The organism is Streptococcus sp. 27098_8_75, assembly GCF_041432475.1.
In the GTDB taxonomy this organism is placed as follows: domain Bacteria; phylum Bacillota; class Bacilli; order Lactobacillales; family Streptococcaceae; genus Streptococcus; species Streptococcus gordonii.
Genome location: NZ_JAPVZR010000001.1, coordinates 57,672 through 115,342, shown reverse-complemented (window position 1 = coordinate 115,342; position 57,671 = coordinate 57,672). Strand labels below are relative to the sequence as shown.

The 57,671-nt window shown below is 40.5% G+C and carries 54 protein-coding genes and 2 pseudogenes (2 of these 56 cut by a window edge); 49 read left to right on the top strand and 7 right to left on the bottom strand.

Translation table 11 applies throughout. From position 1 onward, the window contains the following. Positions 1-819: the 5' portion of an Rgg/GadR/MutR family transcriptional regulator gene (locus tag O3640_RS00540; protein ID WP_061597296.1), read on the bottom strand. Its footprint begins 51 nt before the window's first position; only the first 819 of its 870 coding nucleotides appear in the window; it begins with the start codon at positions 817-819; its stop codon lies beyond the left edge, outside the window. Positions 820-916: 97 nt separating this feature from the next. Between O3640_RS00540 and O3640_RS00535 the strand changes: the two genes are divergently transcribed. The 6 genes from O3640_RS00535 to O3640_RS00510 all read left to right on the top strand — a co-directional run bounded on the left by O3640_RS00535 (position 917) and on the right by O3640_RS00510 (position 8,675). Further along, complete coding sequence (locus O3640_RS00535) at positions 917-1,447, top strand: DUF177 domain-containing protein (protein ID WP_061597297.1); 531 nt, start codon at positions 917-919, stop codon at positions 1,445-1,447. 101 nt (positions 1,448-1,548) lie between these two features. After that, the gene (locus tag O3640_RS00530) at positions 1,549-3,030 is read left to right on the top strand and encodes a flotillin family protein (RefSeq protein ID WP_012000008.1); all 1,482 of its coding nucleotides are present in this window, start codon (positions 1,549-1,551) and stop codon (positions 3,028-3,030) included. A gap of 134 nt (positions 3,031-3,164) precedes the next feature. Beyond that, complete coding sequence (gene gndA / locus O3640_RS00525) at positions 3,165-4,589, top strand: NADP-dependent phosphogluconate dehydrogenase (protein WP_061597299.1); 1,425 nt, start codon at positions 3,165-3,167, stop codon at positions 4,587-4,589. 12 nt (positions 4,590-4,601) lie between these two features. Beyond that, a complete protein-coding gene (locus tag O3640_RS00520; protein ID WP_125367295.1) occupies positions 4,602-5,291 on the top strand; it encodes a response regulator transcription factor in 690 nt (229 codons plus the stop codon). Positions 5,292-5,649: 358 nt separating this feature from the next. Further along, complete coding sequence (locus tag O3640_RS00515; RefSeq protein ID WP_125367294.1) at positions 5,650-7,842, top strand: PTS transporter subunit IIBC; 2,193 nt, start codon at positions 5,650-5,652, stop codon at positions 7,840-7,842. A 17-nt stretch (positions 7,843-7,859) separates the two neighbouring features. Beyond that, positions 7,860-8,675 (top strand): endonuclease/exonuclease/phosphatase family protein, encoded by an 816-nt coding sequence (locus O3640_RS00510; RefSeq protein ID WP_118105931.1) that lies wholly within the window; start codon positions 7,860-7,862, stop codon positions 8,673-8,675. 119 nt (positions 8,676-8,794) lie between these two features. Here O3640_RS00510 and O3640_RS00505 read toward each other — a convergent pair whose 3' ends face one another. Then, a complete protein-coding gene (locus O3640_RS00505) occupies positions 8,795-9,232 on the bottom strand; it encodes a hypothetical protein (protein ID WP_118105930.1) in 438 nt (145 codons plus the stop codon). 178 nt (positions 9,233-9,410) lie between these two features. Here O3640_RS00505 and nrdR point away from each other — a divergent pair, with 178 nt between their 5' ends. The 12 genes from nrdR to greA all read left to right on the top strand — a co-directional run bounded on the left by nrdR (position 9,411) and on the right by greA (position 22,924). Then, the gene (gene nrdR, locus O3640_RS00500; RefSeq protein ID WP_012000014.1) at positions 9,411-9,884 is read left to right on the top strand and encodes a transcriptional regulator NrdR; all 474 of its coding nucleotides are present in this window, start codon (positions 9,411-9,413) and stop codon (positions 9,882-9,884) included. Beyond that, a complete protein-coding gene (locus O3640_RS00495) occupies positions 9,885-11,039 on the top strand; it encodes a DnaD domain protein (protein WP_125367293.1) in 1,155 nt (384 codons plus the stop codon). Next, entirely contained in the window at positions 11,040-11,939 is a 900-nt protein-coding gene (gene dnaI / locus O3640_RS00490) for a primosomal protein DnaI (RefSeq protein ID WP_045772915.1), read from the top strand. Then, entirely contained in the window at positions 11,936-12,652 is a 717-nt protein-coding gene (locus O3640_RS00485) for an NADPH-dependent oxidoreductase (RefSeq protein ID WP_125367292.1), read from the top strand. Before dnaI ends, O3640_RS00485 begins: the two co-directional genes overlap by 4 nt. A 42-nt stretch (positions 12,653-12,694) precedes the next feature. Next, positions 12,695-14,005 (top strand): ribosome biogenesis GTPase Der, encoded by a 1,311-nt coding sequence (gene der / locus O3640_RS00480; protein WP_045772917.1) that lies wholly within the window; start codon positions 12,695-12,697, stop codon positions 14,003-14,005. 326 nt (positions 14,006-14,331) lie between these two features. Next, positions 14,332-17,421: a DEAD/DEAH box helicase gene (locus O3640_RS00475; protein ID WP_125367291.1), complete on the top strand. Its 3,090-nt coding sequence runs from the start codon at positions 14,332-14,334 to the stop codon at positions 17,419-17,421. Between the two features lie 51 nt (positions 17,422-17,472). After that, positions 17,473-18,123, top strand: coding sequence for a cystathionine gamma-synthase (locus O3640_RS00470; protein ID WP_125367290.1), 651 nt, complete (start codon positions 17,473-17,475; stop codon positions 18,121-18,123). Positions 18,124-18,279: 156 nt separating this feature from the next. Beyond that, entirely contained in the window at positions 18,280-19,611 is a 1,332-nt protein-coding gene (gene murC, locus O3640_RS00465) for a UDP-N-acetylmuramate--L-alanine ligase (protein WP_125367289.1), read from the top strand. Positions 19,612-19,623: 12 nt separating this feature from the next. After that, positions 19,624-20,133: a GNAT family N-acetyltransferase gene (locus O3640_RS00460; RefSeq protein ID WP_061599574.1), complete on the top strand. Its 510-nt coding sequence runs from the start codon at positions 19,624-19,626 to the stop codon at positions 20,131-20,133. Between the two features lie 3 nt (positions 20,134-20,136). Further along, on the top strand, positions 20,137-20,637 hold the full coding sequence (locus O3640_RS00455; protein ID WP_046165120.1) for a GNAT family N-acetyltransferase: 501 nt from the start codon (positions 20,137-20,139) through the stop codon (positions 20,635-20,637). 63 nt (positions 20,638-20,700) lie between these two features. Further along, positions 20,701-22,344 (top strand): endolytic transglycosylase MltG, encoded by a 1,644-nt coding sequence (gene mltG, locus O3640_RS00450; RefSeq protein WP_227221205.1) that lies wholly within the window; start codon positions 20,701-20,703, stop codon positions 22,342-22,344. A gap of 97 nt (positions 22,345-22,441) precedes the next feature. Then, positions 22,442-22,924: a transcription elongation factor GreA gene (gene greA / locus O3640_RS00445; protein ID WP_008808523.1), complete on the top strand. Its 483-nt coding sequence runs from the start codon at positions 22,442-22,444 to the stop codon at positions 22,922-22,924. 656 nt (positions 22,925-23,580) lie between these two features. On the opposite strand, the gene yidC is transcribed toward greA, so the two are convergent. Then, positions 23,581-24,513 carry a membrane protein insertase YidC gene (yidC, locus tag O3640_RS00440; RefSeq protein WP_045772923.1) on the bottom strand — a complete coding sequence of 311 codons (933 nt, stop codon included), beginning with the start codon at positions 24,511-24,513 and terminating at the stop codon, positions 23,581-23,583. Between the two features lie 76 nt (positions 24,514-24,589). After that, positions 24,590-24,868, bottom strand: coding sequence for an acylphosphatase (locus O3640_RS00435; protein ID WP_008808525.1), 279 nt, complete (start codon positions 24,866-24,868; stop codon positions 24,590-24,592). A gap of 68 nt (positions 24,869-24,936) precedes the next feature. Between O3640_RS00435 and O3640_RS00430 the strand changes: the two genes are divergently transcribed. The 7 genes from O3640_RS00430 (at position 24,937) to ilvA (ending at position 32,109) form a co-directional block, all read left to right on the top strand. Beyond that, positions 24,937-25,677, top strand: a complete 741-nt coding sequence (locus tag O3640_RS00430) for an RNA methyltransferase (protein ID WP_008808526.1) — start codon at positions 24,937-24,939, stop codon at positions 25,675-25,677. Positions 25,678-25,721: 44 nt separating this feature from the next. Next, positions 25,722-26,213 (top strand): HD domain-containing protein, encoded by a 492-nt coding sequence (locus tag O3640_RS00425; protein WP_012000029.1) that lies wholly within the window; start codon positions 25,722-25,724, stop codon positions 26,211-26,213. 17 nt (positions 26,214-26,230) lie between these two features. Beyond that, positions 26,231-26,917 (top strand): Bax inhibitor-1/YccA family protein, encoded by a 687-nt coding sequence (locus O3640_RS00420; protein ID WP_061583654.1) that lies wholly within the window; start codon positions 26,231-26,233, stop codon positions 26,915-26,917. A gap of 455 nt (positions 26,918-27,372) precedes the next feature. Continuing rightward, positions 27,373-29,088 (top strand): acetolactate synthase large subunit, encoded by a 1,716-nt coding sequence (locus tag O3640_RS00415; protein ID WP_371586425.1) that lies wholly within the window; start codon positions 27,373-27,375, stop codon positions 29,086-29,088. Beyond that, positions 29,081-29,557 carry an acetolactate synthase small subunit gene (gene ilvN / locus O3640_RS00410; protein WP_008808530.1) on the top strand — a complete coding sequence of 159 codons (477 nt, stop codon included), beginning with the start codon at positions 29,081-29,083 and terminating at the stop codon, positions 29,555-29,557. The genes O3640_RS00415 and ilvN overlap by 8 nt, the downstream gene beginning before the upstream one ends. A 92-nt stretch (positions 29,558-29,649) precedes the next feature. After that, positions 29,650-30,672, top strand: coding sequence for a ketol-acid reductoisomerase (ilvC, locus tag O3640_RS00405; RefSeq protein WP_008808531.1), 1,023 nt, complete (start codon positions 29,650-29,652; stop codon positions 30,670-30,672). A gap of 186 nt (positions 30,673-30,858) precedes the next feature. Then, on the top strand, positions 30,859-32,109 hold the full coding sequence (gene ilvA, locus O3640_RS00400) for a threonine ammonia-lyase IlvA (RefSeq protein ID WP_012000033.1): 1,251 nt from the start codon (positions 30,859-30,861) through the stop codon (positions 32,107-32,109). A gap of 149 nt (positions 32,110-32,258) precedes the next feature. Here ilvA and O3640_RS00395 read toward each other — a convergent pair whose 3' ends face one another. After that, the gene (locus O3640_RS00395) at positions 32,259-33,071 is read right to left on the bottom strand and encodes a Cof-type HAD-IIB family hydrolase (RefSeq protein WP_008808534.1); all 813 of its coding nucleotides are present in this window, start codon (positions 33,069-33,071) and stop codon (positions 32,259-32,261) included. A 160-nt stretch (positions 33,072-33,231) separates the two neighbouring features. Here O3640_RS00395 and O3640_RS00390 point away from each other — a divergent pair, with 160 nt between their 5' ends. The 5 genes from O3640_RS00390 (at position 33,232) to O3640_RS00370 (ending at position 37,635) form a co-directional block, all read left to right on the top strand. After that, a complete protein-coding gene (locus O3640_RS00390; RefSeq protein ID WP_268723002.1) occupies positions 33,232-33,831 on the top strand; it encodes a DUF1361 domain-containing protein in 600 nt (199 codons plus the stop codon). A 108-nt stretch (positions 33,832-33,939) separates the two neighbouring features. Then, entirely contained in the window at positions 33,940-35,364 is a 1,425-nt protein-coding gene (locus O3640_RS00385; protein WP_045634230.1) for an NCS2 family permease, read from the top strand. Between the two features lie 82 nt (positions 35,365-35,446). Next, positions 35,447-35,893 (top strand): tRNA (adenosine(37)-N6)-threonylcarbamoyltransferase complex ATPase subunit type 1 TsaE, encoded by a 447-nt coding sequence (tsaE, locus tag O3640_RS00380; protein WP_045505864.1) that lies wholly within the window; start codon positions 35,447-35,449, stop codon positions 35,891-35,893. Then, positions 35,893-36,417: a GNAT family N-acetyltransferase gene (locus tag O3640_RS00375; protein WP_061594829.1), complete on the top strand. Its 525-nt coding sequence runs from the start codon at positions 35,893-35,895 to the stop codon at positions 36,415-36,417. Before tsaE ends, O3640_RS00375 begins: the two co-directional genes overlap by 1 nt. 6 nt (positions 36,418-36,423) lie before the next feature. Then, complete coding sequence (locus O3640_RS00370; RefSeq protein WP_045634227.1) at positions 36,424-37,635, top strand: LCP family protein; 1,212 nt, start codon at positions 36,424-36,426, stop codon at positions 37,633-37,635. Positions 37,636-37,684: 49 nt separating this feature from the next. Here O3640_RS00370 and O3640_RS00365 read toward each other — a convergent pair whose 3' ends face one another. Together O3640_RS00365 and O3640_RS00360 are read right to left on the bottom strand one after the other, a co-directional pair. Then, a complete protein-coding gene (locus tag O3640_RS00365) occupies positions 37,685-37,987 on the bottom strand; it encodes a hypothetical protein (protein ID WP_008808540.1) in 303 nt (100 codons plus the stop codon). 10 nt (positions 37,988-37,997) lie between these two features. Continuing rightward, positions 37,998-38,414 (bottom strand): HIT family protein, encoded by a 417-nt coding sequence (locus O3640_RS00360; RefSeq protein ID WP_045634226.1) that lies wholly within the window; start codon positions 38,412-38,414, stop codon positions 37,998-38,000. 138 nt (positions 38,415-38,552) lie between these two features. Here O3640_RS00360 and O3640_RS00355 point away from each other — a divergent pair, with 138 nt between their 5' ends. The 19 genes and pseudogenes from O3640_RS00355 to O3640_RS00265 form a co-directional block, all read left to right on the top strand. Beyond that, positions 38,553-39,284: an ABC transporter ATP-binding protein gene (locus O3640_RS00355; protein ID WP_125376966.1), complete on the top strand. Its 732-nt coding sequence runs from the start codon at positions 38,553-38,555 to the stop codon at positions 39,282-39,284. Beyond that, the gene (locus tag O3640_RS00350; protein WP_371586421.1) at positions 39,281-40,336 is read left to right on the top strand and encodes an ABC transporter permease; all 1,056 of its coding nucleotides are present in this window, start codon (positions 39,281-39,283) and stop codon (positions 40,334-40,336) included. The genes O3640_RS00355 and O3640_RS00350 overlap by 4 nt, the downstream gene beginning before the upstream one ends. Before the next feature lie 40 nt (positions 40,337-40,376). After that, a complete protein-coding gene (ccrZ, locus tag O3640_RS00345; RefSeq protein ID WP_008808544.1) occupies positions 40,377-41,171 on the top strand; it encodes a cell cycle regulator CcrZ in 795 nt (264 codons plus the stop codon). Then, positions 41,168-41,803, top strand: coding sequence for a tRNA (guanosine(46)-N7)-methyltransferase TrmB (trmB, locus tag O3640_RS00340; RefSeq protein ID WP_045772936.1), 636 nt, complete (start codon positions 41,168-41,170; stop codon positions 41,801-41,803). Before ccrZ ends, trmB begins: the two co-directional genes overlap by 4 nt. 111 nt (positions 41,804-41,914) lie before the next feature. Further along, on the top strand, positions 41,915-42,403 hold the full coding sequence (rimP, locus tag O3640_RS00335; RefSeq protein ID WP_125376968.1) for a ribosome maturation factor RimP: 489 nt from the start codon (positions 41,915-41,917) through the stop codon (positions 42,401-42,403). A 44-nt stretch (positions 42,404-42,447) separates the two neighbouring features. Further along, positions 42,448-43,689 carry a transcription termination factor NusA gene (gene nusA, locus O3640_RS00330; RefSeq protein ID WP_046165135.1) on the top strand — a complete coding sequence of 414 codons (1,242 nt, stop codon included), beginning with the start codon at positions 42,448-42,450 and terminating at the stop codon, positions 43,687-43,689. A gap of 10 nt (positions 43,690-43,699) precedes the next feature. Continuing rightward, a complete protein-coding gene (gene rnpM / locus O3640_RS00325; RefSeq protein ID WP_008808548.1) occupies positions 43,700-43,996 on the top strand; it encodes an RNase P modulator RnpM in 297 nt (98 codons plus the stop codon). Continuing rightward, positions 43,989-44,288, top strand: coding sequence for a YlxQ-related RNA-binding protein (locus O3640_RS00320; RefSeq protein ID WP_012000046.1), 300 nt, complete (start codon positions 43,989-43,991; stop codon positions 44,286-44,288). The genes rnpM and O3640_RS00320 overlap by 8 nt, the downstream gene beginning before the upstream one ends. Before the next feature lie 17 nt (positions 44,289-44,305). Then, a pseudogene (locus O3640_RS00315) lies at positions 44,306-44,561 on the top strand (translation initiation factor IF-2 N-terminal domain-containing protein); the annotation flags it as partial. Positions 44,562-44,938: 377 nt separating this feature from the next. Next, a pseudogene (gene infB / locus O3640_RS00310) lies at positions 44,939-47,167 on the top strand (translation initiation factor IF-2); the annotation flags it as partial. 185 nt (positions 47,168-47,352) lie between these two features. Then, positions 47,353-47,700, top strand: a complete 348-nt coding sequence (rbfA, locus tag O3640_RS00305) for a 30S ribosome-binding factor RbfA (protein WP_008808551.1) — start codon at positions 47,353-47,355, stop codon at positions 47,698-47,700. Between the two features lie 144 nt (positions 47,701-47,844). Next, a complete protein-coding gene (locus tag O3640_RS00300) occupies positions 47,845-49,476 on the top strand; it encodes a Na/Pi cotransporter family protein (protein WP_221738535.1) in 1,632 nt (543 codons plus the stop codon). A gap of 161 nt (positions 49,477-49,637) precedes the next feature. Then, positions 49,638-50,789, top strand: coding sequence for an N-acetylglucosamine-6-phosphate deacetylase (gene nagA / locus O3640_RS00295; RefSeq protein ID WP_227955740.1), 1,152 nt, complete (start codon positions 49,638-49,640; stop codon positions 50,787-50,789). A 150-nt stretch (positions 50,790-50,939) separates the two neighbouring features. After that, positions 50,940-51,137, top strand: coding sequence for a hypothetical protein (locus O3640_RS00290; RefSeq protein WP_008808554.1), 198 nt, complete (start codon positions 50,940-50,942; stop codon positions 51,135-51,137). A 79-nt stretch (positions 51,138-51,216) separates the two neighbouring features. Then, entirely contained in the window at positions 51,217-52,062 is an 846-nt protein-coding gene (locus O3640_RS00285) for an aldo/keto reductase (protein ID WP_268712996.1), read from the top strand. Beyond that, positions 52,063-52,515 carry a GNAT family N-acetyltransferase gene (locus O3640_RS00280; RefSeq protein WP_268712997.1) on the top strand — a complete coding sequence of 151 codons (453 nt, stop codon included), beginning with the start codon at positions 52,063-52,065 and terminating at the stop codon, positions 52,513-52,515. A gap of 137 nt (positions 52,516-52,652) precedes the next feature. Then, entirely contained in the window at positions 52,653-55,640 is a 2,988-nt protein-coding gene (locus O3640_RS00275) for a type I restriction endonuclease subunit R (protein WP_268722998.1), read from the top strand. A 439-nt stretch (positions 55,641-56,079) separates the two neighbouring features. Next, entirely contained in the window at positions 56,080-56,934 is an 855-nt protein-coding gene (locus O3640_RS00270; protein ID WP_268722997.1) for a hypothetical protein, read from the top strand. 130 nt (positions 56,935-57,064) lie between these two features. After that, positions 57,065-57,671, top strand: partial view of a restriction endonuclease subunit S gene (locus tag O3640_RS00265; protein WP_268722996.1) — the 5' portion only. The gene runs 620 nt beyond the window's last position; the window shows 607 of its 1,227 coding nt (coding positions 1-607); it begins with the start codon at positions 57,065-57,067; its stop codon lies beyond the right edge, outside the window.

Here is a 57,671-nt window from a genome sequence, read left to right as displayed (position 1 = left end):
GGCGCTATGCTGGCAGTCTAAGATATGGAAGATATCAACTGCCTTTTCCATCTGGGCGAGCCCTTCTTTCTTTTGTCCTTTCAAACAAGCTAACTCTCCCTGAGCAAAGAGATAGACAATTCGAAAGTAAGTCTCATTTTCTTCATAAAAGTGTCGCTCAATGACTTGTTGGAAATAGTCTGCATGGGCGATATTTTCCTGACTGATGGCTAGAAGATAACCATTTAAAAAAGTGGTATGTAAGGTGTTGCGATTATTGGTAAATAAGGCTGTAAAATCATTTCTTGAGAGGATTTCTTTGGTGTATTGGGAAAACAAGTCTAGAGATAAAACCGGAGTGCAGATAGAAAAAAGCTTCAGTTCATAGCGACCCCAAATATCAACTGAAAAGAGATAATCATGGAGGAAATCTAGCTCGTCTGGACTAGCTTTTTCAGATTCCTTGAGGGCACAGAGGTAGGCCTTTACAATCAGGCGCTCAACCCAATCATTTGCCTCTTTAGAATTTTGACTAATTTTTTTCTTCTCTAGATAGAGTTCTTCTAATAAGTCATGCTGATTAGCTTGGAGTAGATCTTGAATGTGACTTAGGAGTTCCTTGTGAGAATGATGATCCTGGATGCCAGCTGCAACTGTGAATTCTTCTGTTTCTGTGTGGATAGCGCTGAGAGCGCTGAAAAGTTTCTGAGCTGATAGCTCGCTCTGACCATTTTCAAAGCGGGAAAGCATGGACTTGGAGAATTCTCCGCCAGTGGCTTCAGATAAAGAGATGTGCCTTGCCTCTCGAAAAAACCTAAAAACTTGTCCTAGTTGTTTCATTGTCTTCCTCCTTGCCATTTATTATAACAAAATATTTTTCAATAACATCGGAGCGCTTAAACATGATATAATAAAAGAAAAAAACAAAGAGGAACTTATGTTAAATATACAAGAAATTCGCAAAAATCCAGATGGTTTGGCTTTTGAAAAGAAGCTAGACTTGGCTGAAGAATTAAAAGAACGCAATGCTGAGATTTTAGACGTTCAGGATATTGTTGCTAGTGGTAGAGCCCAGTATGAGGATGGACTCTATTTCTTAGATTATGAACTTTCTTATACCATTACATTGGCTTCTAGTCGCAGTATGGAGCCCGTAGAGAGGAAAGAGTCTTATCTGGTTAATGAAATTTTCATGGAAGATGGACAAGTTGCTTCTCAGGAAATGATTGACCAAGATCTGGTGCTTCCCATTGAAAATGGTGAGATAAATGTTGCAGAAAGTGTAGCTGACAATATCCTTTTGAATATTCCTCTAAAAGTTTTGACAGCTGCTGAAGAAGCTGGCTCAGACTTGCCAACAGGAAGAGATTGGCAGGTTATGACGGAGGAAGATTATCAGAAATACCAAGCGGAAAAAAAAGAAGAGAATAGTCCATTTGCAGGTTTACAAGGTCTTTTTGATGAATGAGGAATAAAATTTTCTAGAAAAAATAGGAATTAAAAAATAATTTGGTATACTAAGATAATAAAATAAATTGGACAAGCTTTCTTGTCGAAAAAGGAGTTATTATGGATACATTTTTCTTTCCAACTTGGCTGATCCTCGGTGCAATTATTTTAGTTATTGTACTTGTTCTTTTGGCTAAGGGATATGTCAATGCTCGACCAAATGAAGTAGTCGTCATCACAGGACTTCGCAAACAACGCCATTTGCGAGGTAAGGCTGGATTTATGATTCCTTTTGTTGAACAACGCTCTTATCTGGATATTGAGCAGTTCTCAACAGATGTTCGTACGTCTGAGGCGGTGCCAACTCTAGACTTCATTAATGTTCGTGCTGATGCAGCAGTTAAGCTGAAAATCGGAACGACTGACGAAATGATTGCTCGCGCGGCAGAAAACTTCCTTAATTGGAATACAACTGATATTTCTAACTCTGTTCAAGATGTCTTGGAAGGAAATCTTCGTGAAGTAATCGGTCAGATGGAATTACGCAAGATGGTCAATGACCGTCAGGAATTTGCCTCAAAAGTTCAGGACAACGTAGCTCCGGATCTGGCTAAGATGGGATTAGAAGTCATTGCCTTTACCGTTCAGTCTTTCTCTGACGAAGGTGGTGTGATTGATAATCTCGGTATCGAAAATGTCGAAACCATCAAAAAAGATGCCCTAATTGCAAAAGCCAAAGCGGAACGTGAGCGCAAGGAAGTAGAAGCTGAGCAAGACAAATTGGCTAACGATAAGCGCGTAGCTGCTGACTTAGAAATCGCTCAAAAGCAAAATGAGTTGAAACTGAAGCAAGCAGCCCTCAAGCAGGAAGCAGACATTGCGCAAGCTAAGGCTGATGCAGCTAAAGGGATTGAGGCAGAAATTCAACGTCGTGAGCAAGAGCGCGTGGCTGCTGAAGCTAACATCATGAAGCAAGAGAAAGAAGCTGAAGTCAAGGAACGTGAAGTTAAGGTTCGTGAGCAAGAACTGGATGCTAACATCCGCAAACAGGCTGAGGCTGAAAAATACTCTCGCCAACAAGCGGCAGAAGCACAATTGATTGAGCGTCAACGTCAAGCCGAGGCAGAACTCTTTGAAACACAAAAAGAAGCAGAAGCCCGCAAGGCTCAAGCCGAGGCAGAAAAATTTGCGCAACTGCAAGAAGCCGAAGCTATTGAAGCTAAAGGACGTGCTGAAGCGGAAGCTATTCGTCTTAAGCTAGAAGCAGAAGCTCAAGGTTTGGATAAAAAAGCTGAAGCCATGAAGAAGATGCAAGAAGCAGCCATTACTGAGATGATTGTAGACAAACTGCCAGAAATTGCCCGTGCTGTAGCAGAGCCGCTTACTAAAGTGGACAAAATCACCATGTATGGTGAAGGCAATGCTTCGAAAATGGTTGGTGATATTATGCAAAGTATTGACCAAGTGTCACAAGGTGCAGGTTTTGATATCCGTCAACTCTTAGCAGGAGCCCTTGGTGTTAATATGACTGTCAATAAGCTTAAACAGGATGAACAGCCAGTGATTGAAGCTAAAGAAATTACGACTGATGACAAGAAATAAAAAAGATTAGGATGAGGCTCGCCTTCATCCTATTTTTACCCAGGGGATTTTCTTCTTCGAACATTTCAAGATAAATTCTTTATTTTATAGCTTAAACATGATAAAATAAAACAAACTAACTATAGGAGAAAAAAATGACTAAAGCAAATTTTGGTGTTGTTGGTATGGCCGTTATGGGTCGTAACCTTGCTCTCAATATTGAATCTCGTGGCTATACAGTAGCCATCTACAATCGTTCAGCAAACAAAACAGAAGATGTAATTGCTTGCCATCCAGAAAAGAACTTTGTGCCAAGCTATGACGTTGAAAGCTTTGTAAATTCAATCGAAAAACCTCGTCGTATCATGCTCATGGTTCAAGCTGGACCTGGTACAGATGCAACCATCCAAGCCCTTCTTCCACACTTGGATAAAGGCGATATCTTAATTGACGGAGGAAACACTTTCTATAAAGATACTATCCGTCGTAACGAAGAGTTAGCAAACTCAGGCATCAACTTTATCGGTACTGGTGTCTCTGGTGGTGAAAAAGGTGCCCTCGAAGGTCCTTCTATCATGCCTGGTGGACAAAAAGAAGCTTATGAATTGGTAGCAGATGTTCTCGAAGAAATCTCTGCTAAAGCACCAGAAGATGGTAAACCATGCGTGACTTACATCGGTCCTGACGGAGCTGGTCACTATGTGAAAATGGTCCACAACGGTATCGAGTATGGTGATATGCAATTGATCGCAGAAAGCTACGACCTTATGCAACACTTGCTCGGTCTTTCTGCAGAAGACATGGCTGAAATCTTTACTGAGTGGAACAAGGGCGAGCTTGATAGCTACTTGATCGAAATCACAGCTGATATCTTGAGTCGCAAAGACGATGAAGGTCAAGATGGTCCAATCGTAGACTACATTCTCGATGCTGCAGGAAACAAAGGAACTGGTAAGTGGACTAGCCAATCAGCGCTTGACCTCGGTGTGCCATTGTCACTCATTACTGAGTCTGTGTTTGCCCGCTATATTTCAGCTTATAAAGAAGAACGTGTACACGCCAGCAAAGTCTTGCCAAAACCAACCGCCTTCAAATTTGAAGGAGATAAGGCTGAGTTGATCGAAAAGATCCGTCAAGCTCTTTATTTCTCAAAAATCATCTCATATGCACAAGGTTTTGCTCAATTGCGTGTGGCTTCTCGTGAAAACAATTGGAACTTGCCATTTGCGGATATTGCTTCAATCTGGCGCGATGGCTGTATCATCCGTTCTCGTTTCTTGCAAAAGATTACAGATGCTTACAACCGTGATGCTGACTTAGCTAACTTGCTTTTGGATGAATACTTCCTTGATGTAACAGCTAAATATCAACAATCTGTGCGTGATATCGTAGCTCTTGCTGTTCAAGCTGGTGTTCCAGTGCCAACTTTCTCAGCAGCCATTACTTACTTTGATAGCTACCGTTCGGCAGATCTACCGGCTAACTTGATCCAAGCACAACGTGACTACTTTGGAGCACACACATATCAACGTAAAGACAAAGAAGGTACCTTCCACTATTCTTGGTACGACGAAAAATAGGACAATAGGTCAATGGCGAAGCGGATTTTATTAGTTGAAAATGAAAAGAATCTAGCACGATTTATCATGCTGGAATTACAAAAGGAAAGTTATCAAGTAGACCTAGCGAAAACAGGGCAAGAGGGACTAGCTCTAGCAAAGGAAAACAATTATGATTTACTTTTACTAAATAATCAGTTTGCTGATGGAACAGCCTTTGCCTTTGCTCAACAATTAAGTTTATTAAAACCAGCTGCAGTAATCATTGTAATGGTGAGCCGAGAGGAAATTGCGGATTCGGCTGAAGAAATTCAGCAGTTTGCAGTTTCTTATATGGTAAAACCCTTTATTATTAGTGATCTGGTTGATAAAATATCTGCTATTTTTCGTGGACGAGATTTTATTGATCAGAAATGTAGCCAGTTAAAAGTTCCTACTGCTTATCGTAATTTGCGGGTTGATTTGAAAAATCATACGGTTTATCGAGGGGAAGAAATTATTGCTTTGACGAGACGAGAGTACGATTTACTAGTGACTCTAATGAGCAGTAATAAGGTGATGAGCCGTGAGCAACTGTTAGATCGAGTGTGGAAGTATGAAAGTGCATCTGAGACTAATATAGTGGATGTATATATTCGTTACCTCCGTAGTAAAATCGATCTTCCAGGACAAGAAAGTTATATTAAAACCGTTCGTGGAATTGGTTATTCCATGCAGGGTTAATCTATAAAAACTCTAATTCTTTGAGAATTGGAGTTTTTTAATATGATTTTTAGTAGAAATTAGACTAATTCACGCAATCGTTTGCTTAAAATTTATAGACTGGGTTTACTTGTTGAAAGACAAAAAAGAAGTCATAATCTATATTATTATGTTGACCACAGACCTCACACAGCTTGATAAATCAACTTTTTTGCGGGCAGATGAAAATTAGGGTAGAAAAAGTGATAATAAAAGAGGAAATAATAAAAATTAAAATTTTTTTATGAAACCCCTTTACAAAATCAAAAAAAGTGATAAAATAGTAGTGTGTAATGCAAACGATTTCATATAGAAGTTTGTAAAAAAGAAGGAGGTCTGGATGATGAAAAATTCATTCAAGAACATTTTTAGCTTTGAATTTTGGCAGAAATTCGGTAAAGCTTTAATGGTGGTCGTTGCGGTTATGCCCGCAGCTGGTCTAATGATTAGTATTGGTAAGTCGCTTCCAATGATTAATCCTAATTTTGGTGTGTTGGTAACGACAGGTGGCGTTTTAGAGCAAATTGGTTGGGGTGTTATTGGGAACCTCCACGTTCTATTTGCTCTTGCAATTGGGGGAAGCTGGGCTAAAGAACGTGCTGGCGGTGCCTTTGCAGCAGGTCTATCTTTTATCCTGATCAACCGTATCACTGGTGTGATATTTGGTGTTTCTGGTGACATGTTAAAAAATCCAGATGCAACTGTTCACACTCTTTTAGGTGGAACAATTAAGGTTTCTGATTATTTTATCAGCGTTTTAGAATCGCCTGCCCTAAACATGGGGGTATTTGTCGGAATTATCGCTGGTTTTGTTGGAGCAACTGCTTACAACAAATACTATAACTTCCGTAAATTGCCAGATGCACTTTCATTCTTTAACGGGAAACGTTTTGTTCCATTTGTTGTAATTTTGCGTTCTGCGATTGTTGCGATCGTACTTTCATTTGTATGGCCAGTTATCCAAACTGGAATCAATAACTTTGGTATTTGGATTGCTAATTCACAAGATACTGCGCCAGTTCTTGCACCATTCTTATATGGTACTTTGGAACGTCTCTTGCTTCCATTTGGATTGCATCATATGTTGACAATCCCAATGAACTATACTGCTCTTGGTGGAACATATGAAGTGTTAACTGGTGCAGCAAAAGGTACACAAGTATTCGGACAAGACCCTCTTTGGCTTGCATGGGTAACTGACCTTGTTAACCTTAAAGGTTCAAATATGGCAAGCTACAATCAATTGCTTGAAGCATACCATCCAGCCCGCTTTAAAGTTGGACAAATGATTGGTTCATTTGGTATTTTGATGGGGGTAGCTGCAGCTATCTACCGCAATGTAGATGCTGACAAGAAGCACAAATATAAAGGTATGATGATTGCGACTGCATTGGCAACCTTCTTGACTGGGGTTACTGAGCCAATCGAGTACATGTTCATGTTTGTAGCAACTCCTCTTTACCTGATTTACTCAGTTGTTCAGGGTGCTGCTTTTGCAATGGCTGATATCGTCAACCTTCGTGTACACTCATTCGGTTCTATCGAATTCTTAACTCGTACTCCATTGGCAATCAATGCTGGTTTGGGAATGGATATCATTAACTTCATTTGGGTAACGATCCTCTTTGGAGTCATCATGTACTTCATTGCAAACTTCATGATTAAGAAATTCAACTATGCGACTCCAGGACGTAATGGTAACTATGAAACTGCAGATGGATCAGATGAAGCTTCTTCATCAGAAGCTGGCAGTGGCAAAGTTGCAGAAGCATCTCAAGCAGTCAATGTTATCAATTTGCTAGGTGGTCGTGCTAATATCGTTGATGTAGATGCATGTATGACTCGTTTGCGTGTGACTGTCAAGGACGCTGAAAAAGTTGGAACTGAAGAGCAATGGAAAGCTGAAGGCGCTATGGGCTTGGTTATGAAAGGTCAAGGTGTTCAGGCTATCTATGGACCAAAAGCTGACGTTCTTAAATCTGATATCCAAGACTTGCTGGATTCTGGTGAAGTGATTCCTGAAACTCTTCCTAGCCAAAAAGCAGAATCAGCAGCTACTGAAGTTGCTTACAAAGGTGTAACAGAAGAAGTAGAAACTGTTGCAGATGGTCAAGTCATCGCAATTGATGATGTTAAAGATCCAGTATTCTCACAAAAGATGATGGGAGATGGATTTGCTGTTGAGCCAGAAAATGGTAAGATTTACTCACCTGTTTCAGGTACTGTAACAAGCGTATTCCCTACGAAACATGCTTTAGGTCTTTTGACAGAAAATGGCTTGGAAGTATTGGTTCACATCGGCTTAGATACTGTCAGCTTAGAAGGTCAACCATTTGAAGTTCATGTTTCAGAAGGCCAAAAGGTTGCTGCAGGTGATTTACTTGTGACAGCTGATTTGGAAGCTATCAAGGCAGCTGGTCGTGAAACTTCAACAGTTGTTGTCTTCACAAACGCGGCGGCTATTAAGTCTGTGACTGTAGAAAAACTTGGTCAAGCATCTGCTAGGACAGTTGTTGCCAAGGTTGAATTGTAAAATAGAAAAGAGAAATCATGGCGAAATTCCTGACATTAAATACTCATAGTTGGATGGAAGAAGAGCAAGAAACCAAGCTAAATCAGCTTGCAGAACGTATTCTTCAAGAAAAATATGATGTCATTTGCCTGCAGGAAGTCAATCAATTAATGGAGTCTGAACAGGTTGTTCAGGCTCCTTTTTATCAGGCAGTTGAAGGAGCGATTGCGATTCATCAAGATCACTTTGTCCTTTGCCTAGTAGAAAAATTGGCAAAAGCAGGACTGGACTACCATTGGTCTTGGGCTTATAATCATATCGGTTTTGACATTTACAATGAAGGTGTGGCAATCTTGTCCAGAAAACCGATAGCTCCTAGAGAAGTTTTGGTCTCAGAAGTGAATGATCCTAGGGATTACCACACTCGCAAGGTCTTGTTAGCGGAGACTGAGGTAGAGGGTCAATTGATGACAATCGCGTCTTGCCATCTATCTTGGTGGGACAAGGGCTTCCAAGGGGAGTGGTCAAAGCTTGAAGAAGAGCTTCTCAAGGTCAAAACCCCTCTGGTCCTCATGGGTGACTTTAATAATCCTGTCGATTACGAAGGATATCAGCATATTTTAAAGAGCCCACTCAAATTGCAGGATAGTCATAAGGTTGCTCAAAAGATTAGTGGTAGGGCAACAGTTGAAGGCGAAATTGCTGGCTGGGATGGCAACCAAGACGCTCTGAAGATTGATTATATCTTTACCAGCCGAGGTATCCAAATTGAAAGCTCTGCTGTGGTCTTTGACGGAAAGGAAACCCCTGTTGTCAGTGACCATTTCGGTTTAGAAGTAGAAGCAAAATTTTAGAAAAATAGTTCCAAGTTAAATGAACTGTACTAGCGAGGTTAGCTTAAAAGCCTAACTTTCGAGTTTCAGTTCAACTTGGAACTTTTTTGTATAAGAGAATATCTTCTTGGGAGAAATTATCAAAGTTTTTTAAATTGCTCTTCGTCAAAAATTCCACCTCCTACTCGCAATGGGCTTCCTTGCATCATGGTATCAAAAATAACTTGTCCATCTTTAATTTCAAATATGACTTGCCATGTCGAATCTTCTATGTTATTGAAGCCCTCTCCAACGATTATAGCTTCACCTCCACCTTGCGGAGTGCCATTTCCAACTTTTTCCCACTTAGTTTCATCCCAATCAATTTGAACCGTTTCTATTTTGGGATTCAAAGATTTAATATAATCCTCAATATCCTTTTTATGCTTCTTCAAGTAAGCCAATTGCTTTTCTTCGGTGCTTTGATATTTCTGTTGAGCACCTCCACCAAATAAGTCTTTATTTTGAACTACCACAATTGTACCTCCTATGATAAGAGTTGATGCGATTGCAAGGATGAGCATTTTTCTTTTTTTCATTGTAATTTACCTACACTAAGAGAGTTTTCTAGCATTATAACACAAGAGGATTCTTTTTTAGTATGAAATGTAGGAGAAATACTTTTAATAGTTCTGTGTACTGATTTAGATTTGCCTTGCTTTTGTTATGGGCAAAATTATGGTAAAATAGAGTATTAAGATTTGAGGAGGAAATCGTATGCGTTGTCCAAAATGTGGCGGGAGCAAATCCAGTGTTATTGATAGCCGTCAAGCTGAGGATGGAAATACTATTCGTCGCCGTCGTGAATGCGAAGATTGCCAGCATCGATTTACAACTTATGAACGGGTAGAAGAAAGAACCCTAGTCGTTGTCAAAAAAGATGGGACTAGGGAGCAATTTTCAAGAGACAAGATTTTTAATGGTATTATTCGCTCAGCTCAGAAGCGTCCGGTTTCAAGTGATGAGATTGAAGCTTTGGTCAATCGCATTGAGCAGAAAGTACGAAGTAGCAGTGATAATGAAATTAGCAGTGACTTTATCGGGAATCTTGTTATGGATGAACTAGCTGAATTGGATGAGATTACCTATGTTCGCTTTGCCAGTGTTTATCGTAGTTTTAAAGATGTTGGTGAATTAGAAAGTCTGCTCCAGCAAATTACTAAGGGTGTAAAAAAGAAGAGAGAAGAATAGATGAGGCCAAACGATCAGTTTTCTTATATGAAAAACAATCTGGTTAGTCAAGATACAAACAATCTGATCCGTCTTTATCTGCCGATTATTGGTCGAGAAGCAGTCAGTCTCTATCTGTACTGTCTGGCTTTTTGGGACGACGGTCATCAGGCCTATACTTTTGGCCATATTCTGAATCATCTGAATATGGGAATGGAGGTCTTAAAGACGAGCTTTGAACGCTTGAGTGCTATGAACTTGCTAGAACTCTACCAAGGAGAGTCAACTTATCAGATCAAACTTTTCAGTTTGCTTTCAGCGGATGAATTTTTCCAGCATCACGTTTACAAACGACTTTTAGAAAAGAAAATTGGTGAAACGGCTGTTGAAGCTTTAATGGGAGGTCAGCCTCAGGGTCAGCCTTTGGCCAGAAAATTATCGACAGTCTTTGATGTGGAAGATGAAGTCGGAGTGGTTAAGAGGAAGCAAGAAGACTTTGATCTGACTAACTTTAAGCGAAGAATGGCTCAGGAAAATTTACGTTTTGCTGATGAAAAAGAAGATTTACTAGATTTGTTTGCCATTGCTGAGCAACAAAATTGGACCTGGTATGAAACCTATGTCTTGGCTAGAGAAACCGCGATTTCACATGTTATTTCTGTCAAGCGTATGAAGCAAAAATTGGCTCAAAAACGTGTCGATGAGAAATTTACTCAGGATGAACAAATCATAATCCGCGCTGCCAAAAGTAAGGTGCCAATGCTTTTCTTAGCAGAGCTTAAAAAAAAGCGTCAGGCAACAATTACCCAATCAGAAAGACAGCTTTTATTGGACTTGGCTAAGTTAGGTCTTTTAGATGAGGTCATCAATATTGTTTTACTTCTGACTTTAAATAAGGTTGATTCAGCCAATCTGAATGAGAAGTACGCGCTAAAAGTTGCCAATGATTTTGCCTATCAAAAGGTGACTAGTGCTGAGGAAGCTGTTCTGAAAATCCGCGAGCGCAACCAGCAAAGTCAGAGTAGACCAGTTAAATCTAGCCAGACAGTTACTAAAAGCAATGTTCCTGAATGGAGCCAGCCAGATTATAAAAATGAAACAAGTGCAGAGAAGCAGGCTGAGCTTGAAGAGCAAAAACGCCGTCTGCTTGCTAAATTAGAACAAGGAGGTGACTAGATGGAAAAAATTGGAGAGACCCTTTCACATAAAAATCCTGCCCGCCAATTCAACTATGAGGAGTTAGTCCGTCAAATCGTAGAAGATCCTGATGTGGCGGCTTTTATCCAGCAGGAGAAACTTAGTCAATCTGAAATTTCCCGAAGCATCTCGAAGTTCAATCAGTACATCAGTGAACGAAATCGATTTCTATTGGGGGATGAAGCCTATATTGCTAAAGGCTATAAGCCGATTTTGATTAAAAATGCAGGCTATGCGGATGTTTCCTATGAAGAAACAGCTGAGCTGGTCGAGCAGCAAAAGAATGAAGCGATTAAGAGTAGACTAAACCTGATCAATTTGCCAAGTAGTCTCAAGGAAGCAAGCCTAGCTCAGGTGGATCTGGACGATGTTGGCCGCTACAAGGCTTTTGAACTGTTGACCAACTTCGTTGCGGAGTTTCCGCATTACCAGAAGGCTGTTTATCTCTACGGGGATTTTGGAGTCGGAAAAAGCTACATGATGGCTGCTCTGGCGCATGATTTGTCAGAAAAACGCAGTGTATCAACGACTCTGCTACATTATCCAAGCTTTGTTTTGGATGTTAAGAATGCGATCAGCTCTGGCTTGGTCAAGGAGAAGATTGACCAAGTCAAGACAGCTCAAGTGCTGATTTTGGATGATATTGGTGCAGAGCAATCCAGTCCTTGGATGAGGGATGAGATTTTGCAGGTCATTCTCCAGCACCGCATGCAGGAAAATCTGCCAACTTTCTTTACTTCTAACTTTAGTTTTGCGGATTTGGAGCGTCACTTTGCCAGTTCTAAGAATGGCGATGAGACTTGGCAGGCCAAGCGGGTTATGGAGAGGATTAAGTTTCTGGCTCAGGAGGTACGTCTAGAAGGAGAGAATCGCCGATGAATGAAACGATTAACTTGATGAATGCTCATACGTCTGTTCGCCGCTTTACGGAGGAGCAGATTTCGGATAAGGAATTACGTGCCATCATTGATGCTGGGCGAGCAGCGTCCAGCTGGAAGAATTTCCAGTCCTATTCTATCATTGTGGTGCGAAGCAAAGAGAAAAAAGAGGCCCTTTTTGATTTGGTCCCCCAAGAAGCCATTCGGCAGTCTTCGGCCTTTTTGCTTTTTGTTGGCGACCTCAATCGAGCTCAAAAGGGTGTTCAATTGCACACGGAAGATTTTTACCCTGAGGGGACGGAGAATCTCTTGATTAGCTCAGTAGATGCTACTTTAGTGGGTCAAAATACTCTCTTAGCAGCTGAAAGTTTGGGTTATGGCGGGGTAATCATTGGACTGGTTCGTTATGCTGCCAGTCAAATAGCGGAGCTTTTTAAGTTACCAGACTACACTTATCCAGTCTTTGGGATTGCTCTGGGGACTCCCAACCAGAACCATGCAGTTAAGCCACGTTTGCCTTATGAAGCAGTGGTCTTTGAGGAAGAATATCGTGAACAGGATCGTTCAACTATACAAGCCTATGACCGCGTTCAGACTGAATATGCCGGCGAGCGAGCTAAGGAAACTTGGAGTCAGCGTCTAGCTGCCCAATTTGGTCAGGAGCCTAATCAAGCTATCGATCAACTATTCAAAGAAAAGAAATTAGAAAAATAGGACGGAGTTTGGCTCTGTCCTAAAGAATGAAAGAGGAAAAACATGGCCTTACCAACTATTGCCATTGTCGGCCGTCCCAATGTCGGCAAGTCAACGCTTTTCAATCGGATTGCCGGTGAGCGGATTTCCATTGTGGAAGATGTCGAAGGGGTGACCCGCGACCGAATCTATGCGACAGCAGACTGGCTTAACCGCAAGTTTAGTATTATTGACACGGGCGGAATCGACGATGTTGACGCGCCTTTTATGGAGCAAATCAAACACCAGGCTGAGATCGCCATGGACGAAGCAGATGTCATCGTTTTTGTCGTATCTGGCAAGGAAGGTATTACAGATGCAGACGAGTATGTGGCTCGCATGCTTTACAAGACCCATAAGCCGATTATTTTAGCGGTCAACAAGGTGGACAACCCCGAAATGCGCAATGAGATTTTTGATTTCTATGCGTTGGGCTTGGGCGATCCATTCCCAGTTTCTTCAGTCCACGGGATTGGTACTGGAGATGTTCTTGACGCCATCGTTGAAAATCTGCCAAATGAAGAAGTCGCTGAAAATCCTGATATGATTAAGTTTAGTCTGATTGGCCGTCCTAATGTCGGCAAGTCTAGCTTGATCAATGCTATCTTGGGTGAGGAGCGTGTTATTGCCAGTCCTGTTGCTGGTACGACGCGTGACGCTATTGATACGGTCTTTACAGACAGTGAAGGTCAGGAGTTTACCATGATCGATACGGCTGGTATGCGCAAGTCAGGTAAGGTCTATGAAAACACAGAGAAATACTCTGTCATGCGGGCTATGCGGGCGATTGACCGGTCGGATGTTGTTCTGATGGTACTCAATGCTGAAGAAGGAATTCGTGAGTACGACAAGAGAATCGCTGGCTTCGCCCATGAAGCAGGAAAAGGAATAATCATCGTTGTCAATAAGTGGGACACACTGGAAAAAGACAATCATACCATGAAAGACTGGGAAGAGAATATTCGTGACCAGTTCCAGTACCTATCTTATGCGCCAATTATCTTTGTTTCTGCCCTGACCAAGCAGCGTCTCCATAAGCTGCCGGATATGATTAAGCAAATCAGTCAGAGTCAGAATACCCGTATCCCGTCAGCGGTGCTTAATGATGTCATCATGGATGCCATTGCGATTAATCCGACCCCGACTGACAAGGGCAAACGTCTCAAGATTTTCTATGCGACTCAAGTAGCAACCAAACCGCCAACCTTTGTCATTTTTGTCAATGAAGAAGAGCTCATGCACTTTTCTTACCTGCGTTTCTTGGAAAATCAAATCCGCAAGGCCTTTGTCTTTGAAGGAACTCCGATTCACTTGATTGCAAGGAAGAGAAAATAGGGGCAGAGCTCCTCTAGTTTTATGGTTCATGGCTTTCTTAGTAGAACATTAATTTTGACCCTTACATTTTTTGGGGTGTCTGAGTTTCAAAGAAATTATTTTACTGGCCAAGCTATGAAGGTTGTCGAGGAATGATGTTTTGAATAGAGTCACTGGATCTTGCTGTTATTTATCAAGGTTTAGACTACCAAATAAGCAAAAATGAGAATCAAGAATCCAGTTTGATTATTAAACTGTTTAGAACAAAAGAAGTAAGCAAAAAGGCTTACTTTTTTCTTTGCCTGAAAACTATGGTATAATGGAGAGATAAACATAAGGTGGTAAGTATGGCGAAATTAATTCCAGGGAAAATTCGAACCGAGGGAATAAGCTTTTATGAAAAAGGTCAAATCAGTATTAGTGAAGTCAAAAATCGTATTATCTATAGTCGAGTTTCAGACTATAATTTGAGATACAGTTTGGCTGATGATGCTGTGTTCTGTTCTTGTGAATTTTTCCAGAAAAAACAGTATTGCGCCCATTTAGCTGGACTAGAGTATTTCCTAAAAAATGACGCAGAAGGCAAGGAAGTATTGGCTAAGTTGGAGTTGGAGGAAACGAGTCAGCAAGAGACACAAGGAAAGGTTTCATTTGGGAGTCTCTTTTTAGATAAGATTTTACCGCTGGATCAAGAAAATCCTAAGTACCAATTATCAGCAGTTGGCCAAGAAGATGCATATACAGGAGAATTTTTGTGGACTTTGCGTCTCAGTCGTTTACCGGATGAGAAATCTTATGTGGTAAGGGATATTCGCGCTTTTTTACAGACTATTCAAAAAGAAGCTCCTTACCAGATTGGTAAAAGCTACTTTGAACCCCTTCGTTTTGAGGAATTTGACAGATCTAGTCAAGACCTATTAATGTTCTTACGGGGATTCTTGACGACTAAGGATGATTCTTTGATTTTTCAAAATGCTGGCCGACATATAGCCTTTCCTGCTTCTTTGCTCGAAGAGGGAGTGACACGATTGATGGAGTTAAACAGTTTCCATTTGGCGTATAGTGTCTTTGATTTCCAGCAGGTCTTTTTCCAAGATCTACATGAAGATGCAGGCATTTTCTCCTTTGAACTAGAGGAGTCTGCTGATTACTTAGAACTTGTGATTTCTGAGCAGTACTATAAACTTTTATACAATGGTGAATTCCTATTTTACGGAGATACTTTCTTTCAACTTAGCTATCAGCAGCAACGTATACTGGCTGCCCTGAGAGATTTGCCTTTGGATTCAGATAGGAGAAAACGTCTGCAATTTGATAGTTCTGATCAAGGCAAGCTGGCTACTAGTCTGTTAGAATTCAAGAAAATGGGTAGTTTATCAGCACCTAAAGAACTCATGATTCATGAGTTTCAGCCTCATTTTTCTTTTGATTTGCTGGCTTCAGGTGAGATTGAAGCTAAGCTTGTCTTTGCCTACGAATCTCTAACTGTAGCTAGCCAAGAAGAACTAGATAGCCTTCCTTTTGCCAGCGATTTTAGAATGGAACAAAAGGTGTTTCAAACTTTACTACAGGCAGGATTTGAAGCAGAATTTGAAAGTCGTAGACCTGCTTTACTGCCTCAGGATGTCTATACTTTCTTTACTCATACCATGGAAAAGTTCCGCTCCTTAGGAAGAGTAGAGATTAGCCCTAGTTTATTAGCTCTTTATCAGGTAGAAAAACCGAAGATCGCTATTGAAACAAAAGGAAGCCTGTTGGAAATTGGTTTTGATTTTGCCAATATTGACCCAGCGGAAGTGGACGATGCCTTATCTGCCCTATTTGAATCTCGTGAATATTTTGTCAGTCAATCGGGCAAGGTATTGGTTTTTGACGAAGAGACTAAGAGAGTTAGTCAAACCCTGCAAAAGTTAAGGGCCAAAAAGTTAAAGGGTGGTCAGATAAGGACTAGTCGTTTGGCTGCCCTTCAGCTGACAGATATCCTAGAAGGTCAAGAAAATGTTTCTTTCTCAGAGGGATTTCGGCAGTTAGCTTATGATCTGAGACACCCAGAAGAATTTCAACTACCATCCCTACAGGTTGAAGCCGAATTGAGAGATTATCAAGAGCTGGGAGTGAAGTGGCTCAGCATGCTTAATCATTATGGCTTTGGAGGGATACTAGCTGATGACATGGGGCTTGGGAAAACCTTGCAAACTATTGCTTTTTTGACGGCAGTATTAAGAGAGTCTAAAAATGCTTTGATCTTGGCACCGTCAAGCCTGGTTTACAACTGGCAGGATGAATTTGGTAAGTTTGCTCCACATTTGGATATAGCAGTTGTCTATGGGCCCAAGCCTCTTCGAGATAATATAATAGATGGAAAACATCAGGTGATGATTACCAGTTATGCATCTTTTCGTCAGGATGTAGAAGAATATGGCCGTCTGAGCTTTGATTATCTGATTTTAGACGAAGCACAGGTCATGAAGAATGATCGAACGAAGATTGCTCAGCATTTACGAAATTTTGAGGTAAAAAATACTTTTGCCTTATCTGGGACACCAATTGAGAACCATATGGGCGAATTGTGGTCTATTTTTCAAATTGTCCTCCCTGGTTTATTACCTGCTAAAAAGGAATTTTTAAAAATGCCAGCAGATCTGGTGGCACGTTATGTTCAACCCTTTATCATGCGCCGTAAGAAAGAAGATGTTCTTCAAGAGTTGCCTGATCTGACAGAAGTAATTTATCGAAATGAGTTACAGGATAGCCAAAAGGCGATTTACCTGGCCCAACTGCAGCAAATGCAGGAACGCGTGCGTTCTGCAACGGACGAAGAACTGAACCGAGATAAGATAGAGATTCTATCTGGTCTCATGCGCCTGCGTCAAATCTGCGACACCCCAGCTCTCTTTTTAGAGGATTATCAGGGTGATAGCGGAAAACTGGATAGTTTGAGAGAGCTTTTAGAACAAATTCACTCCAGCAATCATCGGGTGTTGATTTTTTCTCAATTTAGAGGTATGTTAGATCTGATTGAGCAGGAACTACAAAGTCTTGAAATGGAATCATTTAAAATAACCGGTTCTACTCCGGCTAAGGATCGTCAAGAAATGACAACCGCTTTTAATGATGGTCAAAAGGATGCATTTCTAATTTCCTTGAAAGCTGGTGGTGTAGGTCTCAATCTGACAGGTGCTGATACCGTTATTCTGGTCGACCTTTGGTGGAATCCAGCTGTTGAAGCTCAAGCGATTGGGCGAGCGCATCGAATGGGGCAGGAGAGAAATGTGGAAGTTTACCGCCTGATTACTCGTGGAACTATTGAAGAAAAAATTCAAGAGTTGCAGGAAAGTAAGAAAAATTTAATTTCTACTATTTTGGATGGAACGGAATCACGTTCAAGTCTGACGCTAGCAGATATCCGAGAAATCCTAGGAATTTCAATAGAATAGTTTTCAAATTGACCAGAATAGTTTATAATGAAGTGTTGAAAGGAAAAAAGCATGACAAAGACCAAGTTTCCTCTAATCTCTGACAACGAAGCAATTTTTTCAGAAGTTCCTCATATGGATCTCTATGATGAATTTGACTTTATTAGTAATATCAAAGGTGACTATCAGGAGAAGACTTTTGCTGATTCTTCTTCGTCGAGTAAAGCGGTAGCTCAGCCTATTCCATCTTCACAGTCAGAAAAACGAAAACAAGTAATTGCCGACAAGGTGAATCAATCCATCTCGCCTAAAGTTCAAGAAAAAAGTTATGCCGAGGTGGCAAGAGAAGAGGCTAGAGCTGATTTGAAAAAGAAACGCTCTGCTTCCTACTTGACCAGTGATGCCGTTTCAAAAAAACATCGTAGCAAAATTGGCTTTTCTGCGCGGAAGTCTACAACGACAAAAGCTCAGCCAACTGCCTTTTTCCAAAAAGAAAACCCAGGTGAATTTGCAAAGTACGGTCAGCACTTGAAGCAAGAAGACTATATTGTGGCTGATTTGTCTGCAGAGCCAGTTGTCCAAGTCGAAGCGCCAAAGACTGAAAAGAAAAACAACTATGATTTTCTGAAGACTAGTCAAGTCTACAATAAAAAAGAGTTGCGCGATAAAAAAGAAAATAAAGTTGCGGCTGAATTGAATTTGACACGCTTTGATCAAGCTTAGTAGCAATAGACCTTAATATCTATCTAGAAGATTGTTAGCTAAATTTTTAACTAGAGCATCTGCTTTCTAGTTTCTTCGTTTTGCCTTTAAGTGGCATTCGAATTATTCGGAGTTTGGGGGAGGACTCCCTCAACAGGAAAGGAAAGAATCATACTCATGACAAAAATCTATCATTTTATCGGAATTAAGGGCTCAGGTATGAGTGCCTTGGCTTTGATGTTGCACCAAATGGGCCACAAGGTTCAGGGGAGTGATGTGGACAAATACTATTTCACTCAAAGAGGACTTGAGCAGGCAGGGATAAAAATTCTGCCTTTTGACGCAAAGAATATTCAGGCTGATTATGAAATCATTGCTGGAAATGCCTTTCGTCCAGATAATAATGTAGAAATTGCTTATGCAAATGAGCACGGAATTAGCTATAAACGTTACCACGAATTTTTGGGTAGTTTTATGCGTGATTTTGTCAGCTTTGGTGTGGCCGGAGCTCACGGAAAGACTTCTACAACAGGAATTCTCTCTCATGTTTTATCCAACATTACCGATACGAGTTATTTGATTGGAGATGGAACAGGTCGAGGTTCAGCGGGTGCCAAGTACTTTGTTTTTGAGTCTGATGAGTATGAGCGCCACTTCATGCCTTACCATCCAGAATACTCCATTATTACGAATATTGACTTTGATCATCCTGACTACTTTACTAGTCTAGAAGATGTCTTTAATGCTTTTAATGATTACGCCAAGCAAATTACTAAGGGTCTTTTCATTTATGGAGAAGACGAGCAATTACGTCGTATCACTTCAGAAGCACCGATCTATTATTATGGCTTTGAAAAGGGAAACGATTTTGTTGCCCATGATTTGCTACGTTCAACAACAGGTTCTACTTTTAAAGTTTCTTACCGTGGTCAAGAGTTAGGTGAATTCCACATCCCGACTTTCGGACGTCATAATATTATGAATGCTACAGCTGTCATTGGACTCTTGTATGTATCAGGTTTTGACTTGAACTTGGTCAGAGAACACCTGAAAACATTTGCTGGTGTAAAACGTCGCTTCACTGAAAAGGTTGTTAACGGTACTGTTATTATTGATGATTTTGCTCATCATCCAACTGAAATTATTGCGACTTTAGATGCAGCTCGTCAGAAATATCCAAGCAAGGAAATCGTGGCAATCTTCCAACCGCACACCTTCACTCGCACTATTGCCCTTTTGGATGAATTTGCTGATGCCTTGAATCAGGCGGATGCCGTTTATTTAGCTCAAATCTACGGCTCAGCTCGTGAGGTGGATCATGGAGATGTTAAAGTCGAAGACCTGGCTGAAAAAATTGTTAAACGTGTCCAAGTTGTAAGTGTAAATAATGTATCTCCACTTTTAGACCATGACAATGCTGTCTATGTCTTTATGGGAGCTGGAGATATCCAGACCTATGAATATTCATTTGAACGTCTCTTGTCTAATTTGACTAGCAATGTTCAATAAGAAGGAGTCGTCATGGAATCACCAATGCGAATTCGACAGGTCAACTTGCTTGATTTGGAGGAAATAGTTCGGATTGAACAAGCCAATTTCTTGGGAGAAGAAGCTATTAGCCCTGAGAAACTAAAAGAACAAATTGAAAAGATTCCAAATACTTTTTTAATCGCTGATTTGAATGGAGAAATCGCTGGCTACATCATTGGGTCAGCGGTTTCTTCACATCACCAGTCAGCAGATTGCCTAGTAAAGGGAATGAGAAATTTAGACAAATCTAACTTCATATTTCTTCAGAGACTTTCGATTAATCCAGATTTTAAGGGTCAGGGAGTTGGTACTCTCTTGCTTGCGGCTATGAAGGAAGTAGTAGTTGATCTTCAAAACCAAGGAATCTATCTGGCTTGTAAGGATCATTTGCTTTCCTATTTTGTAATGAATGGTTTTTCTGATTCAGGAATTTTTGAGACTACTTATGGAGACGAACCACACATTGAGATGATTTGGGAGAATCCCTATTTTAAGGAGTAAATCATGAAGATAAGGACTGCTGACTTAACGGATTTACCTGCCATTTACAAGATTGAATGTGAAAATTTTAGTTCTGAAGAGGCTATGAGTCAGGAATTGTTGGCTAGGCACATCGAACTCTTACCTGAAACATTTCTTGTTGCTGAGAAAGATAATCAGATTTTAGGCTTTCTTGAAGGTCCAGTAAGACCGGAACGCTACCTCATGGATATCTCCTTTACAATGGAGATTGAAGATTTCAGCCATCAAGCTGGGGGCTATATCTCAATAACTAGTCTCTCGGTTTCTAAAGAAGCTCAGAGTATGGGGGTTGGTCGTAGGCTTCTGGAAGCAATGAAAGAAATCGCCATTTCAAATGGACGTGATGGCATCAATCTGACCTGTCATGATTATTTAACGGCCTATTATGAAAGGCATGGCTTTAGGAATCATGGACTATCTAAGTCAACTTATGCAGATGAGGTTTGGTATGATATGGTCTGGGAAGTTTCTTCTAAGGACTAATTAGTTTAATATATTATGAAAGAAAGCCTAATCTTATTGCATTTATCAAAGTTTTAAGATATAATGTTAAGGATTATGAAGAAGGAGGTCAAATTTTTGACTGAAAATTCACAAGATAACGAAAAAAAATTGAGCTTTAAAGAGCAGATTTTAAAAGAGTTTGCTAACTCTCAAAAAAATGAAGTATCTTCCCATGAAGAGGGTCCTTCTCTATCTGAACAAGTAGATAAAGCATTAGCGGAAGAAAGAACCAAAGAGGATCCTTCTCTATCTGAACTACTGCAGAAGGGAGATTCTTCACTAGCTGAGGTTCTAGGAAAAGATTCTCTATCAGCTGATTCAGCAAGTGAAAGTCAAGCTGAGACAACGGCTTCGCAAAAATCAGAAAGTTATTTGGATGAGCCTGAATCCGTTAAAGTTCCAGTGAAGGTTTCCTATAAAAACCAATCAAAGGAACCAAATGTGTCAAAAGAAGAACCATTGGCGAAGACTGCGACATATAGAAGAGATGATCTGACATCTAAGGAAACCTTGTCTCGTTCTGCAAAAGAAAGACAAGCTAATAAGAAAAAACGTCAAAACAATGTAGCTAAAAAAATTGTATGGACGATTATTGCCCTCTTGTTGGTTACTTTGGCAGTGACAGGTGCCTTTGTGTACAGCTATATTGATTCCGCCTTAAAGCCAGTCAATGCTAATGATACTGAATATGTAACTCTTGAGATTCCTGCCGGATCAAGTGCTAAGGAAATTGGTTCGATTTTGGAGAAGAAAGGACTGATTAAGAGCGGTCAAGTCTTCAATTACTACAGTAAGTTTAAGAGCTATGCTAACTTCCAATCTGGCTACTATAATCTTCAAAAGAGTATGGACCTAGACACCATTGCGAAAGCTTTGCAAAAAGGTGGGACTGATACTCCTCAGCCACCAACTCTTGGCAAGGTAGTTGTCCCAGAAGGATATACTTTGAATCAAATAGCTGAAGCGGTTGAGAAAAGTGGTAATAAAAAAGTATCCATTAGTGCGAAGGATTTTCTATCCAAAGTACAGGATGAAAGCTTTATTAGCAAAATGGTGGCCAGATATCCTAAATTATTGAGCGGACTTCCGGCCAAGGATAGTGGGGTCAAATACCGTTTGGAAGGCTATCTCTTCCCAGCAACCTATAATTACACGAGCGACACAACAGCAGAAACTCTGATTGATCAAATGCTGGCAACTATGGATAGCAAGTTGAGCACCTATTACGAAGTGTTAGAAAGTAAAAATCTAACAGTGAATGATGTTCTAACTTTGGCTTCCTTAGTTGAAAAAGAAGGCTCAACGGATGAAGACCGTAAGAATATTGCAAGTGTCTTCTATAACCGTTTGAACCAAGGTATGCCACTTCAAAGTAATATTGCGATTCTTTATGCGGAAGGCAAACTTGGCAAAAAAACAACCTTGGCAGAAGATGCGGCGATCGATACTAATATTGATTCAGCGTTTAATGTATATAAAAATCCAGGTTTGATGCCAGGACCTGTAGATAGTCCAAGCCTTTCAGCGATTGAAGCAACTGTTAATCCAAACAAGACAGATTACCTTTACTTTGTTGCTAATACTGAGACTGGAACAGTCTACTTCGCGACAACTTATGAAGAGCATGCAAAAAATGTTGAAGAGCATGTCAATAGCAAATTAACACAATCAAGCAGTTCAAATTAAAAATTGGGAGTGGTACAGAACTCTAAGGCTTATTAGTTTGTTGTGTCCACCCTCAATTTTATTTTAAAGATTTTATAGAAACGAGATAAAAATAAAAATGGCAGAAAAAACATATCCAATGACCCTTGCGGAAAAGGAAAAACTAGAAAAAGAACTAGAAGAATTGAAATTGGTCCGTCGACCTGAGGTAGTAGAGAGAATAAAAATTGCTCGCTCATACGGTGACTTGTCTGAAAACAGTGAGTACGAAGCAGCTAAAGATGAACAAGCCTTTGTAGAAGGTCAAATTTCAAGTTTAGAAACTAAGATTCGCTATGCAGAAATTGTAGATAGCGATGCAGTTGCTAAAGATGAAGTAGGAATCGGTAAGACTGTAACGATTCAAGAAGTCGGTGAAACTGAAAAAGAGGTTTATATCATTGTAGGTTCAGCTGGTGCAGATGCCTTTGCCGGTAAGGTTTCAAATGAAAGTCCTATTGGCCAAGCTTTGATTGGTAAGAAAAAAGGGGATATCGCAACTGTTGAAACGCCAGTTGGAAGTTACGATGTTAAAATTCTTAAGGTTGAAAAAACCAAATAACTCTAAAAAATGAGCTTCTGCTCGTTTTTTTTGTCTTGAACTTTCACATAAAAAGAGTATAATGTTCCTGAAAAAAGATTAAACGAAAGGGATGCTGATGCTAGTCAAGCTTGTCTTCTTGTTCTCACTTATTTTATGGATCCTCAATAGATATTTTCCGAGTCGAAATGCAGCTATAGGCCTGCGTTTTCCTACGGCTTTTTCTTCGCTAAAAAAGTGGCAACAAATACAGGGAGAATTTTATCGATTACTAATCCTTAGTAATGGAGTTCTTTTGCTGTTATCCTGCTTTTATAAAATTAGTCCCTTAAAGTTAAATGCCCTTAGTCTATTAACGGTACTTGCTTCCGGTGTGCTTGTCCTAATCAAATCCAATCGATAAGGAGCAGGAGCTGATTGTAAAAGAATTTTCTACAATTGGAAGAGGTCTAGGTGTCATATTTTCATGTATTGGGGTAAACAGACGCTAGCCTTCACTTCTTTTTTGTTTTGGTCAATTCTTAGTGGTCGCTAGTTGAATCGACAAATTTCTTAATAGTTCTCTCGCTTAAAAAAAGGAAATTACTTACCATTTTGGGGTATCTATAGACAATGCCATCCAGTCAGGGGCTTGTGTAAAGAAAAAACCTTTCCGCTACTAACGGAAAGGTTTTTCTTTATCTTGAACGTTGTTTGCCAGCGTTACGATTCTTTTTCTTTTTGTTATTGTTAGGACGGTTATCAATAGCCTGGTTTGCTTTTGGTGTAACGTCTTTCAAATAAGCATTGGCTGACATGGTTTTAGGTGGGTTCTTTTCGTACTCCTCTGCTACCCGTTTCTTCATATAAGGGCGGATAAAGAAGTTAATGATGAACTGTTGCAAGATTTGAACAAAACCACCGACTACCCAGTAAAGAGTAACTCCAGCTGGCGCAGTGAGGGAGAAGATGACAATCATGAGTGGGCTCACATAGATCATTTTCTTCATTTGTTCTTTTTGTTCTTCATCTAGTCCAACGAGTGATAGAAGTGATTGAACATAGTAAAGAACTCCGACGACAACTATAAGAATCATACTTTGTTGACCAAGATTGATTCCCAAGAATGAACTTTCGGCAATTCCCTTAGTGTAGCGAGCTGCATAAAAGAGGGCTGAGAAGAAAGGCATTTGGATTAAGAGAGGTAAACATCCAACACCACCCAACATGCTGATGCCATTTTCTTTTTGAGCGGCCATTAAAGCTTGTTGGGCTGCTAATTTCTCTTCCTGAGTTTCCGCATTTTTCATGCGCTCATTGATAGGAGTGAAAATTGGACTTAAATAATTTCTCTTTTCGGACTGATAAGTTGCATTCCAAGATTGATAAAGCCCAAGTGGTAAAATGATCAAGCGGACGATAACTGTTACCAAAATGATAGCAAGACCAAAGCCCAAGCCTAAATCACTTGCAAAGTATTTGATGACTTGACTCATAGGAGCAACTAAGAATTGATAAACAAAGCCTTGACCTGTTGGTTGACCTTGTTTATTGGTCTGGACACAGCCAGAGAGAATCAGAAGAAGGGTTAAGCCCATTCCTGAAAATAATAAACGTTTAAATGTTTTCACGATTCTATATTCCTTTTTTAAATGATACCTTTCTATTCTACTGTTTTTTTCTTAAATATACAATAGTTCCCTAGACCTAATTTGAAATTTTGAAATCTGAGAAAGAATCAAAATTGGCCATTGTTACATCCAGATAACTTACCTTAGAAAATGGTGTGGGACCTTTTCGGATTTCTTGAATAAACTTAGCCATAGAAGCGGGGCTGTCTGCCTGGGCAAGAATACTGACAGTCCCATCCTCATTATTCCATACACGCCCTGTAATGCCACCGATTTCTAAAGCAAGGGAATAGACTCCCCAGCGAAAACCAACTCCTTGGACCCGTCCTTGAGCAATCATTTTAACTTTTTGCATGTCAGCCTCCTTTTTATATCCGACTTGAGCATGAGTTTTATTCTTAAAATTTATGCTATACTATTCTTATGAATATTATAACCTCTAAAGCTAATAATGTGGTAAAAAAAGCTAAAAAACTCCATCAAAAGAAATACAGAACAGATTCCTATTTGATAGAAGGTTGGCATTTGTTTGAAGAGGCTCTTTCGAGTGGGGCTGAAGTTATCTCTATTTTTGCTTTGCCAGAATATGCAGATCGCCTGTCTGGATGTGAACAAGTAAATTGGTTGAGCCCTGACTTACTGAGGGATTTAGCTGATAGTAAGACCCCGCAAGGAATTGTTGCCGAGGTTAGGCTCCAACAAGAAGTCTTGCCAGAGAAACTGTCAGGGAAATATCTTTTTCTAGAAGATGTTCAGGATCCAGGGAATCTAGGGACGATTATTCGGACAGCAGATGCAGCAGGTTTTGATGGGATTTTTATCTCTGAACATTCGGCAGATTTGTACAATCTGAAGACCTTACGGTCCATGCAGGGGAGTCATTTTCATCTTCCAATCTATCGCTTAGCAACAGCTAACTTGATTGACTTAGCAAAAAAATCAGATCTTCCTATTCTTGCTTCTACCCTTTCTGATGATTCAATCGATTACCAAAAATTGAAGGGGAGCAAAAACTTTATCTTGGTGATGGGCAATGAAGGACAGGGGATTAGCTCTATGATAGAAGCTGCAGCTGATCAGTTGGTTCATATCCCTATGAAGGGGAAGGCTGAAAGTTTAAATGTGGCGGTAGCAGCTGGAATTTTAATCTTTTATTTAAGCTAAAATTTAGGAATTAGGTTATAATAAAGGCAAATGGAGGTGATTCTATGCCTTATCAAAATGATGATGAGTTTATGGCCTACGTGGGACATTTGATTGAGAAGCCCAGCGTCCAGCGCTTGAAGGGTATTCCACATCATTTGCATTCCAATCGGCTTGAACATTCTATCAATGTAAGTTATACTAGTTATAAGATTGCGAAAAAATTGGGCTGGAATAAGCGTAGTACAGCTAGAGGTGCTCTTCTTCACGATTTGTTCTATTATGATTGGCGGGTGACTAAATTTAAGAAAAGTCATGCTTGGGTTCATCCCCGTTTGGCGGTTCGAAATGCTCGGAAGCTAACCAAATTGAATAAAGTCGAAGAGGATATTATCATTAAGCATATGTGGGGCTTAACAATTGCGCCACCACGTTACAAGGAAGCTTATATTGTAACTCTTGTTGATAAATACTGGGCAATCAAAGAAGCAACCTCTCCGTGGAGACAAAAGATTCGTAATCGAAAGTTATTTCATCGTAAGATGTTAAAGAATTAAAAAGGAGACGAGATGTTATGAACAATCGTACAATCATTCAGGATGCAAGTGGCATCAATACTTTTTATGCAAAAATTTATTCTCTTGTTGGAGTCGGACTTGGAATTTCAGCGATAGTGTCGGCACTGATGTTGAGTATGTTTCAGTCAGTTATTGTTTCTGTATTGATGGGCTCTACTTGGATATTCTATGTGGCTATTGCTGCTGAACTTATTTTAGTCTTTGCGGCTTCTGGTATGGCAGTTAAAAATAGCCCTGCAGCTTTACCACTCTTTCTAGTTTATTCTGCATTAAATGGCTTTACCTTAAGTGTGGTTCTTGCACTTTATACTCAATCATCTGTCTTATCTGCATTTGTAACGGCATCAGCTATGTTCTTTGCGATGGCCTTTATCGGAAAGGTGACTAAGAAAGATCTTTCTGGAATGGGACGAGCATTGAGAGCTGCCTTGTTTGGTTTGATTATTGCTAGTGTTGTGAATATCTTCTTAAGAAATGGAAGTTTTGACTTCCTGATTAGTATCGCAGGTGTTATCATCTTCTCAGGTTTGATTGCATGGGATAATCAAAAGATTCGTTACGTGTATGAACGGTCAAATGGTCAAGTTGAAAATGGCTGGGCAGTATCTCTTGCTTTGAGTCTTTATCTTGATTTTATTAACCTCTTCCTCAGCCTTCTTCGTTTATTTGGTCGAAACGACTAATTAATGAAAAATGAATTTCTGCTTGCGTAGAGAATTCCATACTGTATGAGAGGAAATCTTTCTCATTGTTATATGAATAATAGAGTTAGGACTAGTTTTTAGTCCTGACTCTTTTTTTGTGTAGGGGAAGGAGTCTAGTGGTTTTAGAATTTCTTAACTAGGGGCAAATCAAAGTTTGTGAAAAAACAATCTGTCCCAAAATACTAAATTTTCTGAAAATTCCTTGACATTATGGTGAAAAATGGTAACATAAAGTATACGTTTTTGAAAAAAGTGATGTCAAGATAGGACTAAGAGCTTGAGAGATATATCTATAAAGACTTTTAGGATGTGAGACTTGCTTCTGTGCTTTATTAAAAAATAAAAAGAATAGCTACTTTTTTCTTGATTTATTGGGGAAAAATGTTATTATTGGTAGCAGAAGTTAGAATTTTTTGACAATTCGGAATTTATCTATGAGGGAGGAACATGTGAAGCAAATCAAATTAAAAGAACCTAAAAATGGTTCTGAACTTGTTTTAGAAACCTTGTTAGAACTTGGTATAGACACAGTTTTTGGTTATCCTGGTGGTGCAGTCTTGCCTTTGTATGATGCGATTTATAATTTTAAAGGTATTCGCCATATTCTAGGTCGCCATGAGCAAGGTTGCTTGCATGAAGCTGAAGGTTATGCCAAATCAACTGGGAAGTTGGGTGTCGCCATTGTCACTAGTGGACCTGGAGCAACAAATGCTATTACAGGGATTGCTGATGCTATGAGCGATAGCGTTCCTCTTTTAGTCTTTACAGGACAAGTTGCTCGGGCAGGAATTGGGAAGGATGCCTTTCAGGAGGCGGATATTGTTGGTATTACGATGCCAATTACCAAGTACAATTACCAGGTACGTGAGACGGCTGATATTCCACGAATTATCACTGAAGCTGTTCATATTGCAACAACTGGTCGTCCTGGTCCAGTCGTCATTGACTTGCCTAAGGATGTATCTGCCTTGGAAACAGACTTCATCTATTCACCAGAGGTGAATTTACCAAGTTACCAACCAACGCTTGTTCCTAATGATATGCAGATCAAGAAAATCTTGAAACAATTATCTAAAGCTAAGAAACCAGTATTGTTGGCAGGTGGTGGTATCAGCTACGCGGAAGCTTCTAAAGAATTAAATGAATTTGCAGAACGCTATCAAATTCCTGTTGTGACCAGCCTTTTGGGTCAAGGGACTATTGCAACGAGCCACCCACTTTTTCTTGGAATGGGGGGGATGCATGGTTCCTTTGCGGCTAACATTGCCATGACTGAAGCGGACTTTATGATTAGCATCGGTTGTCGTTTTGATGACCGTTTGACAGGAAATCCCAAGACTTTTGCTAAGAATGCCAAGGTTGCTCATATCGATATTGATCCTGCTGAGATTGGTAAGATTATCAGTGCAGATATTCCTGTAGTGGGCGATGCTAAAAAAGCTTTACAGATGCTTCTAGCAGAACCAACAGTTCATAATAATACTGAAAAGTGGATTGAAAAAGTTACGAAGGATAAGAATCGTGTTCGGTCTTATGATAAGAAGGAGCGCGTAGTTCAGCCTCAGGCGGTAATTGAACGCATCGGTGAGTTGACGAATGGGGATGCCATTGTTGTCACAGACGTAGGGCAACACCAAATGTGGGCAGCTCAATATTATCCTTATCAGAATGAGCGTCAATTAGTTACATCTGGTGGCTTGGGGACCATGGGATTCGGAGTCCCTGCTGCTATTGGAGCTAAGATTGCTAATCCAGAAAAGGAAGTTATCCTTTTTGTCGGTGATGGTGGCTATCAGATGACAAACCAAGAGATGGCTATTCTCAATATCTATAAGGTTCCGATTAAGGTCATCATGCTAAACAATCATTCACTAGGAATGGTGCGCCAGTGGCAGGAAGCTTTCTATGATGGTCGTACCTCTGAGTCTGTCTTTGATACTTTGCCAGATTTTCAGCTGATGGCTCAGGCCTATGGTGTTAAATCCTATAAATTTGACGATCCGGAGACGATTGTCCAGGATTTGGAAGTTCTTAAAGAAGATATACCAATGTTTATCGAGGTAGATATCTCTCGCAAGGAGCACGTTTTACCGATGGTACCAGCTGGTAAGAGCAATCATGAGATGTTGGGGGTGAAGTTCCATGCGTAGAATGTTAACCGCTAAACTCCAAAACCGTTCGGGTGTTCTAAATCGCTTCACTGGTGTTCTTTCCAGACGCCAGGTTAATATTGAGAGTATATCAGTCGGAACGACGGAGAATCCTGAAGTATCACGTATCACCATCATCATTGATGTGACTTCATTAGCAGAAGTAGAGCAGATTATCAAGCAGCTCAATCGTCAAATTGATGTGATTCGAGTTCGAGATATCACAGATCGTCCTCACTTAGAGCGTGAAGTGATTCTGGTTAAGGTTTCAGCTCCAGCTGAGAAGCGTGCAGAGATCCTAGCCATTATCCAACCTTTCCGTGCAACGGTAGTGGATGTGGCTCCAAACTCAATTACTATTCAGATGACTGGAAATGCTGAAAAGAGTGAAGCTTTATTGCGAGTGATTCGACCATATGGTATCAAAAATATCGCTCGTACGGGTGCAACTGGATTTACCCGCGACTAATACTCTTAGATTTTCATTGAGTAAAAAATCCAGCTCAAATTTGTTAAACCAGCCTATAAGGCAATAAAAAATATAGAAAAGAGAGAAAAACTATGGCAGTTCAAATGGAATACGAAAAAGATGTAAAAGTAGCAGCGCTTGACGGTAAGAAAATTGCCGTAATCGGCTATGGTTCACAAGGTCACGCTCATGCACAAAATCTGCGTGATACAGGCCATGATGTGATTATCGGTGTTCGCCCCGGTAAGTCATTCGATAAGGCTAAAGAAGATGGCTTTGATACTTACACAGTAGCAGAGGCAGCTAAGTTGGCTGATGTAATCATGATTTTGGCGCCAGATGAAATTCAACAAGAACTCTACGAAGCAGAAATCGCTCCAAACTTGGAAGCTGGTAATGCAGTTGGATTTGCCCATGGTTTCAATATCCATTTTGAATTTATCAAAGTTCCTGCTGATGTAGATGTCTTTATGTGTGCTCCTAAAGGTCCTGGTCACTTGGTTCGTCGTACTTTTGAAGAAGGATTTGGTGTTCCAGCACTTTACGCAGTCTACCAAGACGCTACAGGAAATGCGAAAAATATTGCTATGGACTGGTGTAAAGGTGTTGGTGCAGCTCGTGTTGGTTTGCTTGAAACAACTTACAAAGAAGAAACTGAAGAAGATCTCTTTGGTGAACAAGCTGTCCTTTGTGGTGGTTTGACTGCCCTTATCGAAGCAGGTTTTGAAGTCTTGACAGAAGCAGGTTACGCTCCTGAATTGGCTTACTTTGAAGTTCTTCATGAAATGAAATTGATCGTTGACTTGATCTACGAGGGTGGATTTAAGAAAATGCGCCAATCAATTTCAAATACTGCTGAATACGGTGATTACGTATCAGGCCCACGTGTAATTACTGAGCAAGTCAAAGAAAACATGAAGGCTGTTTTGGCAGACATTCAAAATGGTAAATTTGCAAATGACTTTGTAAATGACTACAAGGCTGGCCGTCCAAAACTCACTGCTTACCGTGAACAAGCAGCTAACCTTGAAATCGAAAAAGTAGGTGCTGAATTGCGTAAAGCAATGCCATTTGTTGGTAAAAATGACGACGACGCATTTAAAATCTACAACTAATCGGTAAAAAAAGAAACAGATGGGGCAGAGAAAAGAATTTCCTGCCTCCTTTCTTATCAAATGAAAACTTGCTGTATTTAATGATGCCAGATTCCTTGTTAAAAAAATGGTAACAGCTGGGATTGGCTTTGGTGTGGTTAATTGATTTCCACGCTTACAAGGATAATACATAAAGAAGGGAATTGTATGCTTGCAGCTAGAGATATTTTTAAAGCCCATCAAGTATTAAAAAATGTAGTTGAACGGACTCCACTGGACTTTGACCGTTATTTATCTGAAAAATATGGGGCGACAGTTTATCTGAAGCGCGAAAATATGCAAAAGGTACGCTCTTTTAAGATTCGCGGTGCTTATTACGCCATTCACCAGCTATCTGAAGAGGATAAAAAAAGAGGAGTGGTCTGTGCTTCGGCGGGAAATCACGCGCAGGGAGTAGCTTTTACTTGCCATGAGATGAAAATCCCAGCGACTATATTTATGCCTGTTACGACACCTCAGCAAAAGATTGGACAAGTGCGATTTTTTGGTGGCGATTATGTAACCATTAAGTTGGTAGGAGATACGTTTGATGCCTCTGCTAAGGCCGCACAAGAATTCACCAAATCAGAAAAACTAACCTTCATTGATCCTTTTGATGATCTAAATGTTCAGGCCGGTCAAGGAACGGTGGCTTACGAAATCCATGAACAAGCCCAAGAAGAAGGTGTTGATTTTGATCAGATCTTCGTTCCAGTTGGTGGAGGAGGTCTGATTTCAGGAGTTTCAACTTATATTAAGTATGTTGCACCTGGAATGGAAGTGATTGGAGTTGAGGCTTCGGGTGCTCAGAGTATGCAAGCCGCCTTTGATCACGGAGAGCCAGTTAAGTTAGAGGAGATTGACAAATTCGCGGACGGAATTGCTGTCCAAAAGGTTGGGCAATCAACTTATGAAGTGGCTCGTAAATATGTTGATAAACTGGTTGGTGTGGATGAAGGTCTGATTTCAGAGACCTTGATTGATATGTATTCAAAACAGGGGATCATTGCTGAGCCAGCAGGTGCAGCTTCCATTGCAGCTTTAGAAGTAATGAAAGAAGAAATCAAAGGCAAAAACGTTGTCTGCATTATTTCAGGGGGTAACAATGATATCAACCGGATGCAAGAAATGGAAGAACGCGCCCTTATTTACGATGGAATTAAGCACTATTTTGTGGTTAATTTCCCACAACGTCCGGGTGCTCTTCGAGAATTTGTGAATAACATTTTAGGTGTCAACGATGATATCACGCGTTTTGAATATATCAAACGTGCCAACAAGGGAACAGGTCCAGTTTTAATCGGTATTGCTCTGGGTGATAAGAATGATTATCAAGCTTTGCTTTCACGCTTATCAGAGTTTGATCCTGGATACATTAATCTTCATGGTAATGAGAGTTTGTATAACCTCTTAGTCTGATTGAGTCTTTGATTACGGTTAGGAAAGGAAGGTTTGGTTTTGTTGCATACAAGGCCAGATCTTTTTTGTTCTTCTAAGTTTTTTGAACATTGAAAAACACCACAAAATCTCTGTCTTGTGGTGTTGATTTTTATTTATAGGTTAGGGGCTTAAAGGAATAATCTCATTAGTTCATGGGCCACACCGTCCTGATCGTTTGTTAGTCCCAGTTGTTGATCAGCAAAAGGCAGAAGACTAGTATTAGCATTTTTCATAGCATAACCAGTACCAGCGAACTCTAGCATTTCAGTGTCATTGTGTTCGTCACCAAAAGCAATCAAATCTTTACGATCTGCATTCATGATGTTTAAAAGATACTTCAAGGCAAAGGCCTTGTGGACTCCTTTGGGAGTACATTCAAGAATGTTGAGTGGTCCGCCCCAGGTATTGATGGTCAGCTCGTGTTGATAAAATGAACTCATTTGATCAGCTAGAGCATATTTATCTTCTGCTCGTGTCTGCAAGAGAATGACACTAGGATTCTTAGTGACGAGCTGAGGGTTAAACTGATTCTCGGGAACAAAAGCATTTACGCCAAATAATTGAGGATTGGCAATTTCTTCGTTAGTGTTGGTAATATAAAATTTATTGCGGTACTCACCGGCAATAAAGTCTGCTTCAATTTCTTCTTCTCGAGCAACCATATCAATCAGATATGATTTATCGACTGTCAAAGATTTTTCAAATTTCCATTTCTTACCTGGTAGATGTGTCAGAGAACCATTAAAGTTAATCATAGGAGTATCTAGCCCTAATTCTTCATAGTATTGATGAGCCATGCGGTATGGGCGGCCGGTTGTAATGATGACCTTATGTCCTTTTTGAGCTACTTTTTTTATGGTTTCTTTAGTAAAATCTGACAATTGGCTTTGCGAATTAAGCAAAGTACCATCAAGGTCTACAGCAATAATTTTATGCGCCATGTTATTTCCTCTTCAAGTATGATAGTTCCTATTATAGCAGATTTTAAGTTTAATGGTAGTGATTTGTGTTATAATGTACTTCCAAAGGTCGAGGCAGATGCTTGTAATGAACAATTGCATCTGGTCGGACTTTTTATTTCTAAGTGAGGAGTTTTCTTGTATGCGTAAAATTTTCATGATTCATTTATTTTTTCTGTTGATTTCCTTGTTAGTATACATGGAAGGAATAACTAAGTCAGGTCCTGACCTAGTCTGGAATATGATGCTGGCTTTGATTGCTTATGATTTTGCTATTTTGACTCGTTATTTTAAACAGGCCTGGTTATTTCCTGTATTTTTCATCCTTTGGCTGGTCTTTTATCCCAATACTTTTTATATGATAACTGATATTGTTCATATGCATTGGGTTGGAGATACCTTGTGGAATAAGACCAGTTTGCACTTGTTTATGGCTTTTGTTCCAAGCATCTTATTTGGTGTATACTGTGGAATTGAAAGTTGGATCATTATTAGAGAGCGTTTGAGATTAACTTGGTGGCTGGATTTAATCGTAACGGGTGGCCTCTCTTTTATCTCTAGTCTAGCAATTTATATTGGTCGTTATGACCGCTTAAATACGTGGGATTTAATTAATAATCCCAGTCAAGTAGTTGAGAAATTACTAGCGACTTTTCAAAGGGAACGTTTGTTTTTTATATTGGGATTTACATTTATTCAATTCATGAGTTTGCTTTTTATGGCAAGAGATGATAAAAAATAATAAAAATATAAACATTTGTCTTGAAAAGGTGAATGTTTTTTTGTTATAATGGATTAGTTGTTCGTTTAAAACGAACTAAAATCTTTGTCTATAGATGGGAGATATGAATTGGACAAACTTTTTAAATTAAAGGAGAATGGTACGACCGTTCGTACAGAAATTCTCGCTGGATTAACAACCTTTTTTGCGATGAGTTATATTCTCTTTGTCAATCCAGCAATGCTATCTCAAACTGGTATGCCAGCACAAGGAGTATTTTTAGCAACGATTATTGGTGCTGTGGCTGGTACCTTGATGATGGCCTTTTATGCTAATCTGCCCTACGCACAAGCACCTGGGATGGGTCTGAATGCCTTTTTCACCTTTACAGTTGTCTTTAGTTTAGGCTATACTTGGCAGGAAGCTCTGGGAATGGTCTTCATCTGTGGAATCATTTCTTTGATTATTACCTTGACCAAGATTCGGAAGACCATTATTGAGTCTATTCCAGGATCCTTAAGAGCTGCAATTTCAGCAGGTATTGGTGTTTTCTTAGCTTATGTAGGGATTAAAAATGCAGGCTTATTGAAATTTTCTATTGATCCAGGGACTTATACAGTTGCTGGCGAAAGTGTAGAGAAAGCTCAATCAGCTATCACCGCTAACTCATCTGCTACACCAGGCCTAGTTGCTTTTAATGACCCTGCTGTTTTAGTTGCCTTGGTAGGTTTAGCGATTACTGTCTTTTTTGTGGTAAAAGGAATTAAGGGTGGAGTTATCCTATCCATCTTTGCTACAACTGTGGTTGCCATTTCTGTTGGTTTGGTAAACCTATCCTTAATTGACTTGAGTCAAAATAATCTTGGTACTGCCTTTAAAGAGTTGGGAGAAATTTTTGGTGTAGCAATTGGTCCAAAAGGTTTAGGTGCTCTCTTTACTGATACGGCTCGTTTACCTCAGACATTTATGGCTATTTTGGCCTTCTCCTTGACAGATATTTTTGATACAATCGGAACCCTAATCGGTACAGGTGAAAAGGTTGGAATTGTGGCAAGTTCTGGAGAAAACCATGAATCTGAGAGGCTGGATAAGGCTTTGTATTCAGACTTGATTGGTACTTCTATTGGGGCTATTGCAGGAACCTCAAACGTTACTACTTATGTAGAGTCAGCAGCAGGTATTGGAGCGGGAGGACGAACTGGTCTGACAGCTCTAGTCGTAGCAATCTGTTTTGCTATATCTAGCTTCTTTAGCCCTCTCTTAGCAATCGTTCCAACTGTTGCGACAGCTCCGATTTTAATTGTTGTTGGAATTATGATGCTGGGTAGTCTGAAAAACATCGAATGGGATGATTTGACTGAAGCAATCCCTGCTTTCTTCACTTCAATATTCATGGGATTCAGCTACAGCATTACTCATGGTATCGCAGCTGGTTTTATCATGTACGCTCTGGTCAAAACAGTAAAGGGACAGGCCAAAGAAGTTCATACTATGATTTGGATTTTAGATGCTCTCTTCATTTTAAACTTCGTCAGTCTGGCTTTAGCAAAATAATCAGAGAAGTTGGATTTATCCAGCTTCTTTTTTATGTTGTGATTTTATGCATGAAAAAATTTTTTCTGGTATAATAAGACTTATGTTTAGTCATAATGAAAATGAGCTGATTGCTATTGGTCAGAAAATAGGCCACTTACTTCAAGCTCGAGATGTGCTGATTTTATCGGGCGATCTGGGGGCTGGTAAAACAACCCTGACCAAGGGGATTGCTCAAGGCTTGGACATTAGGCAAATGATCAAGAGTCCTACCTATACCATTGTTCGAGAGTACGAAGGGCGGTTTCCACTCTATCATCTGGATGTTTACCGGATTGGAGAAGATCCAGATTCAATTGACCTAGATGACTTCCTCTATGGTGATGGGGTTACTGTTATCGAGTGGGGAGAGCTTTTGGAAGATAGTTTGCCACAAGATTACCTGAAGATTCAGCTTGTCAAAGAAGAAGACGGAAGGCGGATTTTATTCGAGGCTGTTGGACAAGCTTCAAAGGATCTCTTGCAAAAGATAGAAAGCGAAATCCGTTAATGCCAAGAGAATATGATTTGCTACTGAGGGAAGCTGAAGCTAGTGATGCGGAACTTCTGATTGACTTCCTCAGCCAGATTGGTCAAGAGTCTGATTATACGACTTTGGATGAGGAGGGAGTCATGATGAGTGTGCAGCAAATGGCTGAATTTTTAGACTTACAGGCTTCCTTGGAAAATCGAATTTCAATTCTGGCTTTCCTAGATGAAAACTTGGCCGGACTAATCAATATTACTGCTGATCGTCATGCGCGTGTTTGCCATATTGGCGATCTGTTCATTGCTGTAAGAAAATCATACTGGAACCAAGGTTTGGGTAGGATTCTCATGGAGGAAGCCATTGATTGGGCTAGCCAGTCTGGTGTGATCCGCAAATTAGCTCTAAGTGTGCAAGTAAGAAATGAACGAGCAGTGCATCTCTATCAAAGTTTAGGCTTTGAGATTGAAGGCTTACAAAAACGTGGAGCCTATCTAAACGAAGGGAAATTTCTAGATGTTTACCTCATGGGAAAACTGATAGATTAAAAATATATGTTTAAAAAGACCTTATTAATGTTTTTAAGTTTATTGCTGGTGACAGTCATGGGAGTGGGGGCCTATGCCTGGACTATTTATGATCAGTCTACTGGAGAACTCTCGAAGACCTATAAGAGTCTGGGAGGAGAAACAGATGTTATCTCTGCTACGAAACCTATGACGATTCTCCTGATGGGAGTGGATACAGGTAGTGGCTCGCGTGAAGATACATGGGCTGGAAATAGTGATAGTATGATTTTACTGTCCGTCAATCCAACAACTAAGAAGACAGTTATGATGAGTTTGGAAAGAGATATTCTTACCAAATTTAAGGATAAAGATGGTGAAACAGTTGAGGCAAAATTAAACTCAGCCTACGCTTCAGGCGGTGCTAAGTTGGCTATTTCCACTATCCAGGAGATGATGAATATTCATATCGATCGCTATGTTTTGATTAATATGAAGGGCCTTGTTCAATTGGTGGATGCTGTCGGGGGCATTACAGTTAATAATACCTTTGATTTTCCGATTTCTATCGAAGAAAATGAACCAGAATACACAGCTAAGATTGAGCCGGGTGTTCAAAAGATTAATGGGGACCAAGCCTTGGTATACGCTCGGATGCGCTATCAAGATCCAGAAGGAGACTATGGTCGTCAAAAACGCCAACGTGAAGTTATCAAAAAAGTTGTTGAGAAGGTTCTCAGTCTAAATAGTGTGAGTCACTATCAAGCTATTTTGAAGGCTGTTAGTTCAAATATGCAAACCAATATTGAATTAACATCTGGAAGTATACCTCAGCTTCTGGGCTACAAGGATGCATTCAGACGAATTGATAGCCAGCAATTACGAGGCGAAGATGCGACTCTAGCTGATGGTGGAAGTTACCAAATCGTGACACGAGACCACTTGTTAGAAATGCAAAATATCTTGCGTAAGTCACTTGGATTAAGTACTTTGTCAAAATTAGAGACCAATGCAGTCTTGTATGATGAAATAGATGGAAGTGGTGGGCCTTCAACAAGTTCTTCTGCTGGCTATTCTTCGTCCTTATCGGATGCGACGGACACAGAAACGACTTATTCAAATAATACTTACTCTTATTCAACTCCGGCTAGTACCAGTCAGGGGAATACAATTACATCACCTAGTTCAGTGGATCAGACGGCAACAGCAACGCCTACGACCCAGGAACAATCTACTGCGACTGGAACAGAAGCGCAATAATAACAAAGAGTCAAGCTTTCAGCATTTGAAAACTTGACTCTTTTTAAATCTAATTATTTTTTTGTTTGATAGGAGAAGATTCCCAAATATCTTGAATTTCAGCAAATCTTGCTTGCGCTTCTTGGTTAAAAACATTGATCTTATATTGGAGGTCTTTGCTTATATCTTCCAGTGTGCTTTTTTGCTCTCTTAGGTAACTTAAGTTAGCTTGGATTTCAGATAGGCTGTCTTGTGCTTTGTGTAATAGTTGGCCAGTATCACTGATTTCGTCTGTAATGCTTTCGCGATTTTTTACCAGTAAGTAACTAGTGACGGCTGCTCCGGTAAAGAGAAAGAGGTTAGATAATTTCATTATAAGCCTCCTAATCTATAGCTTGAGAAATTTCTGCTGCCAAGCGACTTAGTTCAGAAAAGTCAGGTTCATGAGCAACAAAGGTTAGTTTTAAATCGTCATTTTCATCATAGCGTGGCGCTAAATGAACATGGGTATGAAAAACAGTTTGGCCAGCAATTTCTTCGTTATTATTAATGATATTCATGCCTGTCGCACCAGTTGCCTTCATAACTTTACGGGCGATTTGAGGCACACGTTCGAAGAGTTGACTAGAACTGCTTCCGTCCATCTCCAGAAGGTTACGAAAGTGTTGCTTTGGGACAACAAGTGTGTGACCAGGCGTTACTTGTGAAATATCAAGAAAGGCTAGGACGGCTTCGTCTTCATAGACTTTAGCCGCAGGGATGTCTCCTGCAATAATTTTACAAAAAATACAATCTGTCATAAAATGCACCTCTTTGGCTAGATTTTGATATAATAGAGGAGACTGCAATACTGAGCTTATCGTCTTAAAAAGGAGACGTCTTGTTGGCTCAAAAGCAGTACCCACAATACAGTTATTATACCAGAAATTGGAGAAAAAATGTTAGAAATAAAAGGGCTTACAGGTGGCTATGTCAATATTCCTGTTTTGAAAGATATCAGTTTTGAAGTTGGAGACGGTCAGCTTGTCGGACTGATTGGTCTAAACGGGGCTGGAAAGTCAACAACCATCAATGAAATAATCGGCCTATTGACGCCTTATCAAGGGGAGATTTTGATAGATGGTTTGAGTCTGAAGTCAGACAGGACAGCCTATCGCAAAAAGATTGGTTTTATCCCTGAAACACCGAGTCTCTACGAAGAATTAACCTTGAAGGAACATATCGAGACGGTTGCTATGGCCTATGACATTGACTCGCAAACAGCTATGGATCGAGTGGATAAATTGCTTCAGATCTTCCGTCTTAAAGACAAGTTAGATTGGTTCCCGGTCAATTTCTCAAAGGGAATGAAGCAGAAGGTTATGATCATCTGTGCCTTTGTGATTGACCCTAGTTTGTTTATTGTGGACGAGCCTTTTTTAGGATTGGATCCTCTGGCCATTTCTGATTTGATTGAGCTCCTAGCAGAAGAAAAGGCTAAAGGAAAGTCTATCCTGATGAGTACTCATGTGCTTGATTCGGCAGAGAAAATGTGTGATTCTTTTGTTATCTTGCACAAGGGTCAGGTACGGGCTAAAGGAAATTTAGCACAGTTGCGAGAAGAATTTTCATTGCCAGAAGCAAGTCTCAATGAAATCTACCTAGCTTTGACAGAAGAGGCGACCCTATGAGAGAAGTATTTGCTAAGCGCAAACTGGATTTTCGGAATCAGTGTGTCAAATATCTGCGCTATGTTCTGAATGACCACTTTGTTCTATTTTTAATGGTTTTCTTGGGCTTTACAGCGGTTCAATACAGCCAGTTGCTTCGCAATTTTCCTAAAAATCATTTGCCTATCTGGCTAGCCATAGTCTTCCTTTCACTGGGCTTGGTTTTTATGGGCAGGATTGCTACCTATCTTGAAAAGCCAGATAGCCTCTTTCTTTTGGCTAAGGAAGAAGAAGTCCGTATCTATGTCGGCAAACAAAGGCGAAATTCTTTTATTCTTTGGGGAATTTTGCAAACCTTGTTTTTGCTTCTCTTGGCACCTCTTTTTCTAGCTTTAGGTGTGCCTATCTGGGGCTTTACTCTATATTGTTTGTTCCTGTTTGCTTTGAAAGCTCTGGTATTTCAATGGAAAAGTCGGAAATTCTATTTGCAGGAAGGGCTTGATTGGAAGTCTCTAATTGCCTACGAAGAGAGACGCAAACAGCGAATTTTGCAATTTTTTGCTCTCTTTACGAATGTTAAGGGAATATCAAGTAGCGTAAAAAGACGAGCTTATTTAGATTTCTTGACCAACCGCCTGTCCAAGAACCAAGAGAAAGTTTGGGACAATCTCTTCTTGCGTTCTTATTTGAGAAATGGGGACTTTTTTGCTCTTAGTCTACGTTTGTTGATTTTATCATTGCTGATTATTATTTTTCTACCTCAAAGCATGATTGCAACAATCTTTGTCGGTCTTTTTCAATATCTCTTGCTCTTTCAGCTTCTAGCCCTGTATGATGCCTATGATTATCAATATTTAATCAAACTCTTCCCTCTAGAGGAAAGTGCAAAGGTAAAAGGAGCTAAACGAGTTATCACTAGCATTGGAGCAGTCGTATTAATCGTAGAATTATTGACAGCTCTGCTATTTTTTAAAGAAAAAATAATGGTCCTTTTTATCCTTCTTGTATACCTGATACTTTACGCAGTTTATCTGCCTTATAAGCTTAAAGGATTGGTTGACGAAAGGGCTTAAAACTAGTAAAATAGATTGGAAACTTTGATGGAGGGTAAGAATGGACTTGAACGATAATGAACTGACCCTAACGCCTATAAATGGTAAGAGCGGGAAGGCTTATATGGGCAGTTATCCTGATGGAGAGCGTGTATTTGTGAAGATGAATACGACTCCAATTTTGGCAGGGCTTGCTAAGGAACAAATTGCTCCGCAACTTCTATGGAGCCGTCGTCTTCCTGATGGCAATGTGATGACTGCACAAGAATGGCTGTCTGGTGAAATTTTAGGACCAGATGGTTTGGAAAGAAAGCAAATTTTTGATATTTTAATCCGACTGCACCGGTCACGGCCACTGATGACTCAGTTGACAAAACTAGGTTACGCTTTAGAACATCCTAATGATCTCTTAGATAACTGGGTAGAAAAAGTGCCTATGGCCTTGAAGAGCAACCAGTATTTACAGTCCATCATTGCAGACTTACGTAAAAACTTGCCTGCCTTCCGAGAAGATTATGCAACTATTGTGCATGGAGATGTACGCCATAGTAACTGGGTAGAAACAAGGAGTGGATTGATATACCTCGTTGATTGGGACTCTGTCCGCTTAACAGATAGAATGTTCGACGTGGCGCATTTGCTCAGTCACTATATTCCAGAAGCACGTTGGGAAGAATGGCTGATTTATTATGGCTATAAATACAATGAAAAGGTTTTAGAGAAGCTCTACTGGTACAGTCAGTATAGCTACCTTTGCCAAGTCGCTAAGTATTATGAGAATAACGATTTAGAAAATGTGAACCGTGAAATTTATGCTTTGCGCAATTTCCGGGCCAAATACAGAAAGGAATCATGAGAGTAAGAAACCGCAAGGGGGCAACTGAGCTTCTAGAAGCCAATCCCCAATATGTCGTCTTAAACCCAGCTGATGCCAAAGGGAAATGGCAGGAGCTTTTTGGTAATAATCATCCGATTCATATTGAAGTTGGAAGTGGTAAAGGGGCCTTTATTACTGGTATGGCCAAGGCCAATCCAAATATCAATTATATCGGAATTGATATTCAAAAATCAGTTCTCAGCTATGCTCTTGATAAGGTCTTGGCAACCGATGTTCCTAATATCAAATTGCTCTGGGTGGACGGTTCTGATTTGACCAACTATTTTGCTGACGGGGAGATTGATCGACTGTATTTGAATTTCTCTGATCCCTGGCCCAAAAAACGCCATGAGAAACGTCGCTTAACTTATAAGTCTTTTCTGGACACCTTTAAGCAGATTTTACCTGAAAAAGGAGAAGTCCATTTTAAGACGGACAACCGTGGTTTGTTTGAGTACAGTCTAGTCAGCTTTTCTCAGTATGGTATGAAGCTGAAGGGAGTCTGGCTTGACTTGCATGCGAGCGACTTTGAAGGAAATGTTCTGACAGAATATGAACAAAAGTTTTCTAGCAAAGGGCAGGTTATTTACCGAGTAGAAGCAGTATTTTAATAAAAAATGCTGAAAAAGCCTCTATCTCTTGCTTTTTAAAGAGAGGAGTGCTATAATACAGTTTAGTGAATATTAGAAAGTGAGGCGGAGATCATTCTTCGCCTCTTATCTATGAGGAGGTGCAGTCTTATCGCAACAATTGTAGAGTTAGTAACGGCAGTGATTGAGCCGGCTATTACAGCGCCATTTGAATTGGTAGATGTAGAGTATGGCAAGATTGGGAGCGACTATGTCCTAAGTATTTTTGTGGACAAGCCAGAAGGAATCACCGTCAATGATACAGCTGATTTGACAGATATTATCAGTCCCTTACTGGATACGATTAAGCCGGATCCCTTTCCTGAGCAGTACTTCCTTGAAGTGACTAGCCCCGGCTTAGAAAGGCCGCTTAAGACCAAAGAGCAGGTTGAAGCAGCAGTTGGTCAATATATTCATGTTGGTTTGTATAAATCCTTGGACAAACAAAAGGTATTTGAAGGGACCTTGCTCCAGTTTAAAGAGGATGTTCTGACCATAGAATATATGGACAAAACCCGTAAGAAAGAAATTGACATTCCCTATAGTCTTGTTTCCAAGGCAAGACTCGCTGTTAAGTTTTAGAATAAAAGAAAGGATTGCTTTTGCCTAGCAAAAGCGAAGAAAACATGAGTAAAGAAATGCTAGATGCTTTCCGCATCTTAGAAGAAGATAAAGGTATCAAAAAAGAAGACATTATTGACGCAGTTAAAGAATCTCTTCGTTCTGCTTATCGTCGTCGTTATGGTCAAGCAGATAGTGCTTTGATTGATTTCGATGAGAAAAAAGGAGACTTCCATGTTTATACAGTTCGTGAAGTTGTGGACGAAGTTTTTGACAGTCGTTTAGAAATCAGTTTGAAAGATGCGCTTGCTATTAGTTCTGCTTATGAACTAGGAGATAAGATTAAATTTGAAGAAGCTCCTGCTGAGTTTGGTCGTGTGGCCGCTCAGTCTGCTAAACAGACTATTATGGAAAAGATGCGCAAGCAAACTCGTACCATTACTTATAACACTTATAAGGAACATGAAAATGAAATCATGTCAGGTACAGTAGAACGCTTTGACAACCGTTTTATCTATGTAAACCTAGGTAGTATTGAAGCCCAACTTTCTAAACAAGATCAGATTCCTGGAGAAGTTTTTGCTTCACATGATCGGATCGAAGTATTTGTTTACAAGGTTGAAGACAACCCACGTGGAGTGAATGTCTTTGTAAGCCGTAGCCATCCTGAAATGATTAAACGTCTGATGGAACAAGAAATCCCAGAAGTTTACGACGGAACTGTAGAAATCATGAGTGTGGCTCGTGAAGCAGGAGACCGTACAAAGGTTGCTGTGCGTAGTCATAATCCAAATGTAGATGCGATTGGTACAATCGTTGGTCGTGGTGGAGCTAATATCAAGAAAATCACTAGCAAATTCCACCCAGCAAAATACGATGCCAAGAGCGATCGCATGGTTCCTGTTGAAGAAAATATTGATGTTATCGAATGGGTAGCAGATCCAGCTGAATTCATCTACAATGCTATTGCACCAGCTGAAGTGGACCAAGTTATCTTTAACGCAGAAGATAATAAACGTGCTCTAGTGGTCGTTCCAGATAATAAGTTGTCATTGGCCATTGGTCGTCGGGGACAAAACGTTCGCTTGGCAGCTCACTTGACAGGCTATCGTATTGATATCAAATCAGCCAGTGAGTTTGAAGCGATGGAAGCAGCTAATGAATTGGGTGGCTTTGGAGAAGTGGCAGAGGAAGTTGTCTACGAAGATGATGCAAATCTGACCTATACGGACCAGGCAATGGAAGAAATGGCTGCAGCAGCACTAGCAACAGACCTTGAAGAAAGCGAAGTTACAGAGCTAGACTAAGGGGGCAAGCATGGCAAAAACACGAAAAATCCCTTTAAGAAAATCAGTTGTTTCAAACCAAGTGATTGACAAACGTGATTTACTGCGAATTGTTAAAAACAAGGAAGGTCAAGTATTTATTGACCCAACCGGTAAGGCAAATGGCCGTGGCGCTTATATCAAACTGGATAACGAAGAAGCGCTTCAAGCTAAAAAGAAACAAGTCTTTAATCGCAGTTTTAATATGGAAGTGGACGAAGCTTTCTATGATGAATTGATTGCTTATGTTGATCACAAAGTGAAAAGAAGAGAGTTAGGTCTTGAATAAACAACAAGTCGCAAATCTACTAGGTCTGGCACAAAGAGCAGGACGGATTATTTCTGGTGAAGAATTAGTCGTTAAGGCCATTCAAGAAGGGAAGGCAAAACTGGTTTTCCTAGCCCATGATGCCGCTCCAAATTTGAGTAAAAAAATTAATGATAAAAGCCACTATTACCAAGTAGATGTATCAACCGTGTTTTCAACACTGGAATTGAGCTCTGCGATTGGTAAAGCAAGAAAAGTGCTTGCCATCACAGATGCTGGTTTTACAAAGAAAATGAGGTCTATTATGCAATAGAACAGGAGGACAAGGATTTGTCTAAAAAAAGATTATACGAAATCGCAAAAGAACTGGGAAAAGAAAGTAAGGAAATTGTTCAGCGGGCAAAAGAGCTAGGCTTGGATGTTAAAAGTCACTCATCTAGTGTTGAAGCTGCTGCTGCGGATAAGATTGTGGCCAGTTTTGCTTCTGTAAAAAAGGCAGTTACTGGTGCTTCTGATGCCAAAGCAAAACCAAGTACTGAGCCAATAAAAACAGAGGCGACGCCATCAAAGCCTGCAAAGGATAAGACTGAACAGGCAGCAAACAAGCCGTCACCCAGCCCAGCACCATCTCCTAAGCCTGTGGAAAAAGCTAGTGAAAAAGCCCCAGCAACTAAGCAAGAGCAAGCACAAGGAACTACTGCTCCTAAAGTTACACGTCCACAAAGCCGTAACTTTAAAGCGGAAAGGGAAGCACGGGCGAAAGAGCAGGCGGAACGTCGTAAACAACAGGGTCAACAAAGACTACAAGGAAACCGCAATGATCGCAACGATCGCCGGAATAACCAAAACGATCGCAATGACCGTAATAGTCAAAATCGCAATGATCGCCGCAATCGTCAGGAACAAGGCAATCAACATCGCAATCAAGGTCAATCCCAATATAATCAACAACGCCAGTCCTTTAACCAAGGGCCTAAGATTGACTTTAAAGCGCGAGCAGCAGCCTTGAAAGCTGAGCAGAATGCTGAGTATGCCCGTTCTAGTGAAGAGCGCTTCAAACAGGCTAAGGCTAACAAGGAAGCTTTGCGGGAGCAGAATAAGCGTAAAGAACAAGCAAAATTGGAAGATTTATTTGTAGAAGTAGAATTTCCAAAACCTACAGCGCAAGCACCAGCAACACCAGCTCCAACAGCTCAGGAGCCTGCTGTGGATACGCGTCGCAAGAAACAAGCACGACCAGATAAGGAACGTGATAACTTTGATCACGAAGAAGATGGTCCAAGAAAACAACAAAAGAATCGAAGCAGTCAAAATCAAGTGAGAAATCAAAAGAATAGTAATTGGAATAACAATAAGAAATCGAAAAAAGGCAAGAATAATCGGAATAATAATGCGACTCCAAAACCTGTTACAGAGCGTAAATTCCATGAATTGCCAACAGAATTTGAATATACAGACGGCATGACCGTGGCAGAAATTGCAAAACGGATCAAACGTGAACCAGCAGAAATCGTTAAGAAGCTCTTTATGATGGGCGTTATGGCAACGCAAAACCAATCTCTTGATGGCGATACTATTGAGCTCCTTATGGTAGACTATGGTATCGAAGCTAAGAAGAAGGTCGAAGTTGACACTGCTGATATTGAACGTTTCTTTGTCGAAGAAGGCTACATCAATGAAGATGCTTTAGAAGAACGTCCACCAGTTGTGACTATCATGGGTCACGTTGACCATGGTAAAACAACGCTCTTGGATACTCTTCGTAATTCACGCGTTGCGACAGGTGAAGCGGGAGGAATTACTCAGCATATCGGTGCCTACCAAATCGTCGAAGGTGGCAAGAAGATTACCTTCCTAGATACGCCAGGACATGCGGCATTCACATCTATGCGGGCTCGTGGTGCTTCTGTTACGGATATCACTATCCTGGTCGTTGCAGCTGATGATGGCGTTATGCCTCAGACTATTGAAGCAATCAACCACTCAAAAGCAGCGAACGTTCCAATCATTGTTGCTATCAACAAGATTGATAAGCCAGGTGCCAATCCTGAACGTGTTATCGGTGAATTGGCAGAGCATGGTGTTATGTCAACAGCTTGGGGAGGAGACTCTGAGTTTGTAGAAATCTCAGCTAAGTTTAACCAAAACATCGATGAATTATTGGAAACAGTCCTACTTGTAGCAGAGATCCAAGAACTTAAGGCTGACCCAACAGTCCGTGCCATCGGTACCGTTATCGAAGCACGTTTGGATAAAGGAAAAGGTGCTGTTGCAACCTTGCTTGTCCAACAAGGTACCTTGAATGTTCAAGATCCTATCGTTGTTGGTAATACCTTTGGTCGTGTCCGTGCGATGACCAATGATTTGGGTCGTCGTGTCAAAGTGGCTGGTCCATCTACACCAGTTTCTATCACAGGTCTGAACGAAACACCAATGGCTGGTGATCATTTCGCTGTTTATGAAGATGAAAAAGCTGCGCGTGCAGCCGGTGAAGAACGTGCTAAACGGGCGTTGCTGAAGCAACGTCAAGCTACTCACCGTGTCAGCCTTGAAAATCTCTTTGATACCCTTAAAGCGGGTGAAGTGAAGTCTGTTAATGTCATCATCAAAGCCGATGTACAAGGTTCTGTTGAGGCCTTGGCTGCTTCCCTACAAAAGATCGAAGTAGAGGGCGTAAAGGTAACCATCGTCCACTCAGCAGTTGGTGCTATCAATGAATCAGACGTAACCTTGGCTGAAGCTTCAAATGCCGTTATTATCGGTTTCAATGTCCGTCCTACACCGCAAGCTCGTCAGCAAGCGGAGTCTGATAGCGTTGAAATTCGTCTCCACAGCATTATCTACAAAGTTATCGAAGAAGTGGAAGACGCTATGAAGGGAATGCTGGACCCTGAATACCAAGAAAAAATTATCGGTGAAGCCCTTATCCGTGAAACTTTCAAGGTTTCTAAAGTTGGTACCATCGGTGGATTTATGGTTATCAGCGGTAAAGTTACCCGTGACTCTAAGGTCCGTGTGATTCGTGACGGCGTCGTGATCTATGACGGCCAACTGGCTAGTTTGAAGCACTTCAAAGACGATGTCAAAGAAGTTACGAACGGTCGTGAAGGTGGTCTCATGATTGAAGGCTATAATGATATTCAAGTAGATGATACCATTGAAGCCTATATCATGGAAGAAATTAAAAAATAAAAGAGAAACCCTGAAGCTTTTAAGTCCGTATTCATGAGATAATTCTTGATGGGAATGGCTGATTCTACGGAAATCTTACATCAAGTCATTTCTCAAAATGAGACGGCGGGCTTCTATAACCAAATAAAAATAAGCTAGGCTGAGCCTAGCTTATCTTACAGAGAAAGAAATAGAAAGGAAATCCAATGGCAAATCATTTCCGTGTGGACCGGGTTGGGATGGAAATCAAGCGCGAAGTCAATGAGATTTTGCAAAAGAAAGTCCGCGATCCGCGTGTCCAAGGTGTGACCATCACTGATGTGCAAATGCTGGGTGATTTATCAATGGCCAAGGTCTACTATACTATTATGAGTGATCTGGCATCAGATAATCAAAAAGCACAGTTGGGACTTGAAAAAGCAACTGGAACTATCAAACGTGAGTTGGGCCACAATTTAAAAATGTATAAAATTCCAGACTTGACCTTTGTAAAAGATCAGTCAATTGAATATGGTAACAAGATTGACCAAATGTTGCGGGATTTGGATAAATAATAGGAAAAAGACCTTCTGTGGTCTTTTTTTCTTGCACAAAATAGTATAGTTTTTTCATTTTTTTTAAAAAAGGTCTTGTGACTTTGACGATTATTCTATAAAATATAAAAGGAATACTTCGAAAGAGGTTTTAGGAGGCAAAGAATGTCCATTAATTGGCAAGATATTATTTTTAACTTTTTAGGTGGTTTGGGACTATTTCTTTATAGTATCAAGATGATGGGGGATGGTCTGCAACAAGCTGCTGGTGATCGCCTGCGTTATTTTATCGATAAGTATACCAGCAATCCTATCTTAGGTATCCTGGTTGGAATCGGGATGACAGCACTTATCCAATCCAGCTCAGGTGTGACAGTTATCACTGTCGGTATGGTAAGTGCGGGGCTTCTGACCTTGCGCCAGGCCATCGGGATTGTCATGGGGGCCAATATCGGAACAACAGTAACCTCCTTCATCATTGGTTTTAAGCTGGGGGAATATGCCCTTCCCATTCTCTTTATCGGTGCTGTTTGTATATTCTTTACAAAAAACCGTGCTATAAACAATATTGGTCGGATCCTCTTCGGGGTCGGAGGTATATTCTTTGCACTAAATCTGATGAGCGGAGCGATGGAACCACTTAAGGATTTACAGGTCTTCAAAGATTACATGATTCAGCTCAGCAAAAATCCAGTCTTGGGAGTCTTTGTCGGAACAGGGCTGACCTTGCTTATTCAGGCTTCATCTGCTACGATTGGTATCTTGCAAAATCTATATGCTAGTGATTTGATTAGTCTTCAAGGAGCCCTACCGGTGCTTTTTGGGGACAATATCGGGACGACCATCACAGCAATTATTGCTTCCTTGGGTGCCAACATTGCTGCTAAACGTGTTGCAGCATCTCATGTGCTCTTTAACGTTCTGGGGACCTTGGTCTGTCTGCTCTTTCTTGGGGCCTTTACCAATATGGTTCAGTGGTTCCAATCGACCTTACACCTGTCGCCTGAGATGACGATTGCTTTCTCTCACGGTGCCTTCAACATTACCAATACTATTCTTCAATTCCCGCTGATTGGTTTTCTTGCCTATGTAGTGACCAAACTAATCCCTGGTGAAGATGAGGTTGTTAAGTATGAACCTCTGTATCTGGATAAGATCCTGATCAAGCAAGCACCATCATTAGCCTTAGGAAATGCGAAGAAAGAATTGCTTCATTTGGGAAGCTACGCTGTTAAATCTTTTGAACTGTCCTATGATTATTTGATCAACCATACTGAAAAATCTGCAGACAAGGGTCATAAGACAGAAGGAGCCATCAATGCCATTGACGAAGAACTGACTCGTTATCTGATTGATCTTTCTGGAGAACAGCTCAATCAAAAAGAAAGTGAAGTCTTAACCAATATCCTGGACTCTTCTCGTGATTTGGAGAGAATTGGGGACCACGGTGAAGCCTTGCTACAATTGACAGACTACCTGATCAAGAAAAAAGTTATCTTTTCAGAAGCTGCCTTGGAAGAATTAGAAACGATTTACCAAATGACCTTGAATTTTGTCAAGGATGCCTTGCAGTCAGTTGAAGATAATAATATTGAACTGGCTGACAGTCTAGAAGAGAAGCATACAAAAATTGACCAGCTGGAGCGTAAGCTTAGGAAGACCCACATTTCTCGTCTCAACCGCGGAGAATGTACACCACAAGCTGGGGTCAACTTTATTGATATCATTTCTCACTATACAAGGGTTGCGGACCATGCTATGAATTTGGTTGAAAAGGTCCAAGCAGAACAAATTTAGACAGGAAAAGCTTCCTGTCTTTTTAATATAATAATTTTTCACAAAATAGGTCTATACCATTTACAAATAAATGGGAAAGGTTTATAATATAGATGACATAATCAATGAGTACCAAATAGGGAGAAAGTTAGTCTATTTGGACAAAATCTGGAGGTTATATTATGCCTAAATATATTAAAGCTGATCAGTTTTTCTATCCTCAAGGGATCCGTCAAGGTGGTTATTTAGAAATCAAAGATGGCAAATTTGGAAAGCTGGTCAAAGAAGTTCCTGCTGATGCTGAAGTGATTGATTACACTGGTTATTCCATTGCACCTGGTCTAGTAGATACCCACATTCATGGCTTTGGCGGAGTGGATGTCATGGACAATAACATCGAAGGCACCCTTCATACCATGAGTGATGGTCTTTTGACAACAGGGGTTACAAGCTTTTTACCAACTACTTTGACTTCGTCTTATGAGCTTTTGCTGGCTGTTACAGAAAATATCGGCGCCCACTACCAAGAGGCTACTGGTGCCAAGATTCGTGGCCTTTATTTTGAAGGACCTTATTTCACAGAGAAATACAAGGGAGCGCAAAATCCTTCCTACATGAAAGATCCTCGTATGGATGAATTTCGTGCTTGGCAAAAGGCCTCAAATGGCTTGCTGAATAAGATTGCCCTTGCGCCTGAACGAAATGGTGTCGAAGAGTTTGTTCGTACGATTACTGACGAAGGGGTGACAGTAGCACTCGGCCACTCAGATGCAACCTTTGACCAAGCTAAGGCGGCAGTGGAAGCTGGTGCTAGCGTCTGGGTACATGCCTATAATGGTATGCGTGGCTTGACTCACCGGGAGTTGGGTATGGTTGGTGCTATGTATGAGCTTCCTCATACCTACGCAGAGTTAATCTGTGATGGCCACCATGTTGATCCTAAGGCTTGCGATATTCTGATCAAGCAAAAAGGTCATGAAAATATCGCTCTGATAACAGACTGTATGACAGCAGGCGGTCTGGAAGACGGTGATTATATGCTGGGTGAATTTCCAGTAGTTGTGGCAGATGGAACGGCCCGTCTCAAATCTACAGGCAACTTAGCTGGTTCAATCTTGAAATTGAAAGATGGCTTGAAGAATGTTGTTAAATGGGGCATTGCCAATCCTCACCAAGCCGTCATGATGGCTAGCCTGATTCCGGCTAAATCTGTTCATATTGATGATGTTTGCGGTCAGATCAAAGAAGGTTATGATGCGGACTTTATCGTTTTAAATGATGATTTGGACTTGATAGCCACATACTTGGATGGTGAGAAAAGGTTTGAAGCCTAATCATAAAAAAGAAAAGTCTCCTAAATATTTAAAGAAAGAACAGGTGAGCCTGTTCTTTCTGCTTTTAAAAAATGAGAAAATAAATTTGAATCAATAAGAAATGATGTATTCATGATATAATGATATCAACGAAATAAACAGGAGTGAAACATGAAAAAGATTGATTATAAATTTACCCTCATGGGTGTGGTCTTTCTTCTTTTTGGCTTAGCTATGAGTCGTATTCTGATGATTGTCGCTGGAGCCGCCTTTATCATCTATAGTTTTATCAGTAAGGGCATGGCTCCGACCAAGAAAAATATCTTCAAGCCAGGGCCTATAGTCCCTAAGAAGAAAAAGAAGGACTAGGTTGGATAATAGACGACTATTTCTCAACAGAGCTTTTTAGCTCTTTGAGGCTCTCATAAATAATAGACGGAGGATACCTATGGAAACGTACCTTTTAAACAACGGCGTGAGAATCCCAGTGCTTGGCTTTGGGACATGGAAGGCTAAGGATGGTGAAGAGGCCTATCAGGCAACATTAGCCGCTCTTAAAGCAGGCTATCGTCACATCGATACGGCCGCTATCTATAAGAACGAAGAAAGTGTCGGACGGGCAATCAAGGATAGTGGCGTTCCAAGGGAGGAGCTCTTCATCACGACTAAGCTTTGGAATGACATTCATACATATGAAGAGGCTCAAGAGGCCTTTGCCCAATCAATGGAGCGGTTGGGACTGGACTATCTGGACCTCTACCTCATCCACTGGCCGAATCCCAAAGCTTTGAGAGAAAAGGATGCTTGGAAAAAGCGCAATGCTGAAGTCTGGCATGCCATGGAAGATCTCTATAATGCTGGTAAGATTCGTGCAATCGGCGTCAGCAATTTCCTCCCTCATCACTTAGAAGCCCTGCTTGAGACAGCGCGCATCAGGCCAGCAGTCAATCAAATCCGCCTGGCGCCAGGTGTCTATCAGACAGAGGCAGTGAACTTCTGCCGTGAGCATGAGATTTTACTGGAAGCTTGGGGACCATTTGGCCAAGGTGAACTTTTCCAAAATCCAGCCGTGCAGGCTGTGGCGGACAAGTATGGCAAGACCATTGCCCAAGTCGCGCTGGCTTGGAGCTTACAGGAAGGCTTCCTGCCCCTGCCTAAGTCGGTCACTCCGAGCCGGATTGCCAGCAATCTGGACTGCTTTGACATTGAGCTTGATGCAGCAGACTTGGAAGTGCTTAAAAATATCAGTGGCCTGGCCGGTGGCGCACCAAATCCTGATGAAATGGATTTTTAAATGAAAATCCGATTCTACCGCAGTTCAGATAGAGAGGCCTTGCAGTCTTACCAATTAACGGATTTGAAATTTACCAGTCATCCTAAGGAGGCTGTCGCTGACTTAGAAAATCGCTATGCCATCTTGGGCCTTGTAGAAGATCAAATCGTAACCTTTCTGATTTTGGACGCTGGGGAAGAGAAGTATACTTATGGCGGTCAGCCAGATAGTCTGCTCCTTCGTAGCTTTTCAACGGATGAAAACTTTCAGATGCGAGGCTACGGGAGTCAGACTTTAAAGCTCTTGCCTGATTTCATAAGAGAGCATCTGCCTATGTATAAAAGTATCATCCTAGGCGTCAATGAGAGAAATCAGGTCGCTTCCTATCTCTATCAAGAGACCGGTTTTAGCAAACAGCCCCAGCGCATATTAGGACCAGCAGGCTGGCAGGAAGTCTATGAATTAAAAATCTAAAGCTATCCCCAGTTTGAAAAGAGCTGGGGATTTTTCATACCTTAGTATGAAAACGCTATAAAATCAAGCCTTTCTATGCTATAATAAAAATCAGAAGCATCATGCAAAAATCCTCATGTAAAGCAAAAGGAAATCAAATGAAAACAAGCCAGGAATTAGAAATTGAAAAACAGTTGATTCAGCAATTGGCATCTGGAGAAAGCCAGTGGACCTATCGGAAAGATCTCAAGAAAGAGGACCAGTTGTGGGAGAATTTTTTTGAGAAATTAGCTCAAAATAATGTCGCCATGTTAGCGGATCATCCCTTGACTGATCAAGAAAAACACCAAATCAAGAATCAGCTCAACTTTGTCAGCTATTATGAGGCAGCCAAGTGGCTAGCAGGAGAAAACGGCATTGCCAAGGTAGAGGTTCAGCGCGAAGATGCTAGTCTTGGTACCATCCGTCTAGCGGTCATCTGGCGGGACAATATCGCTGCTGGAAAATCTAGCTATGAAGTAGTCAATCAAGTCGAGCGAGACAAGGCATACCCTCAAGATCAAGACAGACGAATGGATGTGACTCTTCTTATTAATGGACTTCCTATGATTCACATTGAGCTCAAGAGTCCAGGAGTTGGATTTTTGAAAGCTTTTTATCAGATAGAAAAATACGACCGTGAAGGCAAGTTCCGAGGTATTTACTCAAGCTTGCAGATGTTTGTCGTGACCAATAAGGTCGACACTCGCTATATCGCTGCAGCCCGTGAAAATAAGCTAAACAAACAGTTCCTGACCAAGTGGGTGGATAAGGACAACCGGCCCGTGACGGATCTGACCAGCTTTGCCCATGAGGTCCTCTCCATCCCTCGGGCCCATCAGATGGTCATGCAGTATTCAGTCATTGATGATAGCAAGAAAGCCCTGATCCTCCTGCGCCCTTATCAGATTCATGCCATTGAGGCAGTACAGGATGCTTCTCGTCGTCAAGAGTCGGGCTATATATGGCATACGACAGGTTCAGGGAAGACCCTGACCTCTTACAAGGTGGCCCGCAATCTCTTGCAGATTCCCGCCATCCAAAAGACCATTTTTGTCGTCGATCGTAGAGATCTGGACCAGCAGACGACCTCGTCCTTTCTCTCATACGCTGCCAATGATGTCATTGATATCGATGAGACGGATAATACTCACGAATTAGTCAAGCGTCTAGGTAGCAACGACAAGCGCGTGGTAGTCACGACCATTCAGAAAATTACGACCATGATGCGCAAATTTGAAGAAGGCAAGTACCAGCGAGATGCTGGGAAGATCAAGAACCTGCGCGTGGCCTTTGTCGTGGATGAGTGCCACCGAGCTGTCACTCCACAAATGCAAAAGGAGATCAAGGCCTACTTCCGAAACTCTCTCTGGTACGGCTTTACAGGGACTCCGATTTTCAAGGAAAACAAACGAAAACAAGTGGGAGACTTGGCTCAAACCACTCACCAACAGTATGGCGAACGCCTACATGAATACACAGTTAAGGAAGCCATCCATGATGGAGCGGTTCTTGGCTTTAAGGTGGATTACCGAAATACTATCATCTCTGATATGCTGGAGGAGGAGATTCCTGATAGTGCTTATGAGGACAAGGAACACATGCTAGAAGTCTTGGATGCTATCCTCAATAAGAGCCAGCAACAGCTCAATATCCCTAAAGGAGTTGGAAAAAGCTATGACGCTATTTTGACGGTCAAGTCCATCCCGCAAGCACAGGCTTATTATAATCTGCTCAAGAGTATCATGGCTGGCAAGGAGCGGGTCAAGGTCTCCGAGCGGGTCAAACGACATTTACCAGATTTTCCAAAGTTTACCATCACTTACTCAGTGTCTGAAAATGAGGAAGAATCCATCGGCTACCAAGACCATATGAAGCAGGTCATGGAGGACTACAACCGAGAGTTTGGGACGCATTTTAAACTAGCCGATCTGCGGGGCTTTAATACCGATGTCAATAATCGCCTGGCCAGAAAGCAGGATAAGTACCTCTATCGCAATGAGCAGTTGGACCTGGTCATCGTAGTTGATCGTCTCTTGACTGGCTTTGATGCTCCCTGTCTCTCCACGCTCTTTATCGATCGCAAGCCCATGCGCCCGCAGGACTTGATCCAAGCCTTTAGCCGGACCAATCGGATCTTTGATGACAAGAAGCGCTTCGGCCATATCATCACCTTCCAGTGCCCTCAAGCCTTTAAGGAAGCCGTCGACAATGCCCTCAAGCTCTACTCTAATGGGGGAGAAAATGAGGTTTTGGCTCCAAGCTGGGAAGAAGAAAAAAGCAACTTTCTATCAGCTTGCGGAGAATTTCAAGCCCAAGTTACGGACCATGAAGAAGAAGGAATCGCTATCGAGCAGGCTAGTACGGCTCAGCTACGTAAAATAGCGAAATCTTACCAAGCCTTTGATAAGTATCTGGCTTCTATCCGCGTCTATAATGAATACAAAGAAGAGGAGATTTACCAAGAGACTGGCTTGACTGATGCCAAGCTAGAAAGTTACCTAGGCCTCTATCAAAACATTCTAGCAGAGCTTAAAAGCCGTGTAGATGACGATGATCAAGATGATCCGCTGGATATCCACTATGAACTAGAGTCAGTCCAGGTCGATGAGATCAACTATGCCTATATCTTGACTCTCATCCAAAGTATGATCCAGCAGGATGACAATGTAGCAGAGCCTCTTAGTGATAAGGATATTGCTACCGTGGATGGTTATATCCAAGGCTTGAATAGGACCAATCCAGGACTTGCGACAATCATCCAAAACCTTTGGACGGAAGTGCAGGCAAATCCAAAACTTTATCGAGGTTTATCCATCACAGGTGTCTTAGATAATATGATTGAGATGGTGATTGATAAACATATCTCCAACTTTGTCAAAAAATGGTATGTTGGAGAGAACGAGCTTCGCTACTATATCCAGCACTACCGCAAAGGCGCTAAGAAGCAAACAGGTGAAAGCCAGCTGACCAAGAGCCAACGCTATAAAGACTATAAGGTAGAAGTAGCAGACGCCCTCAACCCACTCAGCTATAAAAAACAAATCAAAGAAGCCTATACCCAACTGATCGAAGAGGTGATTGAACCACTCAGAGTGGGGAGATAGGGTACGAGGTGAATGGCAATCAAATAGGCTGAAATATCCCCTAGAATAGATGTTCTAGGGGATGTTTTGGGTATGGTATTAGAAATGAAACATACTAGATATAGGGAGTATTAGAAATATAGTTCGAATAACACGTTTATAACAATATCTTGTGCTATTTCTAAATTTTGTTAAAAAACAACACAAGATATTGATTTTTATTTTTTGTGTGCTATAATTTTAAATGTAGAAAAAAAGACGTCAGTGGCAGCTGACGACTTGATAGGATTATGGATTTTTAGCTAGTTTAGGAAAGCACTATTCAAAAATTCCACATCTAGTGTATCATTTATTTGATAGATTGTAAATCTAAGCGAAAAAATCTAACCTACATTCTACAAAATATTATAGAAAGTGGGTGATCGGTATACGATTATCAAATTATTTAAATAGAGAACACATGCAAATTGGATTAGACTTTTTAGATGTTGATACAAATGAAGATGTTATGTTATTTGTAGATCCGTTGTTATTACCAGACAATTTTAAAAAAATTGTTGATGATTTTATTAAGCAGTCTTATGAAATTTATTGTGAAGGGAACAAGAAAGATTCATTTAATTTATTTTCACATTCGAAAGAATGTAATGCAACGCACTTAGGATATTCTTCAAATAACTCAAAAGGGAAAGGTGTCTCAATGCAGATGCTTGACCAATTTTTTAGTTATGTAAAATCATCTATTTTAGCTGTACAAGAAAAAGCATTAACTTCAGTAGCTATGCCTTTATTTATTAAGAGATTTTCTGAAGACAGAATGTCAGATTTGATTGTTAGTTTATTGAAGAAAGAACTTGTTGTTTTTTCATTAGAACAAGCTAGATTACATGGTTTTCAAATTAGTAGTGATACAAAGACTTTTGAGTATTGGGATCACAAGAATCATGAATGGGCAAAGTTTGAGAGTCTATATGTGTTGGATCCAGAGGAAAACAAAAAAGATAGATTATTGATTTTGGTTCCCAAAACAATAGTTAGTAAGAGGTATATTATATCTCCAGCAAAATATGTTTCTAATATCTTTAGTCGATTACAGCTATTACCGATGTATCAGGATGCAAAAGGGAAACCATACTCTAAAAAAACTCTGCTAGAACTTAAAATAAATAAACAGTATAATGAAGATAAACAGAAAAACTATATTCTAGATTCAACAACTTCTTCTCCAGAGTATTTTATAGATTACATGGAGCATTCAGAAAAATATAGAGACAATAAGTCAATGCTTGATGATGAGTTAATTAGTCTTTTATAACTTCATAAATAATTGAATAGTGCTAATTAGAGAAGAAGTATTTTCTTCTCTTTTTACTTTGTTATTAGCGTTCTTATTTATTTTTCATGATATAATATTAAAAAATGATGAATGAGGTAAGGGAAAGAGTTTGAAAGCTATACTACCTAAAATAAAATTCAAAAATTTTTATGAAAAATGGAATAGAAAAAAATTACAAAGTATTGCTCCTCTACGTGGAGGATTTGCTTTTAAAAGTGAGAAATTTCAAAACGTTGGAATTCCAATTGTTAGAATCTCAAATATTGGATTTGATGGGACTGTTGGAGGTGAATTTGAATATTATTCAAAACTAAGTCCGGATGAGAAATTTGTACTTAAAGGACGTTCACTTTTATTAGCTATGTCAGGTGCAACAACAGGGAAAATAGCTATGTTAGATTCTGAGGAAGAATATTATCAAAATCAACGTGTAGGTTATTTCCAAAATAATGGGGCGGTAGACTATGATTTTCTCTCTTCTGTTCTGCAGACGAAAGCATTTACTAACCAACTAAATGCTGTATTAGTAGCAGGTGCACAACCAAATATATCTTCCAAAGAAATTGATTCCTTTGAATTTTGTATTCCAGAATCAATAGAAGAACAATCCGCCATCGGCTCTCTTTTTCGCACCCTCGATGACCTTCTGGCTAGCTACAAGGACAATCTCGCCAACTACCAGTCTCACAAGGCGAACATGCTCTCCAAGATGTTTC

Excerpts from the sequence above, each read along its gene's own strand:
- O3640_RS00535 (WP_061597297.1), top strand. The coding sequence starts at position 917 with ATGTTAAATATACAAGAAATTCGCAAAAATCCAGATGGTTTGGCTTTT.
- O3640_RS00530 (WP_012000008.1), top strand. The coding sequence starts at position 1,549 with ATGGATACATTTTTCTTTCCAACTTGGCTGATCCTCGGTGCAATTATT.
- gndA (WP_061597299.1), top strand. The coding sequence starts at position 3,165 with ATGACTAAAGCAAATTTTGGTGTTGTTGGTATGGCCGTTATGGGTCGT.
- O3640_RS00520 (WP_125367295.1), top strand. The coding sequence starts at position 4,602 with ATGGCGAAGCGGATTTTATTAGTTGAAAATGAAAAGAATCTAGCACGA.
- O3640_RS00515 (WP_125367294.1), top strand. The coding sequence starts at position 5,650 with ATGATGAAAAATTCATTCAAGAACATTTTTAGCTTTGAATTTTGGCAG.
- O3640_RS00510 (WP_118105931.1), top strand. The coding sequence starts at position 7,860 with ATGGCGAAATTCCTGACATTAAATACTCATAGTTGGATGGAAGAAGAG.
- O3640_RS00505 (WP_118105930.1), bottom strand. The coding sequence starts at position 9,232 with ATGAAAAAAAGAAAAATGCTCATCCTTGCAATCGCATCAACTCTTATC.
- nrdR (WP_012000014.1), top strand. The coding sequence starts at position 9,411 with ATGCGTTGTCCAAAATGTGGCGGGAGCAAATCCAGTGTTATTGATAGC.
- O3640_RS00495 (WP_125367293.1), top strand. The coding sequence starts at position 9,885 with ATGAGGCCAAACGATCAGTTTTCTTATATGAAAAACAATCTGGTTAGT.
- dnaI (WP_045772915.1), top strand. The coding sequence starts at position 11,040 with ATGGAAAAAATTGGAGAGACCCTTTCACATAAAAATCCTGCCCGCCAA.
- O3640_RS00485 (WP_125367292.1), top strand. The coding sequence starts at position 11,936 with ATGAATGAAACGATTAACTTGATGAATGCTCATACGTCTGTTCGCCGC.
- der (WP_045772917.1), top strand. The coding sequence starts at position 12,695 with ATGGCCTTACCAACTATTGCCATTGTCGGCCGTCCCAATGTCGGCAAG.
- O3640_RS00475 (WP_125367291.1), top strand. The coding sequence starts at position 14,332 with ATGGCGAAATTAATTCCAGGGAAAATTCGAACCGAGGGAATAAGCTTT.
- O3640_RS00470 (WP_125367290.1), top strand. The coding sequence starts at position 17,473 with ATGACAAAGACCAAGTTTCCTCTAATCTCTGACAACGAAGCAATTTTT.
- murC (WP_125367289.1), top strand. The coding sequence starts at position 18,280 with ATGACAAAAATCTATCATTTTATCGGAATTAAGGGCTCAGGTATGAGT.
- O3640_RS00460 (WP_061599574.1), top strand. The coding sequence starts at position 19,624 with ATGGAATCACCAATGCGAATTCGACAGGTCAACTTGCTTGATTTGGAG.
- O3640_RS00455 (WP_046165120.1), top strand. The coding sequence starts at position 20,137 with ATGAAGATAAGGACTGCTGACTTAACGGATTTACCTGCCATTTACAAG.
- mltG (WP_227221205.1), top strand. The coding sequence starts at position 20,701 with ATGTTAAGGATTATGAAGAAGGAGGTCAAATTTTTGACTGAAAATTCA.
- greA (WP_008808523.1), top strand. The coding sequence starts at position 22,442 with ATGGCAGAAAAAACATATCCAATGACCCTTGCGGAAAAGGAAAAACTA.
- O3640_RS00435 (WP_008808525.1), bottom strand. The coding sequence starts at position 24,868 with ATGCAAAAAGTTAAAATGATTGCTCAAGGACGGGTCCAAGGAGTTGGT.
- O3640_RS00430 (WP_008808526.1), top strand. The coding sequence starts at position 24,937 with ATGAATATTATAACCTCTAAAGCTAATAATGTGGTAAAAAAAGCTAAA.
- O3640_RS00425 (WP_012000029.1), top strand. The coding sequence starts at position 25,722 with ATGCCTTATCAAAATGATGATGAGTTTATGGCCTACGTGGGACATTTG.
- O3640_RS00420 (WP_061583654.1), top strand. The coding sequence starts at position 26,231 with ATGAACAATCGTACAATCATTCAGGATGCAAGTGGCATCAATACTTTT.
- O3640_RS00415 (WP_371586425.1), top strand. The coding sequence starts at position 27,373 with ATGAGGGAGGAACATGTGAAGCAAATCAAATTAAAAGAACCTAAAAAT.
- ilvN (WP_008808530.1), top strand. The coding sequence starts at position 29,081 with ATGCGTAGAATGTTAACCGCTAAACTCCAAAACCGTTCGGGTGTTCTA.
- ilvC (WP_008808531.1), top strand. The coding sequence starts at position 29,650 with ATGGCAGTTCAAATGGAATACGAAAAAGATGTAAAAGTAGCAGCGCTT.
- ilvA (WP_012000033.1), top strand. The coding sequence starts at position 30,859 with ATGCTTGCAGCTAGAGATATTTTTAAAGCCCATCAAGTATTAAAAAAT.
- O3640_RS00395 (WP_008808534.1), bottom strand. The coding sequence starts at position 33,071 with ATGGCGCATAAAATTATTGCTGTAGACCTTGATGGTACTTTGCTTAAT.
- O3640_RS00390 (WP_268723002.1), top strand. The coding sequence starts at position 33,232 with ATGCGTAAAATTTTCATGATTCATTTATTTTTTCTGTTGATTTCCTTG.
- tsaE (WP_045505864.1), top strand. The coding sequence starts at position 35,447 with ATGTTTAGTCATAATGAAAATGAGCTGATTGCTATTGGTCAGAAAATA.
- O3640_RS00375 (WP_061594829.1), top strand. The coding sequence starts at position 35,893 with ATGCCAAGAGAATATGATTTGCTACTGAGGGAAGCTGAAGCTAGTGAT.
- O3640_RS00370 (WP_045634227.1), top strand. The coding sequence starts at position 36,424 with ATGTTTAAAAAGACCTTATTAATGTTTTTAAGTTTATTGCTGGTGACA.
- O3640_RS00365 (WP_008808540.1), bottom strand. The coding sequence starts at position 37,987 with ATGAAATTATCTAACCTCTTTCTCTTTACCGGAGCAGCCGTCACTAGT.
- O3640_RS00360 (WP_045634226.1), bottom strand. The coding sequence starts at position 38,414 with ATGACAGATTGTATTTTTTGTAAAATTATTGCAGGAGACATCCCTGCG.
- O3640_RS00355 (WP_125376966.1), top strand. The coding sequence starts at position 38,553 with ATGTTAGAAATAAAAGGGCTTACAGGTGGCTATGTCAATATTCCTGTT.
- O3640_RS00350 (WP_371586421.1), top strand. The coding sequence starts at position 39,281 with ATGAGAGAAGTATTTGCTAAGCGCAAACTGGATTTTCGGAATCAGTGT.
- ccrZ (WP_008808544.1), top strand. The coding sequence starts at position 40,377 with ATGGACTTGAACGATAATGAACTGACCCTAACGCCTATAAATGGTAAG.
- trmB (WP_045772936.1), top strand. The coding sequence starts at position 41,168 with ATGAGAGTAAGAAACCGCAAGGGGGCAACTGAGCTTCTAGAAGCCAAT.
- rimP (WP_125376968.1), top strand. The coding sequence starts at position 41,915 with ATGAGGAGGTGCAGTCTTATCGCAACAATTGTAGAGTTAGTAACGGCA.
- nusA (WP_046165135.1), top strand. The coding sequence starts at position 42,448 with ATGAGTAAAGAAATGCTAGATGCTTTCCGCATCTTAGAAGAAGATAAA.
- rnpM (WP_008808548.1), top strand. The coding sequence starts at position 43,700 with ATGGCAAAAACACGAAAAATCCCTTTAAGAAAATCAGTTGTTTCAAAC.
- rbfA (WP_008808551.1), top strand. The coding sequence starts at position 47,353 with ATGGCAAATCATTTCCGTGTGGACCGGGTTGGGATGGAAATCAAGCGC.
- O3640_RS00300 (WP_221738535.1), top strand. The coding sequence starts at position 47,845 with ATGTCCATTAATTGGCAAGATATTATTTTTAACTTTTTAGGTGGTTTG.
- nagA (WP_227955740.1), top strand. The coding sequence starts at position 49,638 with ATGCCTAAATATATTAAAGCTGATCAGTTTTTCTATCCTCAAGGGATC.
- O3640_RS00290 (WP_008808554.1), top strand. The coding sequence starts at position 50,940 with ATGAAAAAGATTGATTATAAATTTACCCTCATGGGTGTGGTCTTTCTT.
- O3640_RS00285 (WP_268712996.1), top strand. The coding sequence starts at position 51,217 with ATGGAAACGTACCTTTTAAACAACGGCGTGAGAATCCCAGTGCTTGGC.
- O3640_RS00280 (WP_268712997.1), top strand. The coding sequence starts at position 52,063 with ATGAAAATCCGATTCTACCGCAGTTCAGATAGAGAGGCCTTGCAGTCT.
- O3640_RS00275 (WP_268722998.1), top strand. The coding sequence starts at position 52,653 with ATGAAAACAAGCCAGGAATTAGAAATTGAAAAACAGTTGATTCAGCAA.
- O3640_RS00270 (WP_268722997.1), top strand. The coding sequence starts at position 56,080 with ATGCAAATTGGATTAGACTTTTTAGATGTTGATACAAATGAAGATGTT.